Source organism: Paenibacillus methanolicus, from assembly GCF_008124765.1.
Lineage (GTDB): Bacteria > Bacillota > Bacilli > Paenibacillales > Paenibacillaceae > Paenibacillus_Z > Paenibacillus_Z methanolicus.
This window is the reverse complement of the sequence record NZ_VNHS01000007.1, coordinates 230,686-287,628: the sequence shown is the minus strand read 5'-3', so window position 1 is coordinate 287,628 and position 56,943 is coordinate 230,686. Positions and strand designations below refer to the sequence as shown.

Genomic DNA, 56,943 nt, shown 5'->3' with positions numbered 1-56,943 from the left:
GCACGCTTTCCTTGGCTGGCCATAAATACGCGAGATCCAGATGGGAATGGCCGGTCGCAATAATCGTGGTCCCCTGCTTATCCGCAGCGCCGTCGAACCACTCTTGCCGTAAGAACAGCTTGGTCTCGCGAACGCCGGCGAGCAGCGACTCGAGCGGAGCTTCGGGCTTGATCATTCGCTGCGCTGCGATCAGCAGGCGCTCCGCCCAATGGTCGGAACGGACGCGCACGCTCTCGGCCAGCACGGCCAGATCGTACAGGAGGTCCTCGATTTCGGAGTTGACGTTCACCCAGGCCGCGTGCCGAAACAGATGACGGTCGTATTCCAATCCGTTCTGCTTCATATGCGCGAAATTCTGCCAGCGAATGCAGGATTCGATGACGAACGCATAGGTTTCGCCCGCAACGGCCGAATCCGAGATTCGGCATAGGCTGCGATTCGGGTCGAAGCCTTGACGCGGTTCGCCGTTCACGAACAGCAGGCTTTCGCCTTGATTGTCGAACCACAGCTCGAGCGGCTTCCCGGCAAGCGAAGGCGGTACGACCGCTTCCGCGCGAAAATACGCCGTCGTCTCCAGCCACGCTTCGCCGACCTCGATCGTTCTCCACTCCGAGGTGTACCGGATGTCTCCCGGCGAAACGTATTCGGCGCTGCGAATATGCCAGTCCGGAATGGGAATGACGGTTTCGAAGGACCGCTGCTTCAGCTTGTTCAAGAAAGAATGCATCGTACGTTCAAAATGTGCGTTTGTCGACAATGTAGGATCGCCTCCATGACCAGGGATACGACAAAGTATACCGACAACAAGAAGGAATCATAAGGCGAGATTCGGACTACGTATTAAGAAATATGGACCTTGTGAACGCTCGATTGGATAGGAGGCATCGCGGTGGGCAAGAACGGCAGGATACGTAAGTCATATATCACGGAAACCATGGACTTTCGCTTCAACATCCCGGACTTCGAAGTGTATGTCAGCCATGTGAATCGTGTTGGGCCAGACCCGAATTGGAACGTTCCCGAGCATTCCCATGCTTGCTTCGAGCTGCATATCATCCCTGCCGGCAAGGGGTTTATTACGATCGAAGGACATGATCTCGACGTATGCGGCGGCGAAGCCTATATTACGGGTCCTTATATTAAGCATGCGCAGTCGGCTGATCCCCATGATCCGATGGAGGAATGCTGCATGCGATTCGACTTGCTCCCCTCCGGCCTGAGAACGGAGATGTCCGAGGAAAGCGAACAAATTAAGCAATACTTATCGCATTGTTACCCGCATGTCTTCCAAGATCGATATCGCATGGACCTGAAATTCGAAGAGCTCTTCGAAGAAATGGAGCGAGGCGAGATTGGATACCATTTACGCGCACAGTCCATCCTCATGTCCGTCATCGTGGATATGCTGCGCCTCGTCAAGGACATACAGCGGCAAGGCGCTTCCAAGGAGCTGACTGGCGTGGAAGCGCGTAACCGAGTGCGTCGTATCGTTGAATTCATCCATACGCATTACATGGAACCCATTCGGATCGAAGAAGTATCTCGTTTCCTATTCCTATGTCCGAAGCAAATTAACCGGCTCCTCTCCAAATACTTGAACAGCTCCTTCCATGACCTTCTTCAAGCTCGCCGTCTAGAAGAGGCCCGATGGCTGTTTACCACGAGCGCTTGTTCCATCGAGGAGGTGGCGACCCTATCCGGCTTCTCGAGTCATCACTATATGTATCAGGTGTTCAGAAGACACGGCTTACCGACGCCCGCGAAGTTGCGCGAGAAGCGCACCAGCTGTACCTGCTCGCCAACGACGCTGCCTACAAGGATGCGGCAATCGCCGCCGTAAGCTATATACGCTGCAGCATATGTACCCGACGAATGAAAGAGTCGACGTAAGCTGACGAACAAACGGCGCCGCAGGGTGATTTGCTCCCCGCGGCGCCGTTGTGCCGTTTATGGTCTACTGCGATTCGCGAGCGCGGGCTGCTCATTTGCAGCGTCCGCTTGAACTATCGCAGCCGAATCGTCAAGCTCGCCGCTACGCCCGCAGGATTGGCCGGCGAGCGCGGAGCTCCGAAGTTGAACGCGATGATGACGATATCGTTGCTGCCTCTTCTCAAGAATCCGCCGATATTGAAGGTGCGGCCCGGATTAAAGAAAGAAGGCGTGTTCTGTGGTTGGTCGAATACGACGGCCCGCCCGTTGATGAAGACGGCCGCGTAATTGTCCACGGACAGCAGCAAGCGTGCCGAATTAATGCGTCGCGTGATCCGGAACGTGTTGGATATGATCGCGGTCTGACTCCCAAGGTCGCGGGCGTTCCACACGTAATTGGCGCCCGGAACCGCCACCCAGGCAGGGTCTTGGGGAATCACGGCCGCATTGAACCAGGTGTCGTCCGTGCCGATGACCGTCGTCGTCTGGTTCACCTCGATCGGTTGAACCGCGCGAGCCTGCAGCCGGCTGGCGTGATTGCGATACATTTGCATAATCTTGCTCTTCGCTTCCGCACTCCGTTTTAATTTCACGACCTTGCTGGGGATGGCTCTACTCTTCTTGACATTTGCCAATGCACTCAACTCCTTAAAGGGAAGATGGTAGCATTGTATGTCCGAATCTTGATTTTGAAAGTGCAGCCGTCTATGAAACTACGAAAATGGGGTCATTCAAAAAAAGCGGAATCGGCACGGTAGGATTGCAATCCTCACAAGCCCGAATACTCGCCGCCGTTCACATGAAGCGTCTGACCGATGACGAAACCGGATTCCTCCGAGGCCAGGTATAAATAGATAGGCGCGATTTCGTAAGGCTGCGCCGTTCTTTTGATCGGTGCCGGATTATCCAAGGATCCATAAAACATGTAAAACTCGGGCGGAAGCGAAGAAGGGATAAGCGGGGTCCATGTTCGGCCGGGGGCAACGGCATTGACCCGGATTCCCCGATCGGCTAGAGAAACCGCCAAGGACCGGGTGAGCGCGCCGACGGCGCCTTTGGTGGCGGAGTAACTCGCCATTGCCGGATAACCTCTGTCCGCCGCGACAGAGGTCGTATTGATGATTGCGCTGCCCGGCCTTAAGTGGGGGATTACGGCTTGGGTTAAATAGAAACAGGAGAAGACGTTCGTCTGGAATATCCGCAACAACTGCACGGGTGACAGGTTCGTAAAGTCCTCTTCATAAATCAGCTCACCCGCGTTATTGATTAAAATATCGATCCGGCCGAATGTGGACAAGGTATGCCCGATCGCCCGTCTGCAAAACGCTTCATCGCCGATATCACCGGCAATCGTCAAGCAACTGCGGCCCAATTGCCGGATTCTCTCCTGCGTCTCCGAGGCATCGGCGTGCTCATTGAGGTATATGATCGCGATATCCGCGCCTTCCCGGGCAAATAAATAGGCGACCGACCGGCCGATTCCGCTGTCCCCTCCGGTAATGACCGCTACCTTATTGTGCAGTTTGCCCGATCCGGAGCTTCCCGGCCGTTCCGAGACCGGCCTTGGGATCATCAAATATTCCAATCCCGGCTGTCCGGGCTGATATTGAGGCGGAAATTCGACCGGGACCTCTTCGCATTTCGTCACTCGAGAATCATGGGAATTCAAGGGGTCTCCTCCATTTCGGCGTTAGCTACTAACAGACTATTCTTGAGGCCGGAATGGGTGATTGACCAGTTGATCCTTAATGAAACGGTATACGCGGATCGTAAGCAAGGCAGAGAGGGGATAAGTAGGGACGGACCACGTCATTTTCCAGCCCCTGCCGTAGTCCAAGAAGCCGAATTTCAAACTGATCCATTCAAAGAAAAGCGCAATACAGGTCCAGGCCGACAAATAGAAAAGTAAGACCCGCTTATTTCGGTTGATGGACCACTTGTCATAGTAGTATAAGAAAATGAACGAATATGGTGTGTACAGAAATGCATGGGCATAGGCCGCCATTGGCTCGTAGGTTGCATTGTCCATACAATCGTACAGATGAAACGGCGTGGCGGCCAGCGCATAGTCTAAGGTCGCGACGAAGACTAAATTATAGACCCAGAGGATGAGCATTAACATAGGCTGGAAATGCTTTCGGATGATCCAAACATAGGTTAGCAGCACGATGGAGCATGCGACCACGAACCATTCGTTTCCGTCAAATCGAAAATTCATGAGCTAACGGGCACCTCCGGATTGAAGCTTGTTGCGGAACAGGATCATGATGCCGACCATGATCAGGTTATGGAGCAGCCAGTACGTCATCGCCCACCACTCCTTCAATGTGAGGTGGACAAAAACGCCTAATGCGCCGGACAAATATTCGAATCCGTACATGAGCAGCGAAAACCCAATCAGACAGATCAGCCTTGTCCCTGCCCCTTTCGAAGCCTTGAACGTATGAAGGAAAAGAAGGGTTAGAACAGGATACAGAACGGTTCGGTTGAGTAAATGGGCGAATGCCGGGCCGAGTTGGTCCGGAACCATAGCGCTCTTGAAATTCATGGTCTGCAGCGCGGAGTAATTTTGTACGAGCATGGAGCCGATGCACCAGTAGAAGAGGATTTCCAGCGGCGCAAGCTGCTTGCTCCGGATTCGGAAGAACCCATATACGACCCCCGCGTTTATGAGGAGATACAACAAGAAAACCACAACCTCATCTCCTAGTTCTTGGCATCCCATCCGTACTGTTCTCGATCAGTATTGAACTTGATGTTCGATATGCAAATATGTCTTCGTCCAAGAAGTGGATATCCGATTCCCGCTTATTTTAATGAATTTGAGGCGGTTATATACAAGCAGCATCCGGCTTTTTCGTTATTCAGCGGCAAAAAGCAATAGCCGCCATCACGGCGGCTATTGCTCCTGTCTCCTGATTCTCTGTTTCCCTACGCGCTCGGCCGCTCGAACACCCACACCCCGAACGCCGGCAGCTCGACTTCGCCTTCCAACCAAACGCCCGTCAACGAATCCTGTACCCGCTGCTTGAGCAAGGCCGCCACCGGACGATCCGCATAGTTCAGCAGGAACACGTATGCGCCCGCATCCGAAGCCCGAATACCCAGCTCCACTTCAGCCGGCACCTCCAGCCAATTCGCAACCGGCGAGACAAGCCTGAGCTCGTCGATCAGCGCATCCACCACTTGCTCGCTGTATGCCGCGCCGTAATACCATGCTTCGCCACTGCCCGCCTTGCGCCGGGTCAATGCCGGTTCGCCTTCGTAATACTCGCTCGCATACTTCGCGACGACTTCCACGTCCGGTTTGTCCACGCGCAGAATTTCGTTGAATCCGACCGCTTTCGTTCCTTCGGCAAGACGCCCGTCCGCCCCCTTGATCTCCGCCGCCTTCGCCGTGCCTTTGATCATCGTATAATCCTCGACCGTCACGCCGCACAGCTCGGCGACCGGACCCGGCAAGGGCCGCATGTTCACTTGGCCGGTCGGGTTCTTGTAGCCCGTGCGCGCGCCGAAGAAGAGCTTGCCGCCTTGCTCGACGTACCGCTGCAGCAGATTCGCCGTTTCATCCGTCATGATCGCCGCGTGCGGGTAGACGATGACTTTGTACTTTGCCAAATCTTCCAACGTCGTCGCCGGACGGAGCGTTATGCGATCTGCAGGAATATGCCGGTACTGCAGCTGTTTGAACCAAGCGCGCTGGCTTTGCCATTGGAACGGTCCGTGCCAGACGTCGAATTCGCCGTCCCAGTGGTTGTCATAGTCCTGCAGCAGCGCAATTTCCGCTTGGTACGTCGTCCCCGCGATCGCGCCGCCGATCTTCGCGAATTCCGCGCCGATCTGCCCGACCTCCCGCACTCTGCGATTCGGCTGGTTGTGGTGGTCGTTAATGCCGTGCCAGTAAATCTCGGTGCCCATCGTCGCCGTGCGCCAGCGGAAGTAGACGAGCAGATCGCAGCCGTGCAGCACGGATTGGTACGACCAGAGCCGGATTTGACCCGGTCTCGGCGAGGCCATCTCCATTCGGTTCACCCAGCCGCCCGGGCCGGATTGCTGCTCCATGACGCAGAAGTTCGGCGAGATCGAGCGCACGTTCGCAAGGCTCATGCTCCACGCCCGGTCCTTCAGCGAATTCTCGTCGTCGCTCGGGAAGATCGTCGAGAACTGCGGATACGAATCATACGAGAAGAAGTCCAGCACCTCGTCCGTCAGCGCATGGCTGTCCAGATGGCCGAACAATCCGTTCGTCGTCACCCAATGCTGCGGCGCCAGCTCGCGGATGATGTCGCCCTGAAGCTTGGCGAACGAGATCGTGTTGTCCGAGATGAACCGTTTCTCGTCCAGCGCGAGATGCGGATTCGGCGACGGATTCGCCATTGGCCGCGTCAGGTAGACTTGCTCCCAGTCCGTGTACGTCTGGCTCCAGAACACCGTGCCCCATGCTTCGTTCAGCTTCTCCAGCGTCCCGTAGCGCGCCTTCAGCCACTGCCGGAATGCCACATGGTCGGCCTCCGCGTAATAGACGTTCGATTCGCAGTTGAACTCATTATCGATCTGCCAGCCGATGACGGCCGGATGGTCCTTGTACGCCTCGACCATGTTCCGCGTAATCCGCGCGCACAGCTCCCGGTACTTCGGACTAGAGTAGTTATAGTGGCGGCGCATGCCGTGGCGGTGCAGCGTTCCATCCACGTCCGCATTGAGCACCTCGGGATACTTATGCGTCAGCCAGGCGGGCGGCGTCGCCGTCGGCGTGCCCAGAATGACCTTCAATCCATATTGGTGCGCCAAGTCCATAACCCGCGCGAAAAAGCTGAAGTCGAAGCGCCCTTCCTCCGGTTCCATGATTGCCCACGCGAACTCGGCCATTCGCACGACCGAGATGTTCAGCTCCCGCATGCGGCGGAAATCGTCCTCCCACAGCGCCTCCGGCCAATGCTCCGGATAATAACATACGCCTAACGTTAATTCGTCCACCTGAATCGATTTTGCCATCTGCTGCTGCCTCCTTGTCGGTTCTCGTACCTTCATTCTAGGGCACGCCGATGAGGGATGGATATGACAAATTCCTGCGAATGATATGAAATTCTTGTCATCCTGCGCGACGAAATACTTGCTATAATATTGGATAGAGTGATTATTGTTAGAAAATATTGCGTTTCTATCGGAGGTGCCTCATCCCATGAAGGAGCATATATTCCTGCCTAAGCCGATCTTCCCGCGGCATGTCTGCTTCCCGGATTTCATCGGCGGGTACCGCGACTTTCCCGAGCATGCGGTCAATCGCGAATTCGCGACCACGGAGGTCAATTTGGACCGCTGCTACAACCTGCACATCGTGCTCGACGGCAAAGGGTATGTGCAAGAGGGCGGGACGACATACGAGCTTACGCGCGGACAAGGCTTCCTGTACGGTCCAGGCATTCGACAGCGGTATTACGCGGACGCGCGGGAGCCGTGGAACATTCGGTGGGTGCACTTCTATGGCGTGCGGCTGGAGGAATTGCTGAACGGCAAAGGGCTGGACGAGCCGTGGCTGTTCGGGCTATCGGAGCTTGACCCGATCGCGTCCTTGGTCGAGCGGCTGCTCGGGCTGGGCAGGACGTACGAGGTAGAGGATGAATACGCGACGGCCGGCACGCTGTACGAACTGCTCACCCGGCTGCAGGCGATGGCCACGCAGCTCAACGTCCCCGTCAATCTAGCGGCGGACAAAATCCGGGCGGCCGCGAACTACGTGCGCGCGCATTGCCAGAAGCCGTTCACGCTTGAGGAAGCGGCCGCGATCGCCGGCTACAGCCCGCATTATTTCAGCCGCAAATTCAGCGCGACGTTCGGCATGTCGTTCCCGGATTTCGTGCTGGAAGCCCGCATCCTCCAAGCCAAGCGCCTGCTCGCCTCCACCCGCCTATCCGTCAAACAGATCGCGATGGAGACCGGCTTCTCGCAGACCAGCTACTTCAGCAAATGCTTTCGGCGCGCGGAGGGGATGACGCCGCTGGATTTTCGGGGGCTGCATCAGGAATAGCCAAATACCCTGACGGGGTTGCGCTCCGCCAGGGTATCTCCATCTTGTTCTATCGATAATCCAAATCATTCTACGCCATCCTATCGCATTTATCCATCCAGCTCGCCTCATCGCGGCTTATTTTTTTCTTAATTCTGCAGAAATACCCAACGAAGTATCCTTGTTTATAGCTGTCAAAAGATAGCTCTCACCCATTAATTCAACTTCTTCTCCAAGATGAATCCTCAATTTACTCCGATTTGTCTCGATTAGTAAGATGTCAATTGCGGAAGTGGTTTTATTTTCTTCGTAACGCCACGTTGTCTTACCTTTATCCGAAGTGTTTGGCAGCGGGACAATAATCTTCTCGGGAGAGCTGTTCGTATTCTCAGACCTATTTAATACTAAGAAAAGGACAACCATTAGGGCCATCAGCGAGAATACCATTCTCTTTTTAGTCATGATAGGCACCTCTCATACTAAAGGAGTAAACGCAATAATTCACGTCACTTCATATTTTCCTTTCTAAGCGACTACTCCTGCTTTTTATACGGCCTACTATTCTTTTCTCTTCCATTCGCCCCGCCTTCCATAGCGATCTTATGGTACGATAGAAAAAAATGGATAACGGAGGCGCACGAAGCGTGAACACGGATTTTCTAATCGGATTTATGGAGACGGCCCGTACCAACAGCATCGCGAAAGCAAGCGAGGCGCTGCATCTGTCGCATACCGCGCTCAGCAAGCAGCTGCGCAGCTTGGAGCAGCAGTTCGACGTCCAGTTGTTCACCCGTTCATCGCAAGGGGTCGAGCTGACGGAGGCCGGGAGGGTATTATACGACGCCTCGGCAGTACTGCTCGATCAGCTGGCGGTCCTCAGCAAGGCGCTGGAGCCCCATAAAGTTTGGAAGCAGATTCGGATCGGAACGGTGCCGGATATCGCTTCCCGGTATCTGCTGCCTTCGCTCCACAAGTTGGAGGCTCAGGGCCATCAGGCGGAGCTCGTCTATCGGCAGTCTACGGCGGAGGCCTATCGGATGTTGATGAACGGGGAAGTGGAGCTGCTCGTGGCCGAACGCATCTCGATGCATCCTGCTCTGTGGATGGGGGATCTGCATCGGGAGCCGTTATTCGCGGTCGTGCCGAAGGCGCATCCTTTCGCAGCGCAAACAACCGTCGCGTTAGACGAATTAAGCGGAGAGCCCCTTGTTCTGTATGCGGAAGGCTGCACGATTCGCGCCAAACTAACGGATCTCTTCCTCGCCGCGAATCTCCCCATGCACATCAAAACCGAGGTGAGCTTCAAAGAAGTCATCCTCGGTTATGTGGACCATGGCGCGGGACTGACCGTGCTGCCGGAGTCCCATATGAGTTCGCTGCCTGCGGAGCGATTAGTCGGCATTCCTCTCGGTCATCCGGATGCCGTGCGCACGATTGCCGTGTTCGGCACGAACCGGCAGAAAGGCAAGAAGATGGTCCAGCTGCTCCGTTAAATGACGGGGACGGCTTCCGGAATGCCGAACACTTGGAGCGAAATGTATGGATACGTGCCATAGCGGACGGCCAGCTCCAGCTCCAGCAGCGTGAATCGCTCGATCGTCCGGTTGTTGGCGAGCGGACCGGCATGAAGGAAGCGGAACGGAAGCGGGTTGAAGCGCTGGATGAACTGCTGCACCGCATCTTCGTCATCCCCGGTGACGAGCACGTCGCTCTGGCGGTCCTGGAAGACGGGATTGTCGAAGACGCGGAAGAACGTGTTCTTAAAGGCGCCAATGACGATCGATTCCGGCAGCAGCGCTTGCAGGCGTTCGGCGGAAGACTCGCCCCAGGCCGTCGTGAAGCCGCTGAAGTCGGCATTGAACGGGTTCGCGATATCGACGACGATTTTGTCCTTCAGCCGATCTCGGTTCGCTTGCGCCCATTCCATGATCGCCGCGGCCGGGAAAGCCGGGATGATGATATCCGCTTGCAGCGCGTCTTCATACGTGCCGGTTACGATGCGTTCCTGCCGGAAACCTTTGGCCAGCTCCGCCGCTTCCTGGGGATTACGCGATCCCCACAGGACCTGCCCTTCCAAGTTCGCCGCCGCTTGCTTCACCAAAGCTTTGCCCATATTGCCTGTTCCGAGTATGCTGATTGTTTTCATGTTTATCACTCCTTCTCTGAATTGATTTCAGCTTATCAGAGATAGAGCGACCTTCGAAGTTCCGCGATTTCGTACCCCTCCCACTTTTGGTTTCGGCGCTGGCAATCGCATGTCGCTCACTGCTTCTTGATCACCATCGAAATCTTGTAATTCGCATGCTCGTTAAGTTGCACCAGGAAGTCGTCCAGCACCTCGTTGGACGGGAATCGACACTCCAGCAAGTAGCAGCCGTCGCCGCTGATTTTATAGTTTCGCAGCACGTGACCCTCTTGCGTCTTGATAAAGGAGAGGAACGGCTCGTGCTGTACGGTTTTGGTGAAGATCGTAATGAACGCGTGCATGAGGCACCCGATCTTGGCTTGATTGACTTTGATCGTATACCCCTCGATGACTCCGTTGTCCTCCAGCTTGGCGACGCGCGCCGCGGCCGCTTGACCCGTAAGATGAACCCGCTCGCCCAATTCCTTCATCGTAATCCGGCTGTTTTGGGCCAACTCTTCCAAAATGCGTCTATCCGTTTGATCCAACAATTCATCACGTCCTTATCCCAAGTCAATACTTTCAAAAAGCAAGCCAATCGCGCGAATGACTTGATTTGTTCTATGTAACGGCGGCCGGCTCCTCGTATACACTTAGTACATGAGAGAGAAGGAGCTGATCCAATGAAAGTAACGCAAATTAGAAATGCCACGCTGATCGTCGAGTATGCCGGTAAAACCTTCCTGATCGATCCCCTCTTGGCGGAGAAAGGCGCTTATCCGCCTATCGCCAATTCGATCCGGCAAGATCAACGCAACCCGCTCGTCGACCTCCCCCTGCCCATCGACCATATTATAAAGGCAGACGCCGTCGTTGTAACCCATCTCCATCTCGATCATTTCGACGATGCGGCCAAAGCAGCCTTGCCCAAGGACATCAAGCTGTTCGTGCAGAGCGAGGCCGACGCGGTCGAAGTTCGCAAGGCGGGATTCCAGCGCGTCGAGGTGCTCCAAGCGGATACGGTGTTCGAGGATATCCAGCTGTGCATCACACAAGGCGAACACGGCAGAGGCCCGCTCGTCAAGCTCCTGGGTCCCGTCAGCGGCGTCGTGTTCAAGCATCCGAGCGAGAAAACGCTCTACGTCGCGGGCGATACGGTGTGGTATGAAGGGGTGCAGGCGGAGATCGCCGCGCATCAACCTGACGTCATTGCGGTCAATGGCGGAGACAATCAATTTCTCCAGGGCGGATCGCTTGTCATGGGCAAGGATGATATTTACGAGGTACACAAGGCTGCCCCTGAAGCCACGATAATCGCGACCCATATGGAAGCGGTCAATCACTGGACATTGTCGAGAGCGGAATTAAGAGACTTTATCGCGGAGAAAGGCATCGCATCACGCGTGCTCGTACCGGAGGATGGGGAATCGTACGTGTTCTAAAATAAGAGAAGGGCCACGCCAATCGTCATCGCCGATGACGCCGGAATGGCCCTTTTTTATTGTCGGCAGACAGCGCTCCTTGGTTAGCCGGTCTTGATCCCGCCTCTATTAGCGCTCAGCTTGGATGGATCGCCGCTTGCAGCCGATTCACGATCTCGACTTGTTCCTGGCCCCGCATTTCGCAGATGCGAGCCGCCAATGTGGGGACGAGCCAACCATCCAGCGAGCTTCGATCGATCCCTGTCAGTCTGGCATATTCGACTACATACGCTTCGGCGAACATGTCGCGCAGCGCCCGCTCCGTCAACCAGGCGGGAGCCTGCGGCGGCAAGGCGCTCGAGCTCAACATCATGAAGGAGCGGGCGACATCCGCGAGCGGATCGCCGACCAACGCGTTCATCCAGTCGATGATTACCGGCCCCTTGGGCGAAAGAATGATATTACCCGGATGAAGGTCGTAATGGCACAGCGCGTTGCCTTCGGGCAGAGACTCCAGCATGCCGAGCGCGGCCGCTTTATCCGATTCCGCGATGACCGGCGTATGGCGAATGCGCGCTGCCAATTCGAACTTTAAATTGGGGCGGACGTCAAACTCTGCCGCATGCAATTCCGCCTGCAGCTGGGCCATTAACCGGGCATATTCAGTCACGTCTGATTTCGTCGGCTGGATGTATTCAAGCATCGTCGGCCCTTCGACCTTCTCGTAGAGGAGACACGTCTTGCCCTCGTACTCTATCATCCCGGAGAACCGGGGCGCTTTGACGGAGAGCCTGCTGACGATTTCCGCATTTCGCGCTTCCTTCATCGCTTCCTCGCGCGCGCCCTCCCGAAGATGAAAAATTTTGATCGCTTCGCTCGCTCCCCACTCATACACGCGCGCCGTATTCCCGACGCCCAAGAGCTGACCTTTTCTCATCGCGATGCCCCTCTCCTACATCTCTTTCGCTCATGCGATCGTCTAGGAGTAATCATACTACATGCTGGGAATGACCTCGCTATCGCTATTTCCCCGTAGACGCATATTCCGCATCGCATATCATCAGAAATTCGAGCAGACCGCCCTCGGATTCCGTGAACAGCGTGCTAATGATGTAAGCGGGCTTTTTATTATCGATATCCAATTGATCGTCGCTATTTATCATGCTCGTCCTCAGCTTGCCTTCGGTTCCCTCCGGGATGAGGATATACGTCAGACCCGATTCGTCGGTGTACTCGGTCTGCCCGTAGAGCGCTTCGAAAACCGTTCGGCTCGTCAGCAATCCCGCTCCACGCGGCGTCTTGTACAGCGTCTTCGCCTCGGTCAACTGCAGCATGAGCGCCACGACCCGGTCTTTCCGGTACCCAACCTTGATGCCGTCGTAAGTTATGCCGAACAGCGACTCGTCGATAGGCATCCCGATCACAGCTTCCGCTTCCTTCCTCGTCATTCCCAAAGTCACGCGCGATTGCGTGCCTTCTTGAACCACAGCGAGATCGGCCATCGTGATCGGCTTCGCGGCCTCCGTGGGCATTAGCGCCTCATTGTTGCGCTCGACGCGCTCCATGGAAGAAATGGCATAGTCGCCGCGTACCAACTGAATGCCGTACATATCCCCCAGTCCATTGACGGATAGCTCGAGCAAATAAAAGTCCGACCGACCCGCATATCGCTGCAGCTCCTGCGTCCCTTTAAGCTGAAAGAGCGTGGCCGACTTCGCATCCCATCGGTAGCCGTAGGTCAGCGTATTCGAGACGGAAGGCGCTCCTAGCTTCTTGGACGCGTTCGCAAGACTGCTGTTCACGCCCACGCCGCTTGCAAGCGTCGATGCCTCGCCCAGCGAGAACAACGCCAACCGACCGTTCATGTACCCCGCCATGACATCGCCATACATGTAATAGTCCCCGCCGTCCGGAGAACGGTATGCTTCCGGCTCCCCGAGCAGCCGGTCGACGCTCGCCTTGGTCATTCCCATCCGGATGACCGCCGTTCGGCCGTCTACGCGTTGCAAGACCGTCATCTTCTGATCGCGTACCACGCTGCCGGCTTGGGCCGGATAGTTGCTTGCCTCGGCTGCCATCCCCTGTGGCAGGTTCACGAATAACAATGCGGCTAGAATGGTCAGAATGAACGTTTTAACATTTGCTTCTCTCACTACAGACCCTCGTTTCTATGCATGTGCAATATTGTAGTCCTCGCAATTTTCCTATCATACGCATCGACCGTCCGGTCTGTAAATGATGAATAGACTTCCACTTACGTGTCTATCCCATACTCGCCTGCGGCATGCTGACGAAGCAGCTTTTTCGGCGCGTGCTCCTTCCACAATTGGCGAAAATGGCCCGTCAACTCGTCGAGATCAACTTCGGACAGCCGCACCAGCACATAAGGATAGCCCCGGTAATGATCCGTAATGTAATAGCGCTCCGGATTGGCTTGCATGTAGAAATCGCGAGTGTCCGCATCCATTTTCAGCACCAGGTTCACGCCGTCTTCGTGGAAGCGCGCCAGCAGTTTGTCCTTGAGCTTAAATGAAGGGGTTCCGTAAGAGACGCTCTCCGCGACGCCCGGCAGCGACAGCGCGATTTGACGTATGGATTCGATGGTGTTCATACCGATCGTCCTCCTCTATGACTAATTACCTGACAACATGACTAAGAAGGGGTAAGCTTTTCTTTTACATGGCTAAGCGCCATGTATGCCTCGTACGCTTCTTCAACTTTTTCTTTACATACCTGTTGCCAAGTATCCTTAAGCTCGGTAACCAATTGTTCATGATAGGGTTCTGGTGCCATATCGCCGCCAAAACCGATCCAGGAATCATGACCGACTTCCCCATTTTCATGGGAGTAGGCAATTTCGTTTGGCGCAGGAGCATGTCCCGCAAATGGACAATCATGTCCCAAGCAATGATAACCGGGCTTTTTCACACCGTATTTGCAGAAGGCAGGGACAGACATTTCCTCCTCTGTGTCACCAATTCCATACAAACAATGGAGTTCAATAATTAGGTGGGTGAATGCGATGAGATACCCCTTCTTTCAATACAGAACTTGCTTATAAGTGTAGCATGACTAACACAGAATTTAACATTGCCACACCAAAACAAAACGGCGCTAGCCCCTGTAAATCCAGGGTTAACGCCGTTCTGCCATTTTAACTAGGGACTGGTATGCCTACTATTTCCCTCATACCCCCACACCGGGTAATCCGTAATAATCCCGTCCACGCCCAACCGCGCGATGCGCTCCATCTCCCGCTCGTCCCGCAGCGTCCACGCCATCACCTTGCGGCCTTGCGCATGAATATCCCGGACGAGACCGCGATCAAGCTCTTCGAAATTGCAGTTGATATAGTCCGCATACGAAGCCAGGTCAGTCAGCGTGTCAGCCGATAGCGGATGCTCATCCGGGTGGACGAGCACCGCTCGCGGAATGTCCGGCAGCCGCTGGGCCAGGAAGCGCACCGATTCCCGGTCGAACGACTGGATCATGACCGGCGCCTCCCGGCCGTCCCGTCCCGCTGCCACGGCGACGTCGTAGTCCTCGATCAACTCCGCCAGCTTCTCCTCGATCCCCGGATAGAGCGCCGTCTTCTTCAGCTCGATCAAGATGCCGATTCGGCCTGCGTAGCGATCCATCACCTCGCGCAGCAGCGGTATCCGCTCATCGTGGAAGGCCGGTTCGTACTTGCTCCCCGCATCGAGCGCGCTCAGCTCCGCCCACGTGTGGTCCTTCACGAGTCCAACCCCGTCCGTCGTCCGCTCCAGCGTCTCGTCGTGGAGAACGACCAGCTCGCCGTCCTTGCTCAGGTGCACGTCGAGCTCGAGATAGTCCGCCTTCATCTCCACGGCCAGCTCGAAGGCGGCCATCGTATTCTCCGGCGCGAAGCCGGACGCGCCTCGGTGCGCGATTACGGTTATCCCTTCGGACAGGCGCGGCGACAGCATGAACGAGGTCAGGACGAGCACGGTCGCGGCGGCCGCAAGTCCCGCCGCTCCCGCGCGCAGCAGCGACATCCGCTTCGCTCGGCGCATCACGCTTAGCCTCCGTTAACGCACGCTCGCCGCTTGAGCGCCGATCGCCGCCAGCAGCCGGTCCGGACAGTTCGTCGTGATCCGCAGGTCCGGATAACGGCCGACCAGTTGGTTCAGTTGATCCGGATCGTCCACGGTCCATACGCCGGTATCGATACCCGCTTCGAGCATCTGCGCCAGCAGTTCGGGCGTGAGGAATCCGTAATGGATAGACAAGCTCGTCGCGCCGGTGAACGCCAGCTGCTCGAGCAGCAGCGTAGGCTTACCGAGCAGGATCAGCCCGGTCGCGATCTCGGGAGCGAGCTCATGCGCCAGCTTCATCGAATCGTGGTCGAAGGAGGAGAGCACCACTTGATCCTGCATCTCGTGCTGACGGATCAGCGAGACGACTTTCTCTTCCAGCCCGCGGTTCAGCTCGCCCATCGTCTTCAGCTCGACGGCCAGGCGCACGCGGCCCTTGCAAAGCTCCAACACTTCTTCGAGCGAAGGAATCCGCTCCCCCTCGAATTCCGGCGCGTACCAGCTGCCGGCATCCAGCCGCGCAAGCTCCGCGTACGAAGCTTCGCGCACGGGACCCGCCCCGCTCGTCGTCCGGTTCAGCGTATGATCGTGTATGACGACGGGCACGCCGTCCGCCGACAGATGCACGTCAAGCTCGATGTAATCGATCTTCGGCTCCTTGAGGGCCAGCTCGAAAGCGGCCATCGTATTCTCGGGCGCGGCGCCCGACCAGCCTCTATGCGCGACGATGACTGTCATGGTTCATCCAACCTTTCCGTTGTGGGTTTATTTCACGCCGCTATAGACGAAGGCGCGGATAATGTGACGCTGCGAGAAGAAGAACGCGACGAGAATCGGCGCGACGAGAATGAGATTGCCGGCCATGAGCACGTTCCACGTTGCCACGCCCTCGACCTCTCGGATCTTGGCGATGCCGAGCGGCAGCGTGCGGGCGGTCTCGTTCGTCGTCATGACGAGCGGCCAGAAGTAGTCGTTCCAATGCGCGATGAAGCTGAACAGCGCGAAGGTGACGAGCACCGGCTTCACCAGCGGCACCATCAGCCGCACGATGATTTTCCATTCGCTCGCTTGGTCGAGGCGCGCCGCCTCGATCAGCTCCTCCGGCACCTGCATGAACCCTTGACGCAATAGGAAGATGCCGAAGGCGCTCGAGGCGAAAGGCAGAATGAGACCTAAGTGCGTATTGAGCAGCTTCAGGGCGCTCAGCTCCAGATACACCGGCAGGAAGATGAGCTGCGCCGGAATCATGAGCGTTACCATGACGACGCCGAACAGCAGGTTCGAGCCGGCGAATTTGTAACGGGCGAACGCGTAAGCGGCCGGAATGATCGTCAGCGCCTGGCAGATCAGAATGCCGATCGCCACGATGAAGCTGTTCATGAAATATTTCAGGAACGGACCGGTCTTCCACGCCTCGGCGTAATTCTCCCAGACCGGCTGCTTCGGAATCCACGCCGGCGGGAAAATCATCGTCTCCGGCAATGTTTTCAGCGACGTCGAGAGCATCCATCCGAACGGCATCGCGAACACGAGCACAAGCAGCAGCAGGCAGAGGACGTTCAGCACGCGCAGCGCCATGCGGCCGACTCGGGCCAGGCTTGCCTGTGTCTCTCCGCTTCGCTCCATACTTCGGGTCATCGCCGCGTCGCCGCTTTCGGCGAGAATGCCGGATTTGGTTGCTTTCACTTGTTTCACCACTTTCTAACGGTAATGAACGCGGCTGGACAACAGCCGGAAGTAGACGATCGTTAGCAGCCCGACAATCGCGAGCAGAATGACGCCCGCCGCCGAGGCATAGCCGATTTTGAAGAACCGGAATCCGTTCTCATAGATGTAATACACGAGCGTGTTCGTCGAGTTGACCGGACCGCCCTGCGTCATGATCGCGATCGTCTCGAACACCTGGAACGAGCCGATCATGTTGATGATGACGAGGAAGAAGATCGTCGGCGAGAGCATCGGCAGAATGATGCGGCGGAACGTCGTCCACGGCTTGGATTGATCCAGCGCGGCCGCCTCGTAGATGTCGGCGGGGATGCTCTGCAAACCCGCGATGAAGACGAGCGTGTTGTAGCCGATTCCCTTCCACACCGCCACGATGACGAGCGATACGAGCGACGTCTCGGGATGCGACAGCCACTGCATCTTCTCGAAGCCGAACAGTCCGATCACCCAGTTCAGCAGCCCGTACTCCGGATCCATCAGCCAGCTCCACAGGAGCGAGATGGAGACGAGCGAGATGATGTGGGGACTGAAAATCGCGCCCTGCACGAACGCGTGGAACACCCCTTTGCGGTTCAGCCACAGCGCCAGGAAGAGCGACAGCCCGGTCGTCAGCGCCACGGTCATCAGCGTATAAAGCGTCGTGTTGGACAGCACCTGCCGGAAATCCTCGTCGGTCAGCAAATCCTTGAAGTTCTGCAGCCCGACGAACGTTTTGTCCGGGCTGACGAAGTTCCAGTCGTAGAAGCTTAGGTAGATCATGTAGAAAATCGGATAGATGAAGAACATCGAGAAAATGATGATCGACGGCGCGACCATCCCGTACGGACGCAGCTTCTCCCAGGCGGTCATGTTATACGCCTCCGGCCGCCGCGAGCTGCCGCTCCTGAACGCGCACGCCATACAGACGTTTGCCGTCCGGCCCGAAATAATACAGCTGCTCGTAAGGAACGACGACGCGGACGGTCTGCTCTTCGCGCAGCGGCTCGAGGAACGTCTTCACGAAGAACACGCCGCCCGGAGCCTTGATTTGGTAGATATTCTCCGCGCCGAGGCTCTCCCGCGTCATGACTTCGCCCGTCAACCGGTAGCCCTCGTGCATGCCGCCCCAGTCGAACACGGCCTGCTCCGGCCGGAATCCGAGCTTCGCGACCGTGCTCTCGCTCTCGAGCGAAAGCCCCGCGGCATCGCGCGTATCCAGCACGTTCATTGCCGGCGTGCCGATGAATTGGGCGGTGAACAGATTCGCCGGCTCGTGGTACAGCTTCATCGGCGTGTCGGCCTGCTGGATGACGCCCTGGTGCATGACGACGATCTCGTCGCCCATCGACATCGCTTCCACCTGGTCGTGCGTCACGTAGACGAACGTTGTCCCAAGGCGACGGTGCAGCTGGATAAGCTCCGTCCGCATCTGGTTGCGCAGCTTCGCGTCGAGGTTGGAGAGCGGTTCGTCGAGGATGAACACCTTCGGCTTCTTCACCATCGCGCGGGCGAGCGCCACCCGCTGCCGCTGGCCGCCGGAGAGCTGCTGCGGCTTCCGGTCGAGCAGTTGATCAAGGCCGACGATCTCGGCGATCTCGGCAATGAGCTTCTCCCGCTCCGCCTTCGCGACGCCCCGGTTCTTCAGCCCGAATTCGATGTTGCCGCGCACGGTCATCGTCGGATAGAGCGCGTAATTCTGGAATACCATCGCCACGTCCCGGTGACCGGGCGCCGTGTCGTTGACGCGCTTGCCCCCGATGCGAATCTCGCCGCCGGTCGCGGTCTCGAGACCCGCGATCATGCGCAGCGTCGTCGACTTGCCGCAGCCGCTCGGGCCGACGAGCACGGTGAACGAGCCGTCCTTGATCGTCAGATTCAAGTCGTCGATGACCGTCTCGTCCTTATATTTCTTGCAAATGTTGATCAGCTCGATTTTGGCCATGATCCGCCATCCTCCTTGTCGTTGCCTGTTGAACCAGGCGAAGCAGCTCCTCCAGCTCCTCCAGCTCAGTGAAACGAAGATCCCAACGCGTCGACTCGGCGCTTGCGTACGGGGAGATTAAGCACGTGCGGCCGCCAAGCCGATGGACCGGCTCGAGATCGTTCCACGCGTTGTCGCCGACGGACAGAATTTCTTCCGGCTTATAGCCCTGCGCCAGCAGCTCCCTCATATAACGGTCAATGCCCTCGGGCTTCTCGGCCCCGCAGTACACCTCGTCGAACAGGTGATGAATGTCCATGAATTGAAGAAACGCCAGCCCCGATTCCAGGTACGTATTCGTCATGACGACCTTCTTCTCGATCGCCGTCAGCGCGGCGAGCGCCTCGAATAAGCTGCGGCTGGTGGGGAAAATGTACGGCTCCCGCACCATCTCCTCGCGCACCCGGCGGAACGCTTCGAGCCGCTTCTGCTCCGTCAGTTTGTAACGGCGGCCCATGATCGCCGCGATGCCCCACGGGTCGCCGAACGGGATCAACCGCTCCGGCATCGCCGTCTCGCCCGCCAGCATGGCGGACATCCCGGCATCGATCGGCAGCACGGCTCCGTCCCAGTTCAGCGCATGCACGAAGCGGTCCGCCTCGCGCACGAGCACCAGATCCTGCGCTTCATCGTAGAAATATCCGCATTGCACCGGATGTTGTCCGGAGAGAATCGCCAAGCCCAGCGAGACCGCAGATTCGGTATGCGGCTCGGCTTCGGTACCTTCCAATAGATAGCGAATGTAGCGTTCCATGAACGTATGATCCTGGTACAGGGTGCCGTCCATATCGAAAATAATCACTTTGAGGTCGGACAACCAAAGTGCCGGCTCCATCTGAGCACCCCCGTTAGATGTAGTATTCAGTAACGCGGCGGCCCCGACGTTATCGCGCAATGACGGCGCCGCCCGCTTGCTTGTTTAATTAGGTCGGTCTTGCGCGACTTATTTGGACAGCAGCTTATTCGCTTTCTCGGCCGCTTCGTTCAGCGCGTCCTGCGGCGTTACTTTCGAATCGAGGATCGCCTCTTCGATCGCCGTCTTCAGGATGCTGGCCACTTCCGGATAAGCCGTCTCCATCGGACGCGGTCTTGCGTGTTCCAGCTGGTCTACGGCGACTTTGTATTGCGGGAATTGCTTGAAGTGCTCCTTCAGCTCATCCGTCTCGAGCGCCGACAGGCGCGTAGGCAGGTAGCCGACATGCTTATGCTGGTAGATCGTGCTCTCCGCCGTCGTCATGAATTGAACGAACTCCCATGCCGCTTCCTTCTGCGCGTCGTCCAGCTTGGAGGTGATGACCAGCTGACAGCCGCCCGTCGGAACGCCGTAGCTTTTGTTCGCCGGCATGAACGACGTCTCCATCTCGAAGTTGTTGCCTTTGGCGATCTCCAAGCTGCCGGATACGCCCGCGGTGGAGCCGAATTTGAACGCCGCCAGCTGATTGGACCAATCCTTGTCCGCGGTCGCGCCCGCTTCGTCGCCGACCGGGATTTTGATCAACCCTTCGCTTGCGAGCTTCTTCCAGAACTCGACCGGCGCCACGCCCTCCGGCGAGTTGAACGCCGCCGACTTGCCGTCTTCGCTCAGCATCGTGCCGCCGCTCTGCGCCACGAGCCCCTCGTAGTACCAAATATCCGCCGGCATCGTCATGCCGACTTTGCCTTTCTCCTTGAGCGTCCGGGAATATTGCTCCAGCTCATCCCACGTCTTCGGCCCGGCCGGGTCGAGGCCCGCTTCCTTGAGCATCGTCACGTTCTTGTACAGAATCGGCGTGCTGCGCATGAACGGAAGGCCATACAGCTTCTCGTCCACGTAGGCGTTGCCCATGAGCCCCGGGTTGAAATCGTCCAGCTTCAACTTGTCTTTGTCACGCTCGGCGAGCTCGGTCAACTCTTGGATCATACCCGAGCGGGCGAACACGCCAGTCGACGCAATCTCCAAGTCCGTGATAGCCGGCGCGTTGCCCGCGGCGAACGCCGCCTGCACCTTCGCGTGCAAATCTTCGTACCCGCCTTGATGCTCGGCGACGATCTCGATGCGGTCCTGCGATTCGTTGAAGCGCTTGACGAGCTCCTTCTTCGCTTCTTCGATCTTGCCGCCGAACGCGTACCAGTATTTGAGGGCGATCTTCTCGCCGCCCGCTTCCGTCTTCGCCGCATTGCCTGCCGCGCTTGCCGTCTCCGCGGCATTGGCCGCTCCCGCGTTGCCCGCATTCTCCGCGTTGTTCGTGTTACCTGCGTTGCCTCCGCCGCATGCCGCCAGCAGGACGGACATGGCCACCGGCAGTGTTACGCTTGCAATCTTCTTTTTCATCTTCTAAACCCTCCATTTGCTGAATTGGGGATTGGAGCAGCAAAAAGAAACCTGAATCAGAACTGCGGCGCTTGCGCCTACAGCCCGATCAGGTTTCTCCGTGAACTCCAACCTTGATTGGTTATTTACTTGTCACCTTGAATATTAAAGGACAACTATTAAACGAGCGTTACCGAATTGCGAAGAATATATGAACAAAGGGCTTAGCCCCTTCAGAACCCCAATCTCCATTCTCTCTCCCCCTTCCCCCTCCGCCGAGGGGAACCAAAGGACTTCGCCCTCTGGACTCCCTTATCGTTCTGGCGCGCTTGTTCGCGGTCGGCGGTTGGGCCTGAGCGGGGCACGCTTTTGTCCTGGCGGACAAAGCTTCATTCGTATGGGGTGCTTCTCGCGAATATGCTATACTCCGATCCACAACATGAATAACTGCACAATTTCCTAAACAAGAAGCAAAGCAGATTGGTTTGCGTTCAGCGATCCGGCTACGCCATCTGTCTGACGTTCCGGCCGTCCCGCAGCTTATGGACAGCGCTCCAGAGCTCCGGCTTGGACGCGGAGATCGCGGTCGCCCCATGACTCAGACATTGCTGCGCGTGCGCGGTCTCGTACAGCAGCCCGCCGGTAATGATCGGCAGGTCCGTGAAGCTCTTGACGTGCCCGATCATCTCCGGGATGCGGGCCGGCATCAGCTCGACGATATCCGGCTCGGTCTGGCTCAAGCTCTTGGCGATATTGTCGAGCCCTTCCGAATCGACGAGGAAGAAGCGCTGGATCGTGATGAGCCCCATTTTCTTCGCGGTGCGCACGACGCTCGTCTTCGTCGTAATGATACCGGCCGGCTTGATCGTCTTGGCCAAATAATCGAGACCGTGGTAGTCGGTGCTCAGTCCCCCGATTTTCTCGAGATGAAGGAAGACCGGCAGCCCATGCTCGTTGAACAGATCGACGTAGCCTTTCAGCACCCCGATGTGGCCGGTCAGCAGGAAGACGCCGCTCAGCAGCTGCCGATGGCGCAGCGCCACCTCGATATGTTTCGGCTCCTTGATCGAGGCGATCATCCGGTTCGCGGCAAGCCGGTCGTAGAATGCATTCAACATAGCGGGCTGCTTCATTCGTTCGCTCATTGCGCGTTCAGCGCGGGCGCGCACGCGATGAGACATTCGCGCTCCTCCGCCTGTCCGCGCGCGTTCGGATTGTGGCGGAAATGCGGCATATGGCCGTGCAGCGTCCGGGCGTGCTCCGCCATGTCGGCATCGTCGCAGTCGATTGCCGCAATGCGGATGTCCCGCTCGCCGAGCTCGACGACGCGGAAGCCATGTTGGTCGATACACGCCGACAGCTGTACGAACGTCCAGTTCTCCTGCTGGACGATCGAATCCACATGCGTATGGCCGTTGAAGTAGACGCCCGTTCCTTCCTTCTGACGTAGGATGTTCCACATATCGATGCTCGGGTGAATGGAGCCTTTATCCGTCTCCGAGCGCGTCGTCGTTTGGTACACCGGGTGATGGCCGAAGACGAGCAGCGGCTTCGATCCGGACGCTTGCACGACGCCTTCGAACCACTGCAGCTGCTCATCGTCGATCCAGCCGCCCCAATCCGCGTGATCCATCTCTTTGGCGGTATCCAGGAAGACGAGCATCGCTTCCTCCGTATCGATCGCATGGTAGCGCCGGCCGCCGGTCAATGCCAGCACCTCGCGGCGAGTTTGGGCGTACAGGTCGTGATTGCCCAGCACATGGATGAAGTTGCGGTCCTTGCGACGAAGGATCTCGTAGACCTCCATCAGTTCGGAAGTGGTGCCATAATTCGTCAAATCCCCAAGCGAGATATGGAAATCCGCGTCTACCTCCAGAAACCGTTCCAGCACCGATTCATAGAAACCGGCCCGCGCTTCCCGCCATCCTTCGACCGACTCGTCGATGTCGTGAAAATGCAAATCCCCCATCAACACCAATTTCATGCGTTCGTCTCCCCTTTCGCTCACCGCGAATAAGATTGTCCACCGCCTATATTACCGGGAAAGCGTCGTTGTTCTGTTAGAACGGTCCGAATATTTTGTAAAGTTGGGAACGAGCGGGATTGGAAGGACCATTCGAAAGACCAAAAGCAGCTTGGAAAATGAAGGATTACGCGGCGCGTATCCCGAAGGTTCAAGACGGCATTTAAGTTCGCATAAAGGAGTGACGATCGCCTTGCTGCAAAACATCGTGCACGAACTGGAGCACCGGCTGCAAGCCGTGGTTCCTTCTATTAGATGGAACGCCCCCGCGGATGAAACGCTTATTCGCCAAACCGAGGAGGCGCTCGGCTTCCCGCTGCCGGACGACCTGCGGGAGCTGTATCGGCTGCATAACGGCGAGCATCCGGATAGTCTCGGCGTGTTCTTCGGCATGGAATTCCTGTCGCTCGCGGAGCTCCTCCGGCAGTGGCAAGTCTGGCGTGAACTTGAAGCCGAGTATGGGGATTCGTTCGACCATTATTCGGTTCCCGCAGGCGCGATCAAGGAGCAATACATCAATCTGCGCTGGCTGCCCTTTGCCCACGACGGCGGCGGCAACCATATCGGCGTGGATCTGGATCCCGGTCCGCAAGGAACAACGGGACAGATTATTAATTTCGGTCGGGACGAGTCGTACAAGTATGTCATTGCGGAGTCGCTGTCGGATTTCTTGAAGTTCGTGCTGCAGGCGCTGGAGAATGGCGAGTATACGGTTCACGCGGAGAACGAAGGCGGCGAGGAAGACGAGGACGACGAAGAGGATGAGGACGATGGTGAAGCCGACGACATCTGGTGGAGTTACGGTCGCCGCTCGGAGGGGAGTTTCCTGGACGCGCTGCGCACGCTACCGCTACCCTATCCGAATCCGGTTCAGTCCGTCTCCCCGCTATCGGATATCGAAGCGTGGTATGAAGGGCTCGCGCCGGAGTGGCGGAAGCGGATCGCGGCGTGCGGACCTTCGATCGAACGCGGATTTTTGCAAGCCAAGACGCTTCGATTCATTAGAGAAGACTTGCGCGAGATCGAGCCGCTCCGCTGCTGCCGGGAGCTGCGCGAGCTGGTGCTGAGCGCGAATCAGATCGAGGATGTTGCCCCTCTTGCCGATCTCCCTGCGCTGAAGACGCTGTACTTGACGAACAATCCGATCCCGTCGCTCGAACCGCTCGCCGGCTTATCCGAGCTGCGCATGCTGAATTTGTCCCGTACCCAAGCGCGCGATCTGGCCCCGCTCGCCGCCTTATCGAAGCTGAAGGAGCTAGACGTGACCCAAACGCAGGTCGAGGACTTCAGCCCGCTTCGTTCCATGGCCGGTCTGCGCGTCTTGAGCGTCTCCGCTGTCGATCGGCCGGAGCAGCAAGCCGCGATCGGACAGTTGAGCCGGCTCCAATCGCTGACCATCCAGTGCGCCGATCTGGCTTCGCTCGATTTTCTAACCGGCTGCCGGGCGCTGGCTAAACTGAGGCTCGAAGATTCCAGCGTACGCGATGCTTCCGCGTTGGCGGCATTGCCCGCGCTTCGGGAAGTGGAGCTGACGAACGCGGAGCTGGGCGAGCTCGAATCGCTGACGGGCTCGCGGACGCTGCAAGCTTTTACGGGCAGCTTCGCGCAGTTCGACCGCTTGAAGGATGCGTTCGACCGGCGGATCGACTTCTCGTCGATTACCGGCGGCATGACCAGGGAGCAGCAAGATTTATGGAGCGAGTATTTGAGCGCGAACGAGGAATAAGGGCCGGCCGTCTATCACGCCGCCCCAAAAGGAAAAGGCCGCCCGGTTGCCCGCGCGGCCTTCCTTCCTTTAATAATTAACTCGTGCTAAGCCAAATGCGTAACGGCCGCTCTTTCGATCGCGAGCCCTTGCTTGTAACGATCCATGAACGTTTCGAAACCTTCGACGTCCTTCGCGTCCGGGGACAGCGTCTCGCCCGTCTGACCCGCGAATACGCGCTCGTTCAAGTATTGTTCCAGCGTCTCGCCGTCGGCCTTGTTGACCGCGTACGAAGCGAGCAGGGCGATGCCCCATGCGCCGCCTTCGCCGGCCGTCTCCATGACGGAGACCGGCACGTTCAGCGCGGCCGCCATGATGCGCTGGCCGACGCCTTTCGTCTTGAATAAGCCGCCGTGGCCGAGGATTTCGTCCAGCTGGACCGCCTCTTGCTTAAGCAGAATATCCATGCCGATCTTCAGCGCGCCGAGCGCCGTGGACAAATGCACGCGCATGAAGTTCGCCAGATTGAAGTTGCTGCCCGAGGAACGGACGAACAACGGACGGCCTTCCTCGAAATGCGTCATATGCTCGCCGGAGAGGTAGCCGTACGCCAGCAGGCCGCCGCAATCCGGATCGCCTTGGAGCGCGAGGTTGTACAGCGTGCCGTACAGCTCGTTCTTGTCCAGGTTCATCCCCATCGCCTTGCCGAATTCCTCGAACAAGCCCACCCAAGCGTTCAGGTCGGAGGAGCAGTTGTTCGAATGCGCCATCGCGACCAGGTTGCCGGTCGGGGTCGTCACGAGGTCGATTTCGTCATACGCCTTGGACAGCTCCTTCTCCAGGACGACCATCGCGAAGACGGACGTGCCCGCGGAGACGTTGCCGGTCCGCTGCGCGATGCTGTTCGTCGCGACCATGCCCGTGCCCGCGTCGCCTTCCGGCGGACAGAGCGGGATGCCGGCTTGCAGCTCGCCAGTCGGATCGAGCAGCTTCGCGCCTTCCGCCGTCAGCGCGCCCGCGCTCTCGCCCGCGGACAGCACCTGCGGCAGAATGTCTTGCAGCTGCCAAGGCAGATTACGGTTGGCGATCAGCTCATTGAACTGGCCGATCATCGCCGCGTGGAATGTTTTCGCATGAATATCGATCGGGAATACGCCGGATGCTTCGCCGACGCCGAGTACCTTCTCGCCGGTCAGTTTCCAATGAATGTAGCCGGCCAGCGTCGTCTGGAACTTGATGTTTGCGACATGCTCTTCGCCATTCAGGATCGCTTGGTACAGGTGCGCGATGCTCCAGCGCTGCGGAATGTGGAAGTTGAACAGCTCGGTCAGTTCCGACGACGCCTGCTCCTGCAGGTTATTCCGCCACGTGCGGAACGGCACGAGCAACTCGCCGTCCTGGTCGAACGCCATGTAGCCGTGCATCATGCCGCTGAAGCCGATCGCGCCGATCGTCTGGAGCGTGACGCCGTACTGCTGCTTCACCTCTGCGGCCATCTTCCGATAGCTGTCTTGAATGCCCTTCCAAATATCCTCGACGCTATAAGTCCAGAAATTGTTGACGAAGCTATTCTCCCAGTCATGGCTGCCGGATGCGATCGACGTATGGTCCTCGCCGATGAGCACCGCTTTAATACGCGTGGAGCCAAGCTCGATGCCAAGTACGGTTTTCCCGCTCAGAATGGCGTTTTTTACATCAAGACTCATGCCTAATCCCCCATCATCGTTCAATGATTTTTAATACGATTAATTGATTAATATATTAGCAAATATACAACCTATATTACAATAGAATCGGATTCTAGAAAATTGTAATTTTTTTCGATTCGGGAGATGCTTGAGGGGAAAAGCCGCCCCACTCAAACCGCTCTCGTCTGCCGCTCCTTCCTCGCCTGCCATAGCAGCGCCATGAGCAAGAACTCGATGATCGCATAGAAGAGAAACGTCAGGTTTAACGTATTCCCTAACGCATCCATGAGACGCTCCAGCGATGCCGGATTAAAATCGCGGGTTCGCAGCGTATACGGACCATAATCGTTGGTGTAAGCAAACATAAAAAAGGCGATGGTCGGCAGCACCGGCACCCATCTTGCTATCGCGCGTCCCTTACGAAACTTCGGAGACGGCTCGATCGCGGTGTTCCTCTTAATCCAAGAACGAAGAATTAGGTATAAAATCGATATCCCCGCTAGAATAACGCCGTAGGTTAGGAGATAGACCGAGCCGAAAATCGCCCGGAACCCATCATACAGGCCGATGTTTCGAACGAATGCCCAGCCTAGTGCAACCCACAAGAATAGGACGAAATTACGCGCATGATTCATCTGTATACCTCCGAAGTCTATTGTCGATTCTTTCTATTTGCCGAGTGCAGCCTCCTGCCATTCTACCTCTTTTGGAAGATGCTTGCTATTTGCACAGCCCACTTGCTTACAATTGAATAAAATTGCGCTCGGACTTGTTTCAAAATCTTACAAACACGGTTAAGGATACTCGTACTCGATCTTCTATGAAGGGCTGATTCCACCTTATGCGAGCAAATCAAAAGATACGCATTTTGGAGACGGTAGAAGACTCATTCTTGCAGCACCTATTAACGCGCACGCTGCACAAAAAGACGCAACCCGCGTTCCTGGCCATTATTCTGGAGGAATTTTATTTCCGTGACATGAATCCGATGCAGAGGTCTGGCTTGGAATAAAATAGATAGAGCAGCCTTGGCGGGCTGCTCTTTATTTTGCCTTTCAGAAGACTGCTCTCCCGGTATAGGAACTCGGACTAGCTAATATCCAAGAACAAGAAAACCTGTTTTTTGTGAGATCTACCTATATACTGGTAACCTTTTGGCGAGATGATGCGTCTAATTGGTGGTCCTTGCAATTTAACCGCACACAAGGAGGAAAATCATAGTCATGAAAAAACGCATGGTTTCGCTTATGGTCACTTCCGCATTCGCGCTCCAAGCCGCGGCATCCGTCTCCGCCGCGCCGGTCGGCGGAACGATTCAAGATTACGAACCGAACGCCATCGTCAAGAAGAACGGCACCTTCTGGAATTGGGGCGTCTGGGGCATTGCACAGCGGGCCGTGCCGACACAGGTGAATGCGCTGAGCGGCGTGAAGAAGGCGTTCCCGAACAGACTCGTCCTGAAGCAAGACAACACCGTCTGGCAATGGACGATCGCCCCGCAGACCGGCAAGGCGACGGTCACCCAAGTACCGGGCGTAAGCGGTCTCGCCTTCTCCGTCAGCTCAGGCGACCTCATCTACATCGTCGATGGCGCCGGTGCCGTCTACGCCATACCGTACGACTCGGTTACTCACGAACCGCTTCCGTCGCAAGTTGCCAAAGTTGCGGGCCTCGAAGGCGTGACGGACATCAGCCGGTACAGCGAGAGCGATGCGACGCAATGGCGCGAGCAGTGGTTGTTCCTGAAGAAAGACGGCACCGTGCAGCGCAAACTGAAGGACGAGACGACCGCCAAGCCGGTTGCCGGATTAAGCGGCATCGTCGACCTGCAGGACAACTTCGCGCTCAAGAACGACGGGACGGTATGGGGCCTTCCTGCCGAAGTCGCCAATTCCGATCGTAATCCCCGGCAGGTCAAAGGCTTGACCGACATTCAATCGTTCAACGCCGCCGTCGCGATCGATGGCAATTCCCAGCTTTGGTACTGGGGAAATACCGTGACGGGCTGGTCGGATACGACGGCTCGGCACCGCCAATCGCCGATTCGCATCACGACCATCAACGACGTCAAGGCCGCCTTCGCCGTGGAGCGCGCGTTGCTCGTGCTGACGAACAGCGGCAAGCTATATATGACGTCGATCGAGATGGAGAAGCTGCCGGCCAACCCATCCTTCAAACTGATCGCCTCGGACGTGGACAACGCGGAACCCGAATACCGTCATCTATTCTTCCAGAAGACGGACGGCTCGCTATGGGGCGTAGGCATTAACAAAAATTCCGAGCTCGGCTACGGCGATTTCGAATTCGAGCACTGGACGCCCGTCCCGGTACAAAAGCCGATCGAGGTCGTTCTGAACGACGAAGCCGTGGAACTGACGAACGGCGTCGTCTCGCGTTCCAACCAGACGTTCGTCCCGCTTCGCTCGATCTTCGAGAAGCTCGGGGCCAAAATTACGTGGAACGCCGCCGAGAAGCTGGTCACGCTGGAAGGCGGCGCCCAAGCCTCCGACCCGCTCAAAATTACGATTAACTATACGACGGGCATTACGACGCTAAACGGCAAAGCGGTCGACACCGGCACGCCGCCGTTCAGCCTGGCCGGCACTTCTTACCTGCCGCTGCGCTTCGTCAGCGAGCAGCTGGGGGCCAAGGTGGATTGGAACCAGCAGGAAGAGAAGATTAACATTACGTATAAGTAAGCAAACCGGCAAGCGGGCTTCTAAGCCTCGGCTTGCCGGTTTCTCATTTATGGGGGCACGACCTAAAGTCGTTCTAGCCAGGAAGGCGCATAGGAGAGCATTACGGTCCCCGCCAGCAACGACAGCAATAACATTTTAGAGCGGGCGTTCTTCATCACCATCGCACCGAAGATAAACAGGCCTGCGGGAACTCCCCATAGGAAATGAACAAGGTAGGTCGTCCCAAAGCTCGGAAGCGAGGCGAACACGTTCATATAGATCGGCACCCCGATTAGCACCCACACAACGGCGCATCCGCCTCCAATGAGCAGGTTTGGGAGTGTAGCTTTTATCAAGGGGCTCACCTCGCTCCGTTCTGATTAACGATCTCCTCGTTTAGGCCAAAGAATCATACCGAATCCAGCTCATTTCCTTCATGTGCAGCACTTCCTTAAACTCCCTCACCAGCTGTCGGTAGGAGCCCAGCGTTCCGTAGTAATCCCCGTTCAAAATATCCCGTAACCGCTCGATGCACGCGTCCTCTACGTCGAATAGACGGAACTGCTCCACGTTGCGATTGGCGAACTGGTTCGCTACCGCCTCTACATACGACGGCCAAGCATTCACCTCCTGCGCCAATTGGTTATACACCGTCTGCCCAGGGTCGACATAGACCAATTCGAACAGATCCTGATCCGGGTACCGCTGGGCGGCCAATTGCATAATGAATTCATCCTTCACTTCATACGACACGTGAAGAGCGGCCAACTCCTCGCCCTCATGAACGATCCGATACCCCCATGCGTGATCCTCGAAATTGTAAAAATAAAGCACGGGCAACGCCGCCGACAGCGCCCGCACCTGCTCCGGCAGCTCTTCGCCGGCCTCCGTATCTTCGGTCATAAAGAGCACCCACTTGTCGTTGAGGTCCCGCATATAGACGGGATTCATTTCGCTCAATTTCGTCTTATACGGCTGGATCGTCAAACTACCTGCGGTAAACTCGCTCATCGTATTGCTCCCCCTTCATTTCCAGCGGCGCGCGCAATGCCCTCAATAAGAGAGGCGCCGACTAGACGCGTTCATCACCTTGCGCTATCCACTATTTCTAGTCATTTCCACATTCTCCTGCACGCTTGCCCGACTCGCCTCCATCGCGCTTAACAAACCTTTTAGGTCCGCCCGGCTCGTCCATGGAGTCTAATCTGCCCTTGCAGGTAATACAATCGTTCAGGAATGATTTCTGCCATCGGTTTCCACGTCAGGAATAACTGAAGGAGGAGCTTTATTATGAATCTAACGCTCAGGAACCCCCGGCTGCGGCGGTTCCTTCACCGTTTGCTCGTCATCGGCCTGGCCGTCAGTCTCTTCGGTCTCATGCAGAGCCGGGCGGCCGCGGCCGACGAGCCCGTCGCGATGGACCCCCGCATCATCGCCGATACGAACAAGCCCGGCGTCGTGATGATCGCCACCCTCTATTCCGCGAACATCTCCATCCCGGACGTCACCATGTCGCAAGAGGCGCTCACCAAGCTGCAGAACAAGCTCGCGGGCGATATCGTCAGCGGCGCGCTCGCGAACGACCCGAATGCGGTGATCGACGCCATTTTCAAGGAAATTTTCAAGGATCCGCTCCTCTACCTCATCCCGACCGACACGTACACGACCAAAGAGGTGCAAGCCGGCGCGACCGGCACGGGCTTCATCATTACGCCGGACGGCTACATTCTGACGAATGCCCACGTCGTGTACACGCCCGAGGACCAACTGAAGCAGACGCTGATTACGACCGGCCTGCAGGAACTGATCGAGCAGGACGTCACGGCCTTCGTCGCGGAAGTCAAGGCGAGCAACTACAAGCCGACCGAAGAGATTTTGCAGCAGCTGCGGCAAGCCGCGGCCAGCTTCTACGTCCGGTACGCGACGCTGAGCGACGTGCAAACGAAGGTGTACACCGAGATGGGCGTGGCGATCCCGGGCGTGCAGACGATGCAGAAAGGCTTCGCCAGCGAGATCAAGAGCCGCGGCGAGCCAAGCCCCGGCAAAGACGTAGCGATTCTGAAGATCGACAAGGAGAACCTGCCGACCGTTCCGCTCGGCGACGACGGCTCGCTTCGGACCGGCGATCCGATCTACGTCATCGGCTATCCGGGCGCGGCGACCTTCAACCCGATGCTGGCCGAGGAGAGCGTCGTCGAATCGACGTTGACGTCCGGACTCATCAGCGCCCGCAAAACGATGCCCGGCGGTTGGGACATCATGCAGGTGGATGCCGCGATGACGCACGGCAATAGCGGCGGCCCGGTCTTCAACGACAAAGGGGAAGCGATCGGCATCGCGACCTTCGGCAGCATCGACTCCAGCGACGGCACCGCCGTGCAGGGCATGAACTTCGTCGTGCCGATCAGCATCGCCACGCAATTCCTGAACGAGCTGAACGTCACGCCGACCGAGAGCCAACTGACGTCGCTTTATAAGGAAGGCCTCACGCTCTACAATCAACAGAAATACGCCAAGGCGCTCGATAAATTCCGGGAAGTCAACGAGCTGAATCCCGGTTATCCGTACATTCAGACGTTCATCACCGATTCGCGGATGGCCGTGAACAACCAGCCTGCCGACTCCGGCATAAACTGGCAGCTGTACCTGTTCATCGCCGGCGGCGTCCTACTCTTGGCCATCTTAGTCGCGCTTCTCCTCCTGCTGCTGCGGAAGTTCAACTTCAAAGTAGAGCGCAAAAGCGCCCCTCCGGCAGCCGAACCCCCTGCTCCTACGCCGGCGGCGAGCGCTCCGCGCAGCGAAGGCGAGACGGCCCCGGAAGCTGTCCAGCCGGACAACGGCGATTCATCCGACCGATAAAACGCCAAAAGGAGAAGGCCGCGCGCCTTCTCCTTTCGTTTGCGAACGGACCTTCCGGAACAGGCGCCCGATCTCTCCCTGGACCTCCCGCTAATCGCCGGTCGCGCCGCCGCCGACTTCCACATGCAGCAGCCGCGTCTTGGTCGCCATACCGGCGCGCTCCAGCGTTCGCTTAGACGCCTCGTTGTAATACCAGCAACCGCTGAGCGGACGTATTCCGTTCGCCCTGCACCAGCGCATGAGCTCCGTAATGACGGTCCGGCCAATTCCCTGCCGCCTGTACGCCTCGTTCGCGAACATCCCGATGCTGGCCGCGCCTTCGAGCAAGCCGGACTTCTCGACGATCCCGATGCCGAGCAGCATGCCGTCCCGCTCGTACGCGAACAGCTCGCCGTTCTCGATACGCCGCTCGTACGCGTCGAGGAAATCGCCGCCAACCTGCCTCATCGCGTCCGCATCCGTCAAGACGGCTTGGCGGAACGTCGCGCCTTCCGCCAGTCCTTCCCCTTCGATCGCCGCGCCCGCATCCTGGAAGAAATACGCCTGCTTATGAATCGTCAAATCCCGGTCCAGCGCCAGACTGAGCAGCAGCTCGTCGCTAGTCTGCACGAAGAGGGACGCGATCGCATGTCGCTCCAGCACGTCCCCGAACACGCGTTGCGCGTGCATGAGGTACGCCGGTCTCATATAAAATTGCGTCAATCGTTCTTGGTCGTGAATCGCGTAATAGCCCGCTTGTTCCCCTTCGCCGGTCTGAAGCAAGTAGAACGCCGAATCCCGAATGTACGATTCCAGGAACGAGTCGAACGGCGAAGCTAGCCCTCCAATCCACTCATCGAGCAGCATACGCGCCTCTTCAAGCTTGCACGCAATTGCCTGCATCATGCCGCATTCCCGCCTTTCCTGTCCATATGCCCCGCTTTCGCATCCCATCAAGCGCCCGGCTTACCCGCCCTGACGCGTTGTCCCTATCATACGCATCCCCGCGGCGAGCTGTAAACCTCTCCTTCCGCGCGCAAAAGGGAGCAAACTGCCGCTGCAGCCTGCTCCCTCTCCACGTCCCGCCGACTTTAGTCGCTAGTTAAAATGAATCCGCTCGAGCTGCACCGTGCCCGACAGGACGGCGATTCGAACGGTCGATTCGCTGCTCGCCTGCAGCGGAATCGCGGCCGACCGCCGCTTCCCGTCGTTTGGTTCAAGCGTCAGCTTGCACAGCTCGCGCCCGTCCTGCGCAACCGACACTTCCGCCGGCTCCAGGCAGCGGTAATCGAAGGCGACCGTGCTGCCTGCCGACGTGTCGTTGATGGAATAGACCGCGAATTCCTCCTGCCCCATCTCCAGCAGGAACCGGTCCCACAGCACGTCGAAGAAGAAGCGTTTCTCCAGCTGCTCGATCGGCGTATCCTCCACGATGCGCATGCCGGTCTTCGACCGGTACCGGTACGGATTGCCTTCGGCGCGCAGCCCGCTGTAGGCTTCCCCTCGCCCCGGCAGCTCGTCGAAATCGGTCGCGCGGACGGTGCAGCCCGGCCTGCGGAAGACTGCCGCGGCGACTTCGCCATTGTAGACGCAATTCGCAAGCTTGATGTTCGCCAGGTATTGATCGAGTATCGCGCGCGACTGCTCATACCCCGGATGGACGCCGCCTTTGGTGTAGTCCATGATCTTATCCCAGCCGTCCGGCAGCGGAATCGAATAGGGCGAGTTGGCGCAGTTCATTTTCTTCCACGGCCACAAGTTATACCCGATGTTCAGATCGGCCGCCAGCGGATACATCGCCGCGAACCACTCCGTCACGTTCTCGCCCGTCTCGCCGAGCCAGAGCGGCATGTTCAGTCGCTCCGACAACGCAAGGAATTCCTCGTAGGCGGAGATGTCCGGCAGACATGCGTACCGGTGAAAATGAACGTGCATGTTATCGTCGTAGCGTTTGTAGAAAATGCTCGTATTCGTCGCCCAATGATGGCCTTCGATCGAGAGCATGTGCAGCGGATCGATGGCGCGTATGGCGGCAATCGCTTCCTCGTAGAATTGGATGAGCTTCGGCACGAGGTAGTCGACGCTCTTCTCGCCGCCGTACGTCTGTTTGAGCGGCTCGTTGAGCAGGTCGTACCCGCCCACGATCCAGCGGTCCTTATAACGCTCGGCGAGCGCTTCCCACAAGCGGATGCCTTTGTCCCAACTGTCCGCATCGGTGAACAGACGCGGCACGTCGTCGATCGAGTCGTCGATATTCGCTCCGGTCTGGCCGCCCGGCGCGCCGTGCAGATCCAAGAACGCGTACAGCTTGAACTCCTCGCACCAATCCAGACAGCGGTCGATCAGCCGGAAGCCTTCCTCAATCCAGGCGATGCCCGGCTCATCCTCCATCAGCAGGCGCCAGTTGATCGGAATGCGGACCGAATTGTAGCCCTGCTCGGCCATCGCCCGTATATCTTCGCGGGTCACGTAATGCTCGCGGAATTCCGACCAGAACCGCTCGGCGTACGCGCTGCCCGTCAGCTCGCGAATGACCGCTTCGATGCGGCGCGGGCGGTCGAACCGGCTGTTGTGCGCGGTCCACATATAGCCCTCCGGCAGCAGCCAGTTGCCTAAGCCCCAGCCGGCCAGCAGCACCTCCTCGCCGTCCTCGTTCACGATCTTACGGCCTTCCGTCCGCAGAAATCCCTTCACTCTCGACCTGCTGAATTTCTCGTTCATCGTCTAATCACCCTTTATGCGAAATGAGTGGATATCGGGGTTGCCTTTGGTACATGCGCTTCGATTATATGACGGGCGAGGACGCGACCGTAAGGGAGGGGATTTCAGGTAAGGTGCGATTATTTTGGATGAGAGGCGGCGCAAGGGTTGGCGGACGGTAAGCGCGAAACGCATCTCGATAGGTACGCACAGGAAAGGCTCCGCAACCTTAAGGTCGCGGAGCCTTTGTTAGTGGGAAGCGTAATCAATGACGGCTTAACAAGCTATTTTCCAACTGCTAGGGTGCCTTACCGGAAAAGTATCGAAGAAATCTCGACCGTTTCGTCTTTCTTAATGTTGGGCTCATTGGAAATCAACAACCTTTCGGAATGACGCGTAGCGTCATGTGCTCCTGACGGTGTTTCTTTAACCACTTCCCACTTGACTACTATTAACCCGCTCGGACAAGCCTGAAACAGAACGATGCGCGAACGAAAGCGAATTTGTCGTAAAAGCGGCGACGCCCGGTTCTAGATACCGATGCGCCGCACGGAATTGCGCTCCACCAGCTTCGGCTGCACGTATAAGCGCAGCATCTCCCGGCATGGTTCCTTGAGCGACAGCAGCAGATCGGCGGCCGCTTCGCACATGCGCTCCTTATCTACCCGCATCGTCGTCATCGCAATCCCTTCGTCTTCCTCGTAACGCAGATCATCGAAGCCGACGATCGACACCTCCTCCGGAATGCGCAGCCTGCGCTTCCGAAGTTGTCTGGCCAACAAATACGCGATCCGGTCGTTGCCGCAGAAGAACGCCGTCGGCATCCCGCCCGTGCGGTCCAAGAAGTCCTCGATGTCCCGCTCCGTGTCGCCGAAGCCCGCCGAACGGACCAGCACCTTCTGCGGATCGATCGGCAGCCCGTGCTCCTGCATGGCGGTCCAATAGCCGAGCCATCGCTCCTCGTGGCTGGTCGTCAAGTTGGCCGGACCGATGAACCCGATGCTGCGGTGACCGTTGCGGATGAGCGTCCGCACGGCTTCGCCGGCGCCTTCGACGTTCGCCGACGCCACGACCGGACAAGGCAGCCCTCGGTGATACGAATCCAGCATGACAAGCGGCGTATCGAGCTTCCAGACCAGCTCCGCGTAGGATTGGTTCACGATGCCGAACAGAATGATGCCCTCGTACGCGATCTCCCCGCAATGCCGCGGCAGTTGAAGAGCGGACTCCATCTCGGCGTCGATCGGCGCGATGACGGCATTGCGTCCCCGCTTGCGGATGCTCTTCTCCAGTCCCCAGATCATGTCGTGGAAGAACTGGAAATGGTCGTTGTCCTGATAGCTCATGATCCGCTCCGGCACGAGGACGAGCACGTTCCCGCCCGATGCGGGCTTCTCGGCATAGATGCCGTAACCAAGCTCCTTCGCCGTCTGCAGCACGCGGTACCGCATCTCGTCGCCGACGCCCTTCTTGTCCTGGAGCGCGAGCGAGACGGCGTTCTTCGAAATATTCAGCCGATCCGCGATATCTTGCATAGACACCTTTTTTTTGCGCGCCATTCGTCTTTTCATTCCTTCCGAACCGTGATAAACTTATCGTAATTTTACTTTACACGATTACTTTTTGTCAAGTTTGTCAAGTTACGACAGAATGATTCGAGGAGGAACGAACTTATGCAAGCTGCCATCGGCATTGACATCGGCGGCACCAAGACCGCCATTGGCCTCGTCGCTTCGGACGGAGCGGTGCTCGCCACAACTTCGCTGCCCACGGATCTTACGATCTCGCCGTACGACATGGTAGACCGGATCGCCGAAGCCGCCAATCGGCTCATGGCCGAGAAGGAGCTGCTTCCTGCCGACCTTCAAGGCATCGGCATCGGCGCGCCGGGACCGCTGAACACGAAGCTCGGCCAAATCGCGGAGCCGCCGAATCTCCGGGCATGGTGGGGTTTCCCGGTCGTGGACGCGTTCAAGCGCCATTATGACGCGCGAATCGTGCTCGAGAACGACGCGACGGCCGCGGCGCTCGCCGAGAAGCAGGCCGGCGCCGCCAAGGACGCGGACCATTTCGTCTACGTGACGATCAGCACCGGCATCGGGGCGGGAATCTACAGCCATGGCCGCCTCCTTACCGGCTCGACCGGCAATGCCGGCGATATCGGGCATATGGTCGTCGATCCGGCCGGCGGCGACTGCCCTTGCGGACAGCGCGGATGCTTCGAGCACATCGCTTCCGGGACGGCGATCGCCAGGGAAGCCAGCGTCATGCTCGGTCGTCCGGTTACGACGAAGGAAGCGTTCGAGCTCGCGCTCTCCGGTCGGGATGCGGCGATGGATCAGCTTGTCCAGCGCGTATTCCGCTACATCGGCATCGGCTGCGTCACGCTGATCAACACGTTCGATCCCGAGCTGATCGTCATCGGCGGCGGCGTCTCCCAGGTCGGCGCGCCGCTCTTCGATGCGGTGAGCGGCTATATCCGGGAGCACGCGCTCAATCCATCCGGCCGGCGCACGCCCCTCGTCCCCGCCGCGCTTCATCAGGATGCCGGCTTGATCGGCGCCGCCGCGCTCGTGCAGACCCACTATTAATCCGCGAAGGGAGCTATAACTCATGAATCAACCGATCTTTTTGCAGCCCGTCTTCCAAGAACGAATCTGGGGCGGCACCAAATTAAGCGACCTGTTCGGCTATGCCATCCCGAGCGATCATACCGGCGAATGCTGGGCTATCTCTGCCCATCCGAACGGCCAGAGCGTCGTCAAGGAAGGCCTGTACGCAGGCATGGCGCTAGGCGAGCTGTGGTCCTCGCATCCGGAGCTGTTCCGCTCCGCGTCACCGGTATTCCCGCTGCTGATCAAGCTGCTGGACGCCTCGGACGATCTGTCGGTCCAGGTGCATCCGGACGACGCCTACGCCGGGGAACACGAGCAGGGCGAGCTGGGCAAGACGGAATGCTGGTACATCGTGGACGCCGAGCCCGGCGCCTCGATCATCTACGGCCACGAGGCGTCCTCCAAGGCGGAGCTCGAGAGCATGATCCAAGACGGCCAATGGGACGCGCTGCTCACGAAGATTCCCGTCAAGCCGGGCGACTTCTTCTATGTCCCGAGCGGCACGATTCACGCGCTCGGCAAGGGCATCGTCGTGCTCGAGACGCAGCAAAGCTCCGATACAACGTACCGGGTGTACGACTACGACCGCCGGGACAAAGACGGCAACCTCCGCGAGCTGCACTTGGAGAAAGCGATCGACGTCACGTCCGTCCCGCAAGCCTATGAGCCCGCCGGGTTCGAGACGCAGACGCGCGATGGCCTGAACGTGAAATCGTTCGTGTCCAATTCCTTCTTCACCGTTGAGAAATGGGACGTAGACGGCAGCGCGCAGCTAGCGGCCCACGAGCGCTATACCCTCGTCAGCGTCATAGCCGGCAGCGGTTCTATCCACGTCCAAGACGGCGAATATGCGCTGCGCAAAGGCGACCACCTTATCCTGCCGGCCGGCTTCGGGCCTTATGGGCTGGACGGCGAGCTGACGCTTATTACCTCGCACGAATAGTCGTATTCTTCCTCCCCCTTCCCCCTCCGCCGAGGGGGACCAGAGGGCTTCGCCCTCTGGACTCCCCTTTGCGTGCTGACACGTCTGTTCGCGGTCGGTGGTTGGCTTCGAGTTGGGTGCGCTTTTGTCCTGGCGGATAAAGCTTCATGCGTGCGGGGAACATCTAAAAAACGCCCAGTTCGTCGCATAAGGACGAGCTGGGCGTCATTTTTATAATCTCAATCAGGATGGATAAGTGCCTCTACCCTTCATTGCTAGTTCTTGTACGCCGGCATCGGCAGGAAGACCATGGCCAGCGGCAGGAAGCTGCCCGACGCGAGCGTGAACTTGATCTCGACCGATTCCTCTGTGCTGCCGGTGCGGTACAGGAAGCCCGCTTCATTGTTGTTCAGCAGCACGGAATTGTTCGTGACCGTGACCAGCTCGCCGTTCACCAGGAATGCGCCCGTGTACATGCCGCCGCGCGGATTGAGCGCGATGACCGTATTGGGGGCGACCCGATCGAGCTTCATCGTGTACATGACGCCGAAGTTGCCGAGATTCAGCTCGTTCACGCCGCTCGAGTAGTCGTAGCCGAACAGATACGGGTCCAGCTTGCCGTCGCCGAACGTCATTTTGGCCGGCTGCTGGCCCAGCAGCTCGCTCGTCTGGAGCGTCCGGTTCGCGTTATTGAACGTCCCGCGGACATGCTTGCCGTCGCGCGGCATGACGGGCAACAGCGGCATTTCGGCTTTCGGATCCTTGTCCGCGGCCACGACGACCACGTAGTAGTACAGCTCCTGGTCCGAATACAGATCCGCGTACGCCGAGAAGACTTGGTTCGGCTTGATCGGATACTTGCTCAGCTCCGGCAGCACCTCGATCGTCTCGCCCGGCTTCACCGTCATCGCCTTCGGCGGCGCGCCGTCCTTGATCGACTGCAAGTATCGGACCGCCGCCAGCTTGGCGGAGTTCGCCACGTAAATATCCGGACCGCCGTAACCGTAAGTGCTCGTGTTGACATTGACCGTCGTGGAACCCTTGTTCGTCGCCATCAAATACATCCGCACCGGGTAGCCGACCTGGTTGACGTTGTGGAACAAGTAGCGGACGCTGCCCGTCAGCTGCTCCTCGTACGCGACCCCTTCGCTCACGAACACCTCGGGGCTGTTGCTGCGGATCAGCTGCGCCGTATCCGATTCGATGTTGTACTTGATCTCCGTATAGTTGCGAATATCCGCTCCGCTGACCGCGAACTTCTCGCCTGCGGTCGAGAAGAGAAGACCGTATTCTTCCTTCGTATAGAGCACCTCGCTCGTCACCGTAATCGTCTTCGTCGCGGAGGCGGTCAAGCCGTGGGCGTCCGTCACTTCGAGCGTCACGGTATGCTCGCCCGCTTCGAAGAACGCGTCGCCTGCCGGACGCCCGGTATATTTCGCCTTGGCGATCGCGTTCTCGTCATCCGTGCTCAGGTCGGTGAACGTGATCCGTTCCCCGATCCGATACGCGTCGCGGTCCACCTGGAAGTTCGCCACGGGCGGCTGATTCGGCATGATGACTTCGACCGTGACGGAATACGGATCGCTCCATTGGCCCGTCGCGTCCTGCACTTGCCGGGTAATCGTATAGGTGCCGGGCTCGGTGAAACTTTCCTGCCGACCGGTCCATTGCTCGTTCACGAACGGCTCCCCCGTCTCGCTGGTCGAGCGGTCGGTATAGGTCACGAGCGTCTCGCCCGCGTATATCACGGCCGGCGTCACTTCGAAAGTCGCCGTCGGCTTCGTGCCCCAAGCGAGCGTGATCGTCGTGCCGGTCAAGGTCAGCTTGCTATCCGTCATGTTCGACCATGTGCGAATCGGCACCATCATGGAGCCCTTCAGCGCGAACGGCGCGAGCGGCGCGCTCACGGCCTGGCCATCCCGCGTAATCGTCTTCCGGTCCGCCTTGAAGCGGAACTCGTGCTGCTCGTTCTTCACGACGGATTCCTTCGTCTTCGCGTCGAACGATACTTTATAGCCGTATTGGTCGGCTACCGACTTGAGCGGGATGAACGACGTGCCGCTCTTCGCCGTCACCGGCTGCGCCGTCAGCGAGCTGACGCCGTTCTTGATCATGACGTTGCTGTTCAGCTGCAGCGTTAATTGATTCAACGCTTCTTGCGCTCTTGCTTCCTTGGCGCCGAAGCCCCCGATCGGGGCGGCCAGCAGCGACAAACTCAGCATCCATTTTAAAGCTTTCATGTCTCGTCTCCTTCTGCTTCTGCTTGCGCGATCTGAAACTTCTCCTTGTCTCTTGCCGGCGGGATGGCTGATCTCCGCCGTTGAACCCACGCCATCTTAAACGCCTGCAATTGCCAAAAAGTTTCTCTGTCTTATCCAAAATTTACGAAATACTGGAAGCTGGCTAGCGGCCGGAATGCCGGCAGGCTATAGTCGACGCCCCTTCTCCCCCGAACAATTCTTTCGCACCGTTCATCGGCTCGTTGCTGGAGAGGAATCTTTAGGAAGGATGGCCGAATCCAATAATCTCCTTTTATGTTAAAATGACATAAACGAGGAGGTGGCGAAATTGGTTACGGCGAAACATGCCATTAAATATCCTTCTAGGGTCGGGGCTACGATTGGGGTACTGTTCTCCGTTTTTTGGATGTTGTTCTGGATGTTCACGCTGCTCGGAGATATTCGCGCGGTAAGCGTCAAGGTGCTGCTCTTGCTGTCGGCCGTTGCCATACTCGCAAACTTTGTCTTGTGGATCATCGCATTGGTTAGAACGTCCAAGCTCGGGACGGACCTGCAGTTCGACCGCGACCAGCTCGTCATCTATGACCGGACCGTCCGCCCGGAGGACATCAAGACCATCATGATCAAAGGGTATTTCAACCCCATCGTCGGCTTATTGCCGCATGGCAAAAGGGTCGTCCCCGTCGCGATGACGTTCCGCTTCACGTCGAATGAAGACAGAGGCTTCGCGGACTTGAAAGACTGGGCGGATCGCAATCAGGTGCGCGTGGTCCATCGCTCGTTTCAGCGGTGGATCTAAACGGGTTCCTTCCTCCAACCGGGAAGCTCTTCCGCCAACGAAATCCGAGCATCGGATCTCGTTTGGCTTTTGACTTTCTTCAGGTCGACACGAATCGTCCCCATCGCACTTTAGCCGCGAATAATCGCTTTATATGTGCAATCGTTTGCAAATTTACTGTTCCTCCATGGTCTTCTTCCTCTTATAACCATCTTCCTAAACACCACACTTCAAAATTTATCCGCAAATGCCGATAACACCAGTAAGGCTTAGAAATGGTGAAAATACCTCATAAATACTAGGAATTTATTAGTCATATCGTTTACTGCATTCCATTTATTTTTAGTTTACAACGCCCGTGTCGTTCGTTTACCATTAGTCTCTAATCCGCACATTTTTGTGCATTCGTTTGCACAATGAAGCCGTTTGATCAAAAATCGCCATTACACATTTTTTTCTACACCGGGGGGCATCGCATTGGCATTCAGACTACGCACCAGATTGTTGTTCAGCTTTCTCTCGATTATCGCGTTATTCCTCGTCACCGTCGCGGTCACGACGACGATGAACAACCGCATTACCGCGCTTACGGACGATATCTTCGCGTCGCAGCAGCGGCTGGAGGTCGTACAGCGGCTGAACTTGTTCGCGCGAACGGCCAACGACGACGGGGCTCATTATTTGCTGGCGCCTAACCATCTGATGGGCAGTTATAAAGGCCGTTTCGAGGAAACCGTTAAATTTCTGGACGAAGAGCTCGCCAAGCTGAAGAGCATGACGACCGATCCGGACGGCTTAGAGCAGCTGGAAGCATTCAGCGGCCTATGGACCGAGAACGTGGCTTATAAAACAAAACTCATGGAGTTAAAGGCTGCCGGGGAAACCATCTCTGCTCAAGAGCGGTACACCCAAGATTCCTTCGATCCGATCGCGTTCGCGCTGCTCGCCTTCATGAAGGATGAACAAGCCAATATCGAAGCTTACAAGTCCGAAATTACCACCAAAAACAAACAGGTGGAGCTGGCGAATTATTCGCTGGTCGGTATCGCGATTCTATTGTCGCTCGCAATCGCCTTCCTGCTCTCCCGATATATGCTTAGCCGCACGGCCAAATTGATGCAGTCCGCGGGAGCCGTTGCGCAAGGGAATCTCGATGCCGAACCGCTGGCGTTCAAAGGCAAGGATGAGCTGGCCGAGCTGGCCGCGGCGTTCAATACGATGACGCAATCGCTCCGTTCGGTCATCGGCAGCGCCGACTCCGTGTCGCTTCAAGTCGCCGCCTCGTCGGCGCAGCTTCAGGCGAGCGCGGAACAAACAAGCCAAGCAACCGAATACATCGCTTCCGTTATGCAGGACATCACTGACGGCACGCAGCGTCAGGCGGAGCAAGTCGGGGAGAATATGAACATTATTACGCACTTGTCCGAGAAGGTCCGCGCGATCGCGAGCAACGGAGAAACCGTCCTCCGCACCGTCACGCATACGTCCAATACCGCGATGCAGGGCAAGCACGACTTGACGAACGCCATCCGGCAGGTGCGCATCATTGAAAGCAGTACCGACAAACTATCCGGCGTGATCGAAGAGCTGAAGCAGCAAGCCCAGCAGATCGGCCAGGCCATTCAGTTAATTACGAACATCGCGAAGCAGACCGACCTGCTGGCGTTGAACGCGGCGATCGAAGCGGCAAGAGCCGGGGAACAAGGACGCGGGTTCTCGGTCGTCGCGCAAGAGGTCCGCAAGTTGGCGGAACAATCGCGCATATCGGCGGACCAAATTCACGGTTTAGTCGCGGGCATTCAACGGGAAGCGAGCGTGGCCGCTTCGGAAATGGAGAACGGAACGTTCGAGGTTCAGAAGGGCATTCAGTTGATCGAGGTGGCCGGCGATTCGTTCGAAGGCATCATCGCGCTCATTCGCCAGGTTGAAGAAGATGTGCAGGGCGTTACCGAATCGACGGCCGACATTCTGGCCGGCACCGAATCCGTCGTGGACGGCATAACCGTCATCTCGGCGATCGCGAGCGAGAATACGTCCGGCACGCAAAGCGTGGCGGCTTCTACCGAGCAGCAGCTGGCTTCCATGGAAGAAATCGCCGCTTCCTCCAACTCTCTCGCCAGTCTGGCGGACGAGCTTAAGACGCTTATCGGCAAATTTCGATTATAATTCCATGGCTAAGGGTGATATAACGTGTTGAAGCAAATACTATCCGTACTTGTGGCCATGTCCTTAACCGTGACGGCCGCGTGTGCTAAAGCAGAGAACGAACAGCCGATTACTTTGACCTTCGTGAGCACTTACGACGGTAAGGAGGCCGAGCTTATCAAGGCCCGCGCGAAGGCTTTCGAGCAGGAGAATCCGGGGGTCAAGGTTAACTTCGTGGAAGTCGCCTTCGGTTCCGCCTCGAACTATGTCAAGACCGCCATGCTCGGCGATCAGGCTCTCGACGGATTCCGTTCCGATAATTCATGGGTCCCCGAATTCGTTGAACTGGGGCTTCTGCATCCGATCGACGGGCTCATCTCGCCCGAGAATGCGGCAGACTTTAATCCGACCGCGCTTGCGTCCGTCACGATCGGCGAGAAGCTATATGGTCTTCCCACGGTAATGGAAGCACCGGCCCTTCTTTACAACAAGCGCCTTCTTCAGGAGAACGGGTATGCCGCTCCTCCCCAGACGATGGACGAATTGATGGCCATGGCCAAGAAAATGACGGCTGGCGGGCGCTACGGCCTTTACGTCTCCGACGATTCTTACTTCGCCCTTCCTTATGTATGGGCTTTCGGCGGCGACACAATGACCGATGACCGCAACTCTCATATCGCCTCCGCCGAGTCGGTCCAAGGTCTTGCGTTCATGCGGACGCTTCGCGAGAGCGGCGTCACCCAGCCTTACCCGGATTTCGCAGACGGCTATAACCGGATGATGAGCGATTTCAAGGAAGGCAAGAGCGCCATGATCGTGAACGGTCCATGGGCGGTCAGCGACCTGCTGACCGGAGCCGAATTCAAGGATGCCGGCAATCTCGGCATCGCGGCCGTACCCGCGGGGCCGGGCGGACAAGGCTCGCCGGCCGGGGGCCACAGCTTGGTCGTATCCAAGTACAGCAAGCACCCTGACGCGACGTACAAGCTGATTCAATATTTGACCAACGCCGAGACGCAAACAAGCCAAGCGAAGGAACTCAAGACCTTGCCTAGCCGGCTGAGCGTCTATGAAGATTCCGCGCTTGCCTCCGATTCGATCGTTCAGGGCTTCAAGGAAGTGCTCGAATCGGCCAAACCGCGTCCGCGTATTTCCGAAGGAGCTCAGATGTTCGGCGATTTCTCGGCCAACCTTGGGCCGATGTTGCTTGGCCGCTTAACGCCTCAGGAAGCCGCGAACAACATCGACGCCGCATGGCGGGTTTTATTGAAGCTGGATCGTTGACGAAGATCTGCGCGCAATCGCGGCGAGAAGGAGGATTGCGACGACTCGCTGTCTCTCTATCATGCGAAAGAACCCGGAACATGATTCGTTCCGGGTTCTTTCGCATGATTTCGAAGGCGTCCTCGTCATAAAAATGATCGAAAGCGACTTGCGCTAGTCCGTCATACTTCCTGCCCCTTTGGCCGATCATCGAACAACCGCTCGCTGACCAATCGCAGAAATTGCCCCCATTTCGCTTGGAACTCCGGCTCCTCCGCGGCATGTCCCGTAATCATGCGCGTCACGTTGCTGTACAGCAGCGGATAGATCGTCAAACTCGAGATCATCAGCGTAATCAAGGCCGGATCCAGCTCCTGCGGCACCAATCCCTTGTCCTGCTTCGCCTGCATATCCGCCACGTACGATTGGAGAATCGCCTTCCTCCGCTCCTCGCCGTTGCTGTTCTCCGGCACTTGATCGATCGCTTCCCATGCGGTGAACTTCAGAAAATCCGTCAAATGCTCCAGGTTGACCTTGTATCGGAAATCCGCGATATGGGCCGGATTGTCCGGCAGGACGAAATTGCCCGAAGGCAGCGACGAAATGAAGCTGTCGATCACTTCATTAATCAACGCGTCTTTGCTCGTAAAGTAATGATAGATCAACTGCTTGTTGATGCCCGCCCGCTTCGCGATCGATTCGATTCTCGCGCCCGTGTAGCCTTTCTCGAAGAACTCTTCCTTCGCCGCCTGGAGTATCGTATTCCGCGTGCGTTCCGCATTCCGTATCTCGCCCATGCATGACCCTCCAGCCTGTAGATAGCTTTATGGTAGTTTCTGATGGCGCCGAAGTCAATTTTAGTGCGACGGAACCGCTGGTACAACTTGACAGTCGGTAAGTTGGATTTTATAGTAATTTCAATAACTTTATACTTGTAAAGTTAAATTCCAATCGAGGTGACTTGCGAATGGCGCTCCAGCTCAGTAAAACGTTTATTAACCTGCCCGTCAAAGACTTGCGGCAATCGATGGACTTCTTCTCCCACATCGGCTTTGATTTCAATCTGCAGTTCACGGACGATAACGCTACCTGTATGATTATCAACGAGCACACGTATGCCATGCTGCTCGTGGAGCCGTTCTTCCAATCCTTCACCTCCAAGACGCTGGCCGATTCCACGAGCAGCACCGAGGTCATCGTGGCGCTGGCGGCCGACAGCCGCGAGCAGGTGGACGAGATTGCCGACAAAGCGATGGCGGCGGGAGCTCTCCGTTCGAATGATCCGCAAGATCTGGGATTCATGTACACCCGGAGCTTCCAGGATATTAACGGCCACCTGTGGGAAGTGTTCTATATGGCCGATCCGGGATCTAATCAAGGCTAGTTCGCACGACGCGATCAAGAGAGGAGTTTACGCATGAGTCAGGAAGTCGCCGCTTACATGGAAGCTTTGCAAGAACCTTGGCAGCAGGAGCTTGCAACGGAACTGCGCCAGTTGATCCACCAAGCGATCCCCGAGGTGCAAGAACGCCTGCAGTACAAGAAACCGCATTTTCTGAAAAACGGCAAATATGCCGCCGTCGTCTCCGTCTCGAAGGATGCGGTCAGCCTCACCATTTTCAACACGTCCGATCTATCGCTCCCGGGTACGTTCGATGGACCGCCGGAGCGAAAGACGCTGAAGCTGCGCAAGGGCGCAGCCTATGATGCAGGCGCGCTTGCGTCTTGGCTGAAAGAGGCTTCGGCCTCGCTTTAATCGGCCGCTATTCCGACCGGGCAACGCGTGTACGACGAACAGGACTGCTCATCGCGATCAGTCCTGTTTGCCTTCCGCCTTCATATCGAAGGTCCACGGGCGGGATACGGCCTCTGGCCGTCGCGCAATATGTTGTCTCCCGCGTCCTGCTGCCGTTTCACCGCTTGCCGATCATGGCTTCAATTTGTCCGTATACCCAGCGAACGTCCTCGTCCTCGATAACGGCCGCGCCGAATTGACCTTTCAAATGAGCCAACAATTCTCGGTAATGACGCTCTTTCTCGGTCTGTTCGAAACTCGAGCGGCCTACGGTCAACGCATCCTCCAAGTACTGTTGAAGCGACCTTTTCACATCGAACGCTCCCCTCTCGCGATTACAGGATATCGGCGACCTTCCGCGCCTGCTCGTCCAGCTCGCGAGCGGCGAGACCGATATCCGAAAATTCAAGGACCGCCTGCCGAATCCGCAGCTGGCTGCCGGTAATCGCGGAATGCGATCGCTTCGCGCGCTTGGCGACCTTCTCCACTTGTTCGGTAATGCCGGCCAAGCAGACCCGTACCTTCTTGGTCGATTCCTCGGTCTGATTGGCGAGCTTGCGCACCTCCGCCGCCACCACGCCGAATCCCAGTCCATGCTCTCCCGCATGCGCGGCTTCGATCGCCGCATTGAGCGAAAGCAAGTTGGTCTGCGAAGCGACCTCGCGAATCGTCGCCGTAATCTCGCGGACCGCGCCGGCATTCTGCTCCAGCGTTTGAAGAACCTTGATATTCTCGTCCGTATCGGCTGCCAGGCCGTTGATCGCCGCTTCGAGCGCATGACTGCTCGCAATGCCGCGTTCGGCGCGGGTCAACAATTTCTCCGCCATCGCTTGCAGATGGCCGATCACGTCGACCGCCGCCTCTTCTCTCGCCGTAATATCGGTCGCTACCTTGATAATGCCTTGCACGCGTCCGGTTGCGTCGAATACCGGAGAGTAAGTCGCCTCGAACCATAAAATCCGCCGATCCTTTGTGACCCGCATGACTTTCTCCTGAAACGAACGCCCGCTGCCCAGCTCCTTCCACAGCTTCGCGTATGCCGAGCTGTTCGCATATTCGAGCGTGCAGAATTGACGGTGCGTCATGCCCGGAAGTTCGGAAGGCGAGTAGCCCATCGCGCCCGCGAAGTTCGCGTTCGCCCACAACACGCGTCCTCGAGGATCGAATTCAATCATGGCAAGCGTATGCTCTACCGCCGCCATAGCCGCGCTAAGATCGAATACTTGCGTACTGGCATGCCGTCTTGGCTGAATAAGACCCAACATGACGCATCTCCTCTTATGTAAGCAATTTTGTATAGATTATGTATAGTATTTTGTGTAAAAATTATACGTAAAGTCCTTTCGATTAGCAAGCTTTTCTTAAGCTCGTTCGTTAAATATTGCGTGCATGGGGAGACCGATTTTGTGAAGTTTATGTATAATAGCATTGAGGTGAACGGGCATGTACAGCATCAAGAAGGTGTCGGAATTGACGGATATTCCGATCGTGACCATTCGGGCATGGGAGAAGCGATACCAGATCGTCACCCCCTTGCGCACCGGCGGGGGACACCGGTTATATAGCGAGACCGATATCGAGACCTTGAAGTGGATTAAAGATCAGATGGAGCGGAATCAGCTCAAAATAAGCGAGGCCGTATTCCAGCTTAAAAATAAATCGGGCGAGGCGCTTGCGGATACCGGCTCCCAATCGGAGTCCGGCTCGGGATCGTCCTATCCGGATCTAGGCGAGCGGCTGTACCGGGAGCTGACCGCGCTCGACTCCGCCCAAGCCCATCGCACGATCGACTTGGCGTTCTCTTTGAACGACTTCGAGGACGTGTTTCATCGTCTGTTGGCACCGGTTCTGTATCGAATCGGAGATGCGTGGGAGAGCGGCCTCATCACGGTCGCGCAGGAACATTTCGCTTCGCAGCTCGTCATGGAGCGCTTCAATCAATTTCACCGGATTTTGCCCGTGCAGGCGCATCTGCCGCTGGCGATGGCGTTCTGCCCGGAGGGCGAGCATCATCATATGGGGCTGATGCTCTTCAGTCTGTTCATGCGCCGGAAGGGGCTTGACGTCGTGTACTTGGGGCCGAATACGCCGCTAGCCGGACTAACCCGGCTCATTAAGATGAGACGCGTCTCGATCGTCGCGGCGTCGGTCAGCGACCCGCCTCTGCTGGCCGCGTTGGAGACATGGATCGAAACCTGCCGGACCGAGCATCCCGGCCTCGCGTTCGTCTTGGGCGGACAGGCGTTCCGGGATTGCCCGCCTTCGCTCGCCGATTACGCGCGCTCCGGCGATCCTGCAGAATGGGAAGCCTGGTTCCGGTCGACCGTGCTCCCGCTTCGCTACCGGGATCTGGGGATGTAGCGATACGCATAAGACGCGCAACAACCCGGCACGCGCCTGCGTGCCGGGTTGTTTGACGATTCGTGCCAAGCCGAAGCCGCTTCAGATTCTACTCGAACCGGATGCTCTGGTTCATGCTTCCCGCGGATGCCGTCTGCGCAATTCGTCCACGTGTTGGCCGCGGCCGGTCTCGGCGAGACGATCGGCGTACGCGTTCAGATGCCCTTTGGCATGATAAGGACCGCCCTCCCTCATGACCGTCCACAGCGGGTCGACGTCATGATCCATCGACATCATCATCGCATCGTGCCAGTCGAGCAGGCGATAGGCTGCCTCCCGGCACAGATCGGGCCTGGCTTCGGCCAGATTATGCTGTTCATGCGGGTCGTCCTTCAGGTGGAACAACAGCTCCCGATCGAACAGATGATAGCCGTCGTGATAGGTTCGAATATACAGCCAATCCCCGAACCGGACGCTGCGCTGGCACACATGGGCGCACTGCGACACGATCAAGCTCTCGCGTCCCGTATCCTCCCCCGCTAGAATCGAGCCGGCATAACTGCGGCCATCCCAGCTTGACGGCGGCGCGAGTCCCATCAGCTCCGCCATCGTCGGCGGCAGGTCGAGGTGGTAATGCAGCCCGGCGTCGACATGCCCCGTCTTGCCGCCCGGCCACCGGATGATCATCGGGATTCGGCACGTCGCCTGATCCGCCGTCCCGTGCTCGCCGTAGATGCCCAGCTCGCCCATGTTCTCGCCGTGATCGGCCGTCACGATGATGACGGTATCCTCCAGCATCCCCTTCTTCGCCATGACGTCCAGCAGCATGCCGATGTTCTCGTCCATATGCCGGATGCCGCAATCGTAGCCGTCGATCATGCGCCGCAGATCGCCGCGGTCCATCAGTTCCCCGGGATGCCGCGGATAATCCGGCGACGTCCGGCTATCGTACATGTTGATCTCGCGGGCGCCGTGCGGTCCGACCTTCTCCCGATGCCGGGCGAACACTTCGTCCGTTATCCATTCCGGCAGCGGCTCATCCCGGAACGGATCGCCGAATGCCTCCGGCGCGCGGTAAGGCGTATGCGGATCCCAATAATTCACGTAGAGCATCCAATCATCCTGCCCGGCATGACGCTCCAGCCATTCCAGGACGACCGGCGTCACCTCTTCGGCCGACTCCATGCCGCCCTTGCCCGTGTTATGAATTTCATTGAAGCCCGCATAGAACGTCCACGCGGCGTGACGCTCGCCGAACGGGCTGATCAGCGCCGTCTTCATGCCCGCCTTGCGGAAGAGCGAAGGGAAGCACTCGCCGGCCAGCCTGCTGCGAAAATCGCGCGATTCGCCTTCATGGCGCACGTCCGCCGCCGTTCCGCCATGGCCGACGACGCCGTTGTGAATGCCGAACCGCCCGGTCATGAGCGCCGTTCGCGAAGGGAAGCACGGCGCGTCGGACGTGTAGTAATTCTCGAAGCGGACGCCCTCGGCCGCGATCCGGTCGATATTGGGCGAGGTGTTCCGATGATACCCGTAGCAGCCCAGATGGTCGGGGCGCGTGGAATCCAAATCCAGCAGCAGCACTCTCATCGTTCGTTCTCCTTTGTTTCGCATATACGCCGGTCCTCCCCTGTTTGCCTTGTCGCTTCGGCGTTACGTCCAGTATAGGCGCCGATCCGTTGCTCGGTCGATGTACGGCATCCCGGTACGGTGTACGATTCAACGCTAATTTCCTCGCTCCCTCTTGCGTTCGCCTATCTGGATTTCTCTGTCGTTGCTATAATAATTCAATGAAATCTGCGCACGCGGAGGTAGCCGATGCTGATGATTCAAGCTGTACATTTCGACGATTCCATCCCGAGCTGGCGCACGCAGACCGCCGTGATCGACTACAATGTGCTCGTGCTGGTCGTGTCGGGTCGCGTCCGTTACCGGATCGGGGAGCACGATCATGTCGGCGAGCCGGGGGACCTTCTGTTCATCCCGCGCGGCACGCGCCGGGCCGGAGACAACGATCCTTCGGGACCCCATCGGAAATACACGATTCTGTTCAACGAGGACGCGGACCGCTTGTCGTTCATCCCGTTCCTGCGCGACAGACGGTGGCTTCGGTTCCAGCCGCGGAAGATGGCCTACCTTCGGCAACGATTCGCGCGCTTGCACGAGGAATGGCGGCCGGACGATCCGCTCCAAGCCTTCGCTTGCCTGGGCGTTCTGCAGGAGCTAATCGGCTTGATCGCCGCCGATCTGGGGCGCCCGGAGGTGCCGCCGATCCGGACGCGATACGCCGATGCCATGCAGCGCTACCTGCGCGACCATTACCGCGAATCCGTCGCAACCCGGGAGCTCGCGCGGCTGATCGGACGGACGCCGAATTACGCCATCGCCGTCTTTCGCGAGGTAACGGGACAGACCCCGATCGCCTATCTGCATCAACTGCGCATCGCGGAAGCCTGCCGGCTGCTGTTGGACTCCGACATGACCATCGCCAGTATCTCCGACTATTTGGGCTACTATGACACGTCCTACTTCTTCCGCGTCTTCAAGAAGCATGCGTCGATGACGCCGAGCGATTATGCGGCGAGCGGGAGACGGTTGTCGTTTGATTGACTGCGTTGTAACTACTAACAGGTGAGGAGACAGCCGATATGGATGATGTATTGTATGTGCGGGTCGTAATCCCGCCGGAGGTCGTCACCCTCCCGAACATACAAATATGGATTCATGATCTCGTCTTATTCAGCCCTACTAAGATGAGGACGAAGCTTACCGATCGCAAATTTAATGCCAACCAACTTCACAAAGAACTAGAGAAGTTATTCTCGGAGGAATGCGTGAATTTTCAACTGGAGTTAAGAGATGATACGAGTTCCTTTACCTTGACCAAGGGAATAAATCAGCTCCCTTCGATCCTTTGCCTATTCAGTAAGTCCGTATATGAGAACATCTCGGTGCCAGAGATTGCGAGCAAATTTACGGACTTCTTCCAAACCTATGAAGGGATAGTCGGCCATGCAGTATCGCGCGAAGATCAGAAATGGCAAAACGAAACCGATATTCAAGAATATAAGGATGCGAATAAACCTTTGGACCATGTAACATACAAGCCTCATTCCTTCGATCCGGACAAAATCATGATCGATACCGAGTCATTCCCGGGACACCATCATTTTGTCAAAAGAGGTCTTTGGTTTGGAGCTGCATGGAGAATGTGGTTTGGCAACGAGTACTTTTCGTATATTCCAAAAGATAAAATCCTTGCATTTTCAGATGGCTATCAAACGCAAGAACTGCACAATGGATCCATTAGCATAACGCTACATGAGGATGTCTGGGATTACGAGACAGCCGTGCATAGAGAAAGGCAATGGGAATTTCGCAGGAGGGTCGGTATGGACGAGGTTGCCCATCCAATGCGAAACCGTTCAAGATAATGGCAAGTATACCAAATAGTTAATATATGGTAAAATCCACAATGCAACTACCGTTTTTACAAGGGGGGGCGCTCCATGGACATCGCCTTAGAGCTAATCGAGAGCATGTTAGTCAAGTTCAGATCAGAGAAGAAATGGACGCTGCAAGCGATCGAACAATTGTCCGAAGCGGATATCACTTCTTCCCCGACCTCGGAAAGCAACAGCATCGCGAACCTCGTTGCGCATATTAGAGGTGCGGTACACTCGCGTATTGAAACCATTCTATTCGATATGCCGGACACAAGAGATCGAGACATGGAGTTTGAGATAGGGCTTCACATGTCGAAAGAACAAGCGGTCACCTCGATCAGAGAGTCGTTTGATCTGCTTATTCAATACCTGGAACAGTTCAAAGCCTCGCCCCCGTTATTAATGTCACAGCCCTTCCTTGAGCGCCCCCCGCTTACATACAGCCAGGTAAATAACGAGACGACGGCGCTGAATCTGATAATGGCCATGTTTAGAGAGGTGCACTTTCATACCGGGCAAATTATCTATGCGGCCAAAATCAGAAAAGGGCAGCTGGTTTGGCAGATGTAACAGGTGCTCGGGACGGGACGGAGTATCAATATCGATTATCCGTTGGATAGCACACAAAAGGCGGTGAGTTGCATACGCGGCAAATGGCTCCTCATGATCATCTTGGCGTTGTGTCTAGGTTCCGCCGGGTGCAGCACCGATTTGCTGGACCGACAAAGCATCGTGACGATAACACTCGAATGTGCCGACTTTTGCAAGACGATGAACAACGCGCCGTTCGCCGCCGAGAAGATCATCTCGTACGAGAACGCGGATGAGCTGCGGATATTCCGGCGGGCGATCGAAACGGCGGTGAAAATGAGCGGCGAGCTAGAGTACGGCGTCATGTTTTACATGTACCTCTCGATGGAAGACGGCACGCAAAAGAAATTCGTACTGAACGTCGGCGACGAAGAGGATCAGACGGGTCTGCTGGTCGATACGGCCGCTAGCGGCCAAGGCTATGAAATTCCGGAAGATCAGACGGCGAAATTGCGGGAAATCATATATGAAGGATGACATCGACAGCCGTGATTCGAACGGCTGTTTTTTCTTCTTAGCGAGGTAATAAGGAACAACTATTTTGTTGTAAATACAACAATAATTGTGTATGCTTGCCTAACTAAAACCAATTCAGGGAGGCTACGAAAAGTGACGATTCAAATCAAAGCGTGTACCTTGTCCGATCTCCATGTACTGCAAGACGTTAGCATCGAGACATTCCAGGACACGTTTAAGCATCAGAATTCACCCGAAAATATGCAAGCCTACTTGGATCGAGCCTTCAACTTAACCCAATTGGAAAAAGAGTTGCTCCAGCCTTCTTCGGAGTTCCATATGATTTTCGCCGACGATGATATTGCCGGGTATGTCAAGGTGAACATCGATGAGGCGCAATCCGAAAACATGGGCCAGGATTCGCTTGAAATCGAGCGGATCTATATTCGGGAGAAGTATCATAATCAGGGGCTCGGCAAGCATCTCGTCCAGCAAGCGATCGACATCGCCAAAGAACGAGGCAAAGCGAAAATTTGGCTCGGCGTGTGGGAGAAGAACGAACGCGCGATTGCCTTTTATCACAAACTGGGGTTTGTCCAAACAGGAGCTCACTCATTCTGGATGGGCGATGAAGAACAACTGGACTTGATCATGACCAAAACGCTCGAATAAGCGCTCTGCTATAGCGTCGGCGTTGAGCTTCCGGGAAATTTGCTCGACGTTTAATACGGGCACCCGCTTTCGTTCGACTCCGATGTCACAAATCAGCGCCCTATCTTGTTATATGCGTATACCATGATAAGGAGCTGAAGCATGATGAACGAATTGACATGCATCATCATCGGAGGCGGCCATGCCGGGCTTGCCGCGCTCAAGACCATTAAGGAAACGACCCGGAGCATGGCCAACGGACGGACGATTCGGATCGTGCTGATCGACAAGCAGCCCGGCCATGTGCGCAAAGTGCTGTTATTCCGTCCGGCTGCGGGCGGGGAAACGATTACGATTCCCTGGTCCACGTGGTTAACGGAAGGCGTGGAATTCGTGCAAGGCACGGTTACGTCCGTGGAGAGCGAGGACAAAAGGATTCGATATACGGACGCGCATGGACATGACGCCCGCATGCGGTATGATCTTCTCATCGTGGCGGTCGGCAGCATCGTTCGGCGCCCTGATCCCGATCAAGGCGGCATCGCCTTGACCGACCCGCAAGCGGCGGCGGATATCCGGAAGCGCTGGCGCGACAACCTGGGGAAAGCCGTCGGCGAGGCGGACCCCGAGGAACGGAAGCGATTGATGACGGTCGCGGTTGCGGGGGCGGGTATCAGCGGCGTCGAGACGTCCGTCGAACTTGCGCTCGCCATGCGGGAGGAAGCGTCGTCGCTGGGGCTGCATGCGCCGGATACGCGCGTCTATTTGCTGAATGCGCAGGAACGTCTCTTTCCGGAAGGGCCGGATAGAGTTGGGCGGAAGCTCGAACAGACGCTCGACGAATGCGGCGTGACCGTGCTTCATAAGCGTAAAGTAGTGCGCGAGGAAGCAGGCGCGGCGACGCTCGACACTGGCGATCGTCTTGCGGTCGGCCTATGCATATGGACGATCGGTCTGATCCCGAATCCGGCCCTCCGCAGCCTAGGCTTGCCGCTAACGTCCGAAGGGCAGGTGCTGGTGGATGAAAGCTATCGCGTCAAAGGGGCGCCGGGCGCGTACAGCATTGGCGACTGCGCGAGAATCGTCGATCCGCGAACGGGCAGAGCGGATTCGATGCGGTGCGGAGAAGCCGTGTTACAAGCGCATCGGCTCGGCAAGATCGTGAGAGCCGATCTGGAGGGCCGCCCTGCCCCGGTTCATCAATCGGCGATTATGGATTTATTTTGCATCGGTCTGGGGGAAAATCGAGGATTAGTGTGGGGACGCAAATGGGGACTGCAGCTCGTTGTAACGGGTAAGCCCGCATGGAAATTCAGGAATTTAGCCTGGGATGCAGGCAGCGAGCTTCGATAGGAACAAGCGCCCAGATTGACAAGAAAACGATCAGCCAGGATAAGGTGGGACGACGAATGGAGGAACTGTACGATCAATATCGAGCGCTGCTATTCACGCTAGCCTATCAGTTAACCGGTTCTGCTTCCGACGCCGAAGATGCGGTACAGGACGTGTTCGTGAAGGTGTGCGACGTACAGATCGAGCGTCTAACGGAGCCGAAGGCGTATTTGTGCAAAGTCGTAACTAACCACTGCCTTAATCAGCGGCAGTCGGCGCGGAAGAGGCGCGAAGTGTACGTCGGTCCGTGGCTCCCCGAGCCGATTGCGACGCCGGAGGCGGATACGCTCGAGACGACGATCGTTCGCCGCGATCTGCTGTCTTACGGCATGCTCGTGCTGCTCGAGCGGCTGACCCCGACAGAGCGGACGGTATTCGTCCTGCGCGAGGCGCTGGGCTTCGATTATCCCGAGATCGCCGAACTGATCGGGAAACGCGAGGCGAATTGCCGCAAGCTGCTCAGCCGGGCAAGAAGCAAGATGGGCATATCCGAGGATGAGGCGGTCGCGGCCGAAGCGGTCGAATGGGATTGGATAAGCCGGTTCCTCACCTCCCTCGAGCAAGGTAACGTCGATCACATTCTGTCTATGCTGACCGAAGACGTCCTGCTCATCGCCGATGGAGGCGGCAAGGCCACCGCGTTCAAGCGCCCGGTCCATACGCGCGATCTCGTAGCCCGCGTCCTGCTCGACAGGTTCCACGGGAGAAGGTCCGATCATCGGGAAAACTTCCAGTTCGAGGCCGCCCCTCTAAACGGCGAGACGGGAATCGTCATCCGTTCCGGAGACGAAATTCTCGCCGCGATCATCCTCCAACTTCGAGGCGGTAAGCTGGCCCGCATGTATGCCGTACGTAACCCGGATAAGCTCGCCCGGCTATAGGCTTTCTTGCTTGCGTAAATTTCATCTTAAGTTCAATGCTATCAGGAGCAGCTAGCCGTCTCGGCAGTTGCTCCTCTTCAATTCAGGAGGTTCTTTGGATGTCTTTTCCCTTTGATTCCATTACTGACTTTATGTTTTTTGAAACGAAGTTGGAACAATCAGAAGTTATCTTAATTCCTGGAGCAAGTCAACCTCAATTAGCAGAACGAGCAGCACTGTTATATCGCCAGGGAATAGCCCCCTTAATTTTACCTTCTGGCGGCGTCACCACTCATGTGGAGACG

Annotated in this window: 57 protein-coding genes (2 of these 57 cut by a window edge); 23 read left to right on the top strand and 34 right to left on the bottom strand. The window is 57.2% G+C overall.

Annotated elements, in window-relative coordinates; translation table 11 throughout:
• On the bottom strand, positions 1–757 hold the 5' portion of the coding sequence (locus tag BCM02_RS19525; protein WP_148930800.1) for an alpha-mannosidase. 2,387 nt of this gene lie to the left of the window's left edge; the window shows 757 of its 3,144 coding nt (coding positions 1–757); it begins with the start codon at positions 755–757; its stop codon lies off the left edge, out of view.
• A gap of 132 nt (positions 758–889) precedes the next feature.
• Here BCM02_RS19525 and BCM02_RS19520 point away from each other — a divergent pair, with 132 nt between their 5' ends.
• Positions 890–1,840 carry a helix-turn-helix domain-containing protein gene (locus tag BCM02_RS19520; RefSeq protein WP_148930799.1) on the top strand — a complete coding sequence of 317 codons (951 nt, stop codon included), beginning with the start codon at positions 890–892 and terminating at the stop codon, positions 1,838–1,840.
• Between the two features lie 163 nt (positions 1,841–2,003).
• On the opposite strand, the gene BCM02_RS19515 is transcribed toward BCM02_RS19520, so the two are convergent.
• The 5 genes from BCM02_RS19515 to BCM02_RS19495 all read right to left on the bottom strand — a co-directional run bounded on the left by BCM02_RS19515 (position 2,004) and on the right by BCM02_RS19495 (position 6,924).
• Positions 2,004–2,564, bottom strand: a complete 561-nt coding sequence (locus BCM02_RS19515; RefSeq protein WP_148930798.1) for a hypothetical protein — start codon at positions 2,562–2,564, stop codon at positions 2,004–2,006.
• A 134-nt stretch (positions 2,565–2,698) separates the two neighbouring features.
• Positions 2,699–3,598 (bottom strand): SDR family oxidoreductase, encoded by a 900-nt coding sequence (locus BCM02_RS19510; protein WP_246183456.1) that lies wholly within the window; start codon positions 3,596–3,598, stop codon positions 2,699–2,701.
• A 36-nt stretch (positions 3,599–3,634) separates the two neighbouring features.
• On the bottom strand, positions 3,635–4,147 hold the full coding sequence (locus BCM02_RS19505) for a hypothetical protein (protein WP_148930797.1): 513 nt from the start codon (positions 4,145–4,147) through the stop codon (positions 3,635–3,637).
• 3 nt (positions 4,148–4,150) lie between these two features.
• Positions 4,151–4,624: a hypothetical protein gene (locus tag BCM02_RS19500; protein WP_148930796.1), complete on the bottom strand. Its 474-nt coding sequence runs from the start codon at positions 4,622–4,624 to the stop codon at positions 4,151–4,153.
• A 236-nt stretch (positions 4,625–4,860) separates the two neighbouring features.
• On the bottom strand, positions 4,861–6,924 hold the full coding sequence (locus BCM02_RS19495) for a beta-galactosidase (protein WP_148930795.1): 2,064 nt from the start codon (positions 6,922–6,924) through the stop codon (positions 4,861–4,863).
• A 187-nt stretch (positions 6,925–7,111) separates the two neighbouring features.
• Here BCM02_RS19495 and BCM02_RS19490 point away from each other — a divergent pair, with 187 nt between their 5' ends.
• Complete coding sequence (locus BCM02_RS19490; RefSeq protein WP_148930794.1) at positions 7,112–7,957, top strand: helix-turn-helix transcriptional regulator; 846 nt, start codon at positions 7,112–7,114, stop codon at positions 7,955–7,957.
• 117 nt (positions 7,958–8,074) lie between these two features.
• Here BCM02_RS19490 and BCM02_RS19485 read toward each other — a convergent pair whose 3' ends face one another.
• Complete coding sequence (locus BCM02_RS19485; protein WP_148930793.1) at positions 8,075–8,398, bottom strand: hypothetical protein; 324 nt, start codon at positions 8,396–8,398, stop codon at positions 8,075–8,077.
• Between the two features lie 182 nt (positions 8,399–8,580).
• On the opposite strand from BCM02_RS19485, the gene BCM02_RS19480 reads away from it, so the two are divergent.
• Positions 8,581–9,429, top strand: a complete 849-nt coding sequence (locus tag BCM02_RS19480) for a LysR family transcriptional regulator (protein ID WP_148930792.1) — start codon at positions 8,581–8,583, stop codon at positions 9,427–9,429.
• Here the strand turns inward: BCM02_RS19480 and BCM02_RS19475 are convergent.
• Entirely contained in the window at positions 9,426–10,082 is a 657-nt protein-coding gene (locus BCM02_RS19475; protein ID WP_148930791.1) for an NADPH-dependent F420 reductase, read from the bottom strand. The two genes, BCM02_RS19480 and BCM02_RS19475, sit on opposite strands and share 4 nt — an antisense overlap.
• 116 nt (positions 10,083–10,198) lie before the next feature.
• Positions 10,199–10,612, bottom strand: coding sequence for an Lrp/AsnC family transcriptional regulator (locus BCM02_RS19470; RefSeq protein WP_148930790.1), 414 nt, complete (start codon positions 10,610–10,612; stop codon positions 10,199–10,201).
• A 132-nt stretch (positions 10,613–10,744) separates the two neighbouring features.
• Here BCM02_RS19470 and BCM02_RS19465 point away from each other — a divergent pair, with 132 nt between their 5' ends.
• Entirely contained in the window at positions 10,745–11,503 is a 759-nt protein-coding gene (locus BCM02_RS19465) for an MBL fold metallo-hydrolase (protein ID WP_148930789.1), read from the top strand.
• Between the two features lie 115 nt (positions 11,504–11,618).
• Here BCM02_RS19465 and BCM02_RS19460 read toward each other — a convergent pair whose 3' ends face one another.
• From BCM02_RS19460 to BCM02_RS19400, 13 genes are all read right to left on the bottom strand, one after another.
• Positions 11,619–12,419, bottom strand: coding sequence for a phosphotransferase family protein (locus BCM02_RS19460; protein ID WP_148930788.1), 801 nt, complete (start codon positions 12,417–12,419; stop codon positions 11,619–11,621).
• A gap of 85 nt (positions 12,420–12,504) precedes the next feature.
• Positions 12,505–13,635 (bottom strand): hypothetical protein, encoded by a 1,131-nt coding sequence (locus tag BCM02_RS19455; protein ID WP_148930787.1) that lies wholly within the window; start codon positions 13,633–13,635, stop codon positions 12,505–12,507.
• Between the two features lie 101 nt (positions 13,636–13,736).
• Positions 13,737–14,093: an MmcQ/YjbR family DNA-binding protein gene (locus tag BCM02_RS19450; protein WP_148930786.1), complete on the bottom strand. Its 357-nt coding sequence runs from the start codon at positions 14,091–14,093 to the stop codon at positions 13,737–13,739.
• A gap of 41 nt (positions 14,094–14,134) precedes the next feature.
• On the bottom strand, positions 14,135–14,440 hold the full coding sequence (locus BCM02_RS19445; protein ID WP_148930785.1) for a hypothetical protein: 306 nt from the start codon (positions 14,438–14,440) through the stop codon (positions 14,135–14,137).
• A 200-nt stretch (positions 14,441–14,640) separates the two neighbouring features.
• Positions 14,641–15,516 carry a glycerophosphodiester phosphodiesterase gene (locus BCM02_RS19440; RefSeq protein ID WP_148930784.1) on the bottom strand — a complete coding sequence of 292 codons (876 nt, stop codon included), beginning with the start codon at positions 15,514–15,516 and terminating at the stop codon, positions 14,641–14,643.
• Positions 15,517–15,531: 15 nt separating this feature from the next.
• Positions 15,532–16,275, bottom strand: coding sequence for a glycerophosphodiester phosphodiesterase (locus BCM02_RS19435; RefSeq protein ID WP_148930783.1), 744 nt, complete (start codon positions 16,273–16,275; stop codon positions 15,532–15,534).
• Positions 16,276–16,302: 27 nt separating this feature from the next.
• Entirely contained in the window at positions 16,303–17,115 is an 813-nt protein-coding gene (locus tag BCM02_RS19430; protein ID WP_246183480.1) for a carbohydrate ABC transporter permease, read from the bottom strand.
• Between the two features lie 123 nt (positions 17,116–17,238).
• The gene (locus BCM02_RS19425; protein WP_148930782.1) at positions 17,239–18,111 is read right to left on the bottom strand and encodes a carbohydrate ABC transporter permease; all 873 of its coding nucleotides are present in this window, start codon (positions 18,109–18,111) and stop codon (positions 17,239–17,241) included.
• Position 18,112: 1 nt separating this feature from the next.
• Positions 18,113–19,183, bottom strand: coding sequence for an ABC transporter ATP-binding protein (locus BCM02_RS19420; RefSeq protein WP_148930781.1), 1,071 nt, complete (start codon positions 19,181–19,183; stop codon positions 18,113–18,115).
• A complete protein-coding gene (locus tag BCM02_RS19415) occupies positions 19,143–20,057 on the bottom strand; it encodes an HAD family hydrolase (protein ID WP_148930780.1) in 915 nt (304 codons plus the stop codon). The genes BCM02_RS19420 and BCM02_RS19415 overlap by 41 nt, the downstream gene beginning before the upstream one ends.
• Before the next feature lie 108 nt (positions 20,058–20,165).
• Complete coding sequence (locus BCM02_RS19410; RefSeq protein ID WP_148930779.1) at positions 20,166–21,533, bottom strand: ABC transporter substrate-binding protein; 1,368 nt, start codon at positions 21,531–21,533, stop codon at positions 20,166–20,168.
• A gap of 482 nt (positions 21,534–22,015) precedes the next feature.
• Entirely contained in the window at positions 22,016–22,693 is a 678-nt protein-coding gene (locus BCM02_RS19405; RefSeq protein WP_148930778.1) for a glycerol-3-phosphate responsive antiterminator, read from the bottom strand.
• Positions 22,654–23,496 (bottom strand): metallophosphoesterase family protein, encoded by an 843-nt coding sequence (locus BCM02_RS19400; protein WP_148930777.1) that lies wholly within the window; start codon positions 23,494–23,496, stop codon positions 22,654–22,656. The genes BCM02_RS19405 and BCM02_RS19400 overlap by 40 nt, the downstream gene beginning before the upstream one ends.
• 232 nt (positions 23,497–23,728) lie before the next feature.
• On the opposite strand from BCM02_RS19400, the gene BCM02_RS19395 reads away from it, so the two are divergent.
• Complete coding sequence (locus BCM02_RS19395) at positions 23,729–25,261, top strand: SMI1/KNR4 family protein (RefSeq protein WP_187434311.1); 1,533 nt, start codon at positions 23,729–23,731, stop codon at positions 25,259–25,261.
• A gap of 86 nt (positions 25,262–25,347) precedes the next feature.
• Here BCM02_RS19395 and BCM02_RS19390 read toward each other — a convergent pair whose 3' ends face one another.
• Both BCM02_RS19390 and BCM02_RS19385 read right to left on the bottom strand, forming a co-directional pair.
• Positions 25,348–26,946 carry a xylulokinase gene (locus BCM02_RS19390; RefSeq protein WP_148930775.1) on the bottom strand — a complete coding sequence of 533 codons (1,599 nt, stop codon included), beginning with the start codon at positions 26,944–26,946 and terminating at the stop codon, positions 25,348–25,350.
• A 152-nt stretch (positions 26,947–27,098) separates the two neighbouring features.
• Entirely contained in the window at positions 27,099–27,563 is a 465-nt protein-coding gene (locus tag BCM02_RS19385; protein ID WP_148930774.1) for a hypothetical protein, read from the bottom strand.
• Positions 27,564–28,151: 588 nt separating this feature from the next.
• Between BCM02_RS19385 and BCM02_RS19380 the strand changes: the two genes are divergently transcribed.
• The gene (locus tag BCM02_RS19380; protein WP_148930773.1) at positions 28,152–29,627 is read left to right on the top strand and encodes a stalk domain-containing protein; all 1,476 of its coding nucleotides are present in this window, start codon (positions 28,152–28,154) and stop codon (positions 29,625–29,627) included.
• A gap of 62 nt (positions 29,628–29,689) precedes the next feature.
• Here BCM02_RS19380 and BCM02_RS19375 read toward each other — a convergent pair whose 3' ends face one another.
• Together BCM02_RS19375 and BCM02_RS19370 are read right to left on the bottom strand one after the other, a co-directional pair.
• Positions 29,690–29,911, bottom strand: a complete 222-nt coding sequence (locus BCM02_RS19375) for a hypothetical protein (protein ID WP_148930772.1) — start codon at positions 29,909–29,911, stop codon at positions 29,690–29,692.
• 91 nt (positions 29,912–30,002) lie between these two features.
• Complete coding sequence (locus BCM02_RS19370) at positions 30,003–30,617, bottom strand: hypothetical protein (protein WP_148930771.1); 615 nt, start codon at positions 30,615–30,617, stop codon at positions 30,003–30,005.
• A gap of 279 nt (positions 30,618–30,896) precedes the next feature.
• On the opposite strand from BCM02_RS19370, the gene BCM02_RS19365 reads away from it, so the two are divergent.
• Positions 30,897–32,465: a trypsin-like peptidase domain-containing protein gene (locus BCM02_RS19365; protein ID WP_148930770.1), complete on the top strand. Its 1,569-nt coding sequence runs from the start codon at positions 30,897–30,899 to the stop codon at positions 32,463–32,465.
• A 90-nt stretch (positions 32,466–32,555) separates the two neighbouring features.
• Here BCM02_RS19365 and BCM02_RS19360 read toward each other — a convergent pair whose 3' ends face one another.
• The 3 genes from BCM02_RS19360 to BCM02_RS19350 form a co-directional block, all read right to left on the bottom strand.
• Positions 32,556–33,350 (bottom strand): GNAT family N-acetyltransferase, encoded by a 795-nt coding sequence (locus tag BCM02_RS19360; RefSeq protein ID WP_187434310.1) that lies wholly within the window; start codon positions 33,348–33,350, stop codon positions 32,556–32,558.
• Positions 33,351–33,542: 192 nt separating this feature from the next.
• Positions 33,543–35,165, bottom strand: coding sequence for a glycoside hydrolase family 5 protein (locus tag BCM02_RS19355; RefSeq protein WP_148930768.1), 1,623 nt, complete (start codon positions 35,163–35,165; stop codon positions 33,543–33,545).
• Positions 35,166–35,674: 509 nt separating this feature from the next.
• Complete coding sequence (locus tag BCM02_RS19350; protein WP_148930767.1) at positions 35,675–36,703, bottom strand: LacI family DNA-binding transcriptional regulator; 1,029 nt, start codon at positions 36,701–36,703, stop codon at positions 35,675–35,677.
• Between the two features lie 114 nt (positions 36,704–36,817).
• On the opposite strand from BCM02_RS19350, the gene BCM02_RS19345 reads away from it, so the two are divergent.
• Together BCM02_RS19345 and manA are read left to right on the top strand one after the other, a co-directional pair.
• A complete protein-coding gene (locus BCM02_RS19345; RefSeq protein ID WP_148930766.1) occupies positions 36,818–37,735 on the top strand; it encodes an ROK family protein in 918 nt (305 codons plus the stop codon).
• Positions 37,736–37,757: 22 nt separating this feature from the next.
• On the top strand, positions 37,758–38,702 hold the full coding sequence (manA, locus tag BCM02_RS19340) for a mannose-6-phosphate isomerase, class I (RefSeq protein ID WP_148930765.1): 945 nt from the start codon (positions 37,758–37,760) through the stop codon (positions 38,700–38,702).
• A 254-nt stretch (positions 38,703–38,956) separates the two neighbouring features.
• Here the strand turns inward: manA and BCM02_RS19335 are convergent, their stop codons facing one another.
• Complete coding sequence (locus tag BCM02_RS19335) at positions 38,957–40,921, bottom strand: stalk domain-containing protein (RefSeq protein ID WP_148930764.1); 1,965 nt, start codon at positions 40,919–40,921, stop codon at positions 38,957–38,959.
• Positions 40,922–41,249: 328 nt separating this feature from the next.
• Between BCM02_RS19335 and BCM02_RS19330 the strand changes: the two genes are divergently transcribed.
• From BCM02_RS19330 to BCM02_RS19320, 3 genes are all read left to right on the top strand, one after another.
• Entirely contained in the window at positions 41,250–41,720 is a 471-nt protein-coding gene (locus BCM02_RS19330) for a hypothetical protein (RefSeq protein ID WP_148930763.1), read from the top strand.
• A 456-nt stretch (positions 41,721–42,176) separates the two neighbouring features.
• Complete coding sequence (locus BCM02_RS19325; RefSeq protein ID WP_148930762.1) at positions 42,177–43,865, top strand: methyl-accepting chemotaxis protein; 1,689 nt, start codon at positions 42,177–42,179, stop codon at positions 43,863–43,865.
• Between the two features lie 24 nt (positions 43,866–43,889).
• The gene (locus BCM02_RS19320; RefSeq protein ID WP_148930761.1) at positions 43,890–45,128 is read left to right on the top strand and encodes an extracellular solute-binding protein; all 1,239 of its coding nucleotides are present in this window, start codon (positions 43,890–43,892) and stop codon (positions 45,126–45,128) included.
• A gap of 161 nt (positions 45,129–45,289) precedes the next feature.
• On the opposite strand, the gene BCM02_RS19315 is transcribed toward BCM02_RS19320, so the two are convergent.
• Positions 45,290–45,904 (bottom strand): TetR/AcrR family transcriptional regulator, encoded by a 615-nt coding sequence (locus BCM02_RS19315; protein ID WP_148930760.1) that lies wholly within the window; start codon positions 45,902–45,904, stop codon positions 45,290–45,292.
• 170 nt (positions 45,905–46,074) lie between these two features.
• Here BCM02_RS19315 and BCM02_RS19310 point away from each other — a divergent pair, with 170 nt between their 5' ends.
• Together BCM02_RS19310 and BCM02_RS19305 are read left to right on the top strand one after the other, a co-directional pair.
• Positions 46,075–46,491: a VOC family protein gene (locus BCM02_RS19310; RefSeq protein ID WP_148930759.1), complete on the top strand. Its 417-nt coding sequence runs from the start codon at positions 46,075–46,077 to the stop codon at positions 46,489–46,491.
• 33 nt (positions 46,492–46,524) lie between these two features.
• On the top strand, positions 46,525–46,863 hold the full coding sequence (locus tag BCM02_RS19305) for a DUF1801 domain-containing protein (RefSeq protein ID WP_148930758.1): 339 nt from the start codon (positions 46,525–46,527) through the stop codon (positions 46,861–46,863).
• 157 nt (positions 46,864–47,020) lie between these two features.
• Here the strand turns inward: BCM02_RS19305 and BCM02_RS19300 are convergent, their stop codons facing one another.
• Both BCM02_RS19300 and BCM02_RS36350 read right to left on the bottom strand, forming a co-directional pair.
• Complete coding sequence (locus BCM02_RS19300; RefSeq protein WP_148930757.1) at positions 47,021–47,215, bottom strand: hypothetical protein; 195 nt, start codon at positions 47,213–47,215, stop codon at positions 47,021–47,023.
• Between the two features lie 22 nt (positions 47,216–47,237).
• Positions 47,238–48,167: a methyl-accepting chemotaxis protein gene (locus BCM02_RS36350; RefSeq protein WP_148930756.1), complete on the bottom strand. Its 930-nt coding sequence runs from the start codon at positions 48,165–48,167 to the stop codon at positions 47,238–47,240.
• Between the two features lie 178 nt (positions 48,168–48,345).
• Here BCM02_RS36350 and BCM02_RS19290 point away from each other — a divergent pair, with 178 nt between their 5' ends.
• Positions 48,346–49,263 (top strand): MerR family transcriptional regulator, encoded by a 918-nt coding sequence (locus BCM02_RS19290; protein ID WP_148930755.1) that lies wholly within the window; start codon positions 48,346–48,348, stop codon positions 49,261–49,263.
• Between the two features lie 111 nt (positions 49,264–49,374).
• On the opposite strand, the gene BCM02_RS19285 is transcribed toward BCM02_RS19290, so the two are convergent.
• Positions 49,375–50,832 (bottom strand): sulfatase family protein, encoded by a 1,458-nt coding sequence (locus BCM02_RS19285; protein WP_148930961.1) that lies wholly within the window; start codon positions 50,830–50,832, stop codon positions 49,375–49,377.
• Positions 50,833–51,060: 228 nt separating this feature from the next.
• Between BCM02_RS19285 and BCM02_RS19280 the strand changes: the two genes are divergently transcribed.
• The 8 genes from BCM02_RS19280 to BCM02_RS19245 all read left to right on the top strand — a co-directional run.
• Positions 51,061–51,852, top strand: a complete 792-nt coding sequence (locus BCM02_RS19280; RefSeq protein WP_148930754.1) for a helix-turn-helix domain-containing protein — start codon at positions 51,061–51,063, stop codon at positions 51,850–51,852.
• Positions 51,853–51,890: 38 nt separating this feature from the next.
• Positions 51,891–52,676 (top strand): hypothetical protein, encoded by a 786-nt coding sequence (locus BCM02_RS19275; protein ID WP_148930753.1) that lies wholly within the window; start codon positions 51,891–51,893, stop codon positions 52,674–52,676.
• 75 nt (positions 52,677–52,751) lie between these two features.
• The gene (locus BCM02_RS19270; protein WP_148930752.1) at positions 52,752–53,258 is read left to right on the top strand and encodes a DUF1572 family protein; all 507 of its coding nucleotides are present in this window, start codon (positions 52,752–52,754) and stop codon (positions 53,256–53,258) included.
• Between the two features lie 141 nt (positions 53,259–53,399).
• The gene (locus BCM02_RS19265) at positions 53,400–53,756 is read left to right on the top strand and encodes a YhfM domain-containing protein (RefSeq protein WP_148930751.1); all 357 of its coding nucleotides are present in this window, start codon (positions 53,400–53,402) and stop codon (positions 53,754–53,756) included.
• A gap of 132 nt (positions 53,757–53,888) precedes the next feature.
• Positions 53,889–54,407, top strand: coding sequence for a spermidine/spermine N(1)-acetyltransferase (paiA, locus tag BCM02_RS19260; protein WP_148930750.1), 519 nt, complete (start codon positions 53,889–53,891; stop codon positions 54,405–54,407).
• 144 nt (positions 54,408–54,551) lie between these two features.
• Positions 54,552–55,739, top strand: a complete 1,188-nt coding sequence (locus BCM02_RS19255; RefSeq protein WP_148930960.1) for an NAD(P)/FAD-dependent oxidoreductase — start codon at positions 54,552–54,554, stop codon at positions 55,737–55,739.
• 56 nt (positions 55,740–55,795) lie between these two features.
• Positions 55,796–56,659: an RNA polymerase sigma factor SigJ gene (gene sigJ, locus BCM02_RS19250; RefSeq protein WP_148930749.1), complete on the top strand. Its 864-nt coding sequence runs from the start codon at positions 55,796–55,798 to the stop codon at positions 56,657–56,659.
• Between the two features lie 98 nt (positions 56,660–56,757).
• Positions 56,758–56,943 carry the start of a YdcF family protein gene (locus BCM02_RS19245; protein WP_148930748.1) on the top strand. 381 nt of this gene lie beyond the right edge of the window, so 186 of the gene's 567 nt are visible here — the first part of the coding sequence; its start codon is at positions 56,758–56,760; the stop codon falls past the right edge of the window.

Bases quoted from the DNA above. Each gene is read 5' to 3' on its own strand.
- BCM02_RS19505 (WP_148930797.1), bottom strand. From the start codon at position 4,147: ATGAATTTTCGATTTGACGGAAACGAATGGTTCGTGGTCGCATGCTCC.
- BCM02_RS19495 (WP_148930795.1), bottom strand. From the start codon at position 6,924: ATGGCAAAATCGATTCAGGTGGACGAATTAACGTTAGGCGTATGTTAT.
- BCM02_RS19490 (WP_148930794.1), top strand. From the start codon at position 7,112: ATGAAGGAGCATATATTCCTGCCTAAGCCGATCTTCCCGCGGCATGTC.
- BCM02_RS19485 (WP_148930793.1), bottom strand. From the start codon at position 8,398: ATGACTAAAAAGAGAATGGTATTCTCGCTGATGGCCCTAATGGTTGTC.
- BCM02_RS19475 (WP_148930791.1), bottom strand. From the start codon at position 10,082: ATGAAAACAATCAGCATACTCGGAACAGGCAATATGGGCAAAGCTTTG.
- BCM02_RS19465 (WP_148930789.1), top strand. From the start codon at position 10,745: ATGAAAGTAACGCAAATTAGAAATGCCACGCTGATCGTCGAGTATGCC.
- BCM02_RS19460 (WP_148930788.1), bottom strand. From the start codon at position 12,419: ATGAGAAAAGGTCAGCTCTTGGGCGTCGGGAATACGGCGCGCGTGTAT.
- BCM02_RS19450 (WP_148930786.1), bottom strand. From the start codon at position 14,093: ATGAACACCATCGAATCCATACGTCAAATCGCGCTGTCGCTGCCGGGC.
- BCM02_RS19445 (WP_148930785.1), bottom strand. From the start codon at position 14,440: ATGTCTGTCCCTGCCTTCTGCAAATACGGTGTGAAAAAGCCCGGTTAT.
- BCM02_RS19440 (WP_148930784.1), bottom strand. From the start codon at position 15,516: ATGCGCCGAGCGAAGCGGATGTCGCTGCTGCGCGCGGGAGCGGCGGGA.
- BCM02_RS19435 (WP_148930783.1), bottom strand. From the start codon at position 16,275: ATGACAGTCATCGTCGCGCATAGAGGCTGGTCGGGCGCCGCGCCCGAG.
- BCM02_RS19430 (WP_246183480.1), bottom strand. From the start codon at position 17,115: ATGGCGCTGCGCGTGCTGAACGTCCTCTGCCTGCTGCTGCTTGTGCTC.
- BCM02_RS19425 (WP_148930782.1), bottom strand. From the start codon at position 18,111: ATGACCGCCTGGGAGAAGCTGCGTCCGTACGGGATGGTCGCGCCGTCG.
- BCM02_RS19420 (WP_148930781.1), bottom strand. From the start codon at position 19,183: ATGGCCAAAATCGAGCTGATCAACATTTGCAAGAAATATAAGGACGAG.
- BCM02_RS19415 (WP_148930780.1), bottom strand. From the start codon at position 20,057: ATGGAGCCGGCACTTTGGTTGTCCGACCTCAAAGTGATTATTTTCGAT.
- BCM02_RS19410 (WP_148930779.1), bottom strand. From the start codon at position 21,533: ATGAAAAAGAAGATTGCAAGCGTAACACTGCCGGTGGCCATGTCCGTC.
- BCM02_RS19405 (WP_148930778.1), bottom strand. From the start codon at position 22,693: ATGTCTCATCGCGTGCGCGCCCGCGCTGAACGCGCAATGAGCGAACGA.
- BCM02_RS19400 (WP_148930777.1), bottom strand. From the start codon at position 23,496: ATGAAATTGGTGTTGATGGGGGATTTGCATTTTCACGACATCGACGAG.
- BCM02_RS19390 (WP_148930775.1), bottom strand. From the start codon at position 26,946: ATGAGTCTTGATGTAAAAAACGCCATTCTGAGCGGGAAAACCGTACTT.
- BCM02_RS19385 (WP_148930774.1), bottom strand. From the start codon at position 27,563: ATGAATCATGCGCGTAATTTCGTCCTATTCTTGTGGGTTGCACTAGGC.
- BCM02_RS19380 (WP_148930773.1), top strand. From the start codon at position 28,152: ATGAAAAAACGCATGGTTTCGCTTATGGTCACTTCCGCATTCGCGCTC.
- BCM02_RS19370 (WP_148930771.1), bottom strand. From the start codon at position 30,617: ATGAGCGAGTTTACCGCAGGTAGTTTGACGATCCAGCCGTATAAGACG.
- BCM02_RS19365 (WP_148930770.1), top strand. From the start codon at position 30,897: ATGAATCTAACGCTCAGGAACCCCCGGCTGCGGCGGTTCCTTCACCGT.
- BCM02_RS19360 (WP_187434310.1), bottom strand. From the start codon at position 33,350: ATGATGCAGGCAATTGCGTGCAAGCTTGAAGAGGCGCGTATGCTGCTC.
- BCM02_RS19355 (WP_148930768.1), bottom strand. From the start codon at position 35,165: ATGAACGAGAAATTCAGCAGGTCGAGAGTGAAGGGATTTCTGCGGACG.
- BCM02_RS19350 (WP_148930767.1), bottom strand. From the start codon at position 36,703: ATGGCGCGCAAAAAAAAGGTGTCTATGCAAGATATCGCGGATCGGCTG.
- BCM02_RS19345 (WP_148930766.1), top strand. From the start codon at position 36,818: ATGCAAGCTGCCATCGGCATTGACATCGGCGGCACCAAGACCGCCATT.
- manA (WP_148930765.1), top strand. From the start codon at position 37,758: ATGAATCAACCGATCTTTTTGCAGCCCGTCTTCCAAGAACGAATCTGG.
- BCM02_RS19335 (WP_148930764.1), bottom strand. From the start codon at position 40,921: ATGAAAGCTTTAAAATGGATGCTGAGTTTGTCGCTGCTGGCCGCCCCG.
- BCM02_RS19315 (WP_148930760.1), bottom strand. From the start codon at position 45,904: ATGGGCGAGATACGGAATGCGGAACGCACGCGGAATACGATACTCCAG.
- BCM02_RS19310 (WP_148930759.1), top strand. From the start codon at position 46,075: ATGGCGCTCCAGCTCAGTAAAACGTTTATTAACCTGCCCGTCAAAGAC.
- BCM02_RS19305 (WP_148930758.1), top strand. From the start codon at position 46,525: ATGAGTCAGGAAGTCGCCGCTTACATGGAAGCTTTGCAAGAACCTTGG.
- BCM02_RS36350 (WP_148930756.1), bottom strand. From the start codon at position 48,167: ATGTTGGGTCTTATTCAGCCAAGACGGCATGCCAGTACGCAAGTATTC.
- BCM02_RS19290 (WP_148930755.1), top strand. From the start codon at position 48,346: ATGTACAGCATCAAGAAGGTGTCGGAATTGACGGATATTCCGATCGTG.
- BCM02_RS19285 (WP_148930961.1), bottom strand. From the start codon at position 50,832: ATGAGAGTGCTGCTGCTGGATTTGGATTCCACGCGCCCCGACCATCTG.
- BCM02_RS19280 (WP_148930754.1), top strand. From the start codon at position 51,061: ATGCTGATGATTCAAGCTGTACATTTCGACGATTCCATCCCGAGCTGG.
- BCM02_RS19275 (WP_148930753.1), top strand. From the start codon at position 51,891: ATGGATGATGTATTGTATGTGCGGGTCGTAATCCCGCCGGAGGTCGTC.
- BCM02_RS19270 (WP_148930752.1), top strand. From the start codon at position 52,752: ATGGACATCGCCTTAGAGCTAATCGAGAGCATGTTAGTCAAGTTCAGA.
- BCM02_RS19255 (WP_148930960.1), top strand. From the start codon at position 54,552: ATGAACGAATTGACATGCATCATCATCGGAGGCGGCCATGCCGGGCTT.
- sigJ (WP_148930749.1), top strand. From the start codon at position 55,796: ATGGAGGAACTGTACGATCAATATCGAGCGCTGCTATTCACGCTAGCC.